This is a genomic window from Psychrobacillus sp. NPDC096623, from assembly GCF_044762655.1.
Classification (GTDB): domain Bacteria; phylum Bacillota; class Bacilli; order Bacillales_A; family Planococcaceae; genus Psychrobacillus.
On the sequence record NZ_JBIWER010000002.1, the window covers coordinates 807,400 to 865,070 of the forward strand.

Here is a 57,671-nt window from a genome sequence, read left to right on the forward strand (position 1 = left end):
TTTTTCTGATGGAATTAATCAAACTAACATCCTCTGCCAGAAACGGTGGGCAGCAATCGCCTCAACAAATTCTGGCACAAACTTTGTAATGTCAGTTTCGGAAATTACTCCCGGTTTTCCTACAAAATGATTTACTTCCAACCATTTGATGCCTTCACCTGTCGCACCAATCGGCTTATAGTGTGAAAATGCCTCATCAATGAAGTAGGCTGCATCTTTATTGAACATTTTATTGTTGTAACTTCCCCTTATCATATAGACAGCATCAAATAACACCGACTTCGCAGTCAGAAAGGTATGGTCCACTTTTACGTTAAATCCATCTGTACCCTGCACTGTTCCAATATTTTCACTGATAATTTCCGGCATCATGCCTTCGTTAACCAATCTATCCAGCACATATTTAACCTCTGGACCATTGAATCCATCCGTAAGTATTACAGCGACCTTACGCGTTTTTTCTGATTTTGTTGTATTCTCTTGACTGAGGGCAGGTGAAGATTTTGTTATGGTCGAACCTCCCCCTTTAGGTGGATTTACCCCGATATTTTTCGCAAAGGCGGTCGCTAATTCAAGACTCACATTGGCAAACATATCTACCACCTGTTTTTTTACTGAGTCACTTTTGACTTTCTCGAGTTCGAAGCTGAATGCATCAATAATATGCATTTTTTCTGGTGGGCTCATACTGTTCCAAAAAAGGGTGGCCTGAGAAAAATGGTCTGAAAAACTCTCACTTCGGGCACGGATTTTAACGCCTTCCACTTTTTCCTGATAGGAGGCATATCCCCCTTCCTCCACACTAGCAGGCTCCGGGGTGTTACCAGCCAAAGAGTTTCTGTGATAATTCACTTTCCCGAGATTGATGGTCTGGCGATGATAGCCATCCCGTTGATTGTTATGGAATGGTACAACCGGTCTGTTAATTGGAATTTCATGAAAGTTTGGTCCGCCCAGACGGATTAATTGAGTATCTAAATACGAAAACAGGCGTCCCTGTAATAATGGATCATTAGTAAAATCGATTCCAGGTACAACATTGCCCAAATGAAACGCAGCCTGTTCCGTTTCTGCAAAGAAATTGTCTACATTCCGATTCAGGGTCATCTTTCCAATGATGGTTACTGGAATGTCTTCTTCCGGCCAAATCTTTGTCGCATCCAGTATGTCGAACCCAAGACTGAATTCGTCCTCTTCGGCCAGAATCTGAACGCCCAATTCGAATTCAGGGTAAAACCCTTTTTCAATAGCACCCCATAAGTCATTACGATGATAGTCAGGATCGATGCCTGTCAGTTTGCGGGCCTCATCCCAGACAAAGGAATGCGTTCCTAATGCAGGCTTCCAATGGAATTTCACAAAATGGGCTACCCCCTGATCATTGACAAGACGAAAAGTATGGACGCCAAAACCTTCCATCATCCGAAAGCTACGTGGAATGGCGCGGTCTGACATAATCCACATAATCATATGTGCAGATTCCTGGTTATTCGCTACAAAATCCCAAAACGTGTCGTGGGCAGTAGAGGCTTGCGGGATATCATTATCAGGCTCCGGTTTAAAGGAATGCACGAGATCTGGGAATTTAATGGCGTCTTGAATGAAAAAGACAGGAATATTATTACCAACTAGATCATAGTTTCCTTCTTCCGTATAGAATTTAGTCGCAAATCCTCTGGCATCCCGAACTGTATCTGCAGAACCACGTGCTCCATTTACAGTAGAAAATCGGACAAATATGGGAGTCTTTTTGGACGTATCTTGCAGGAACTTTGCCCTTGTATACTTTTCCATGTTTTTGTATAACTGAAATTCCCCATGCACTCCAAAACCACGTGCATGAACGACCCGTTCTGGAATTCTCTCGTGGTCGAAGTGCGTTAATTTTTCGCGAAAATGAAAATCCTCCATTAGAGTCGGCCCACGCACACCCGCTTTTAATGAAAATTCATCTTCTGACACTTTTAACCCTTGATTGGTTGTAAGTTTTTTGCCTTTGTCATCAACCCGAAACGCTTCTAATTGCTCGTCTTTACTGTTCTTCTCATCATTAAGCTCATCCATATAAAACCCCTCCCCATCATTAAATGGTATGAGTCACACGCGACTCTTATTCCACTATAGTGCCTGTATAAACATTGAAGTATCAACGGTTTACATTTCTTCCTGGTGAGAGCAGAACGGATTTTGGTAGGTAAGATGAAATAGTCCAATCCAATCAAAAAGAGACTAATTCCTAAAAAGGAATAGTCTCTTTTTTCATAGATTATTATACTTCTAACATTTTGTTACGTAATACCATTTGAAGGATACCACCATGACGGTAGTAGTCTACTTCTACTTCTGAATCGAAACGAGCAAGAACGTTGAAGATTTTCTCAGAACCATCTTCTGCTTTTGCAGTTACTTGTAAAATATCACGCGGTTTTACACCTTCTGCGATATTTACACTGATTTCTTCTTTACCAGTTAGGCCAAGTGTTTCAGCATTTTCACCTGGTAAGAAATTAAGTGGCAGAACGCCCATCATTACAAGGTTTGAACGATGGATACGCTCAAAGCTTTCCGTAATAACAGCTTTAATACCTAAAAGGTTAGTTCCTTTAGCTGCCCAGTCACGAGAAGATCCCATACCGTAATCTTTTCCGCCTAGAACGACTAAACCAGTACCCGCATCTTGATACTTCATCGCTGCATCATAGATCGGCATGATTTCGCCTGTTGGCCAGTAAGTTGTGTATCCACCTTCTGTACCTGGTGCAACTTGGTTACGAATACGGATGTTCGCGAATGTTCCACGCATCATTACTTCGTGGTTACCACGACGTGATCCGTACGAGTTAAAGTCGCGAATTTCAACGCCATTTTCACGCAAGTATTTACCTGCTGGAGTATCTTTACCAATTGCACCAGCTGGTGAAATATGGTCTGTTGTAATCGAATCACCGAATTTAGCTACTACGCGCATTTTATCAAGTGATTGGATTGCACCAGGCTCTTTTGATAATCCTTGGAAGAATGGTGGGTTTTGAATGTAAGTTGACTTGTCATTAAATGAATATAAAGATTCAGTTGATGTTTCAATTGCATTCCATGCTTCGTTCTCATCGAATACACGTGCATATTCTTTTTGGAATAATTCACGAGTAACAACAGTTGAAAGCACTTCGTTTACTTCTTCAGTTGATGGCCAAATATCAGCAAAGTATACTTCATTGCCATCTTTATCTGTACCGAATGAGTCTTTTTCTAGATCGATATCTACAGTTCCAGCAAGTGCGTATGCTACAACAAGTGGTGGTGATGCTAAGTAGTTAGCTTTCACAAGTGGATGCACACGGCCTTCAAAGTTACGATTACCAGAAAGAACAGACGTTACGAAAAGGTCTTCGTCAACGATTGCTTTTTCAATTTCAGGTAATAATGGACCTGAGTTACCGATACAAGTTGTACAACCATAACCTACTGTGTTGAATCCAATTTGATCTAGGTATGTGTTAAGACCTGAATCCTCTAAATATCCAGTTACTACTTTAGATCCTGGAGCTAAAGAAGTTTTAACGTAAGCAGGTACTGTAAGTCCTTTTTCTACCGCTTTTTTAGCAACTAAACCAGCAGCTAACATTACATATGGGTTAGATGTATTTGTACAAGAAGTGATCGCAGCGATTGCTACAGCACCTGTTGGAATTTCTACATCACCTTCTGCAAATTTAGCAGTAGCTTTTTTGTCAAATTCTTTTTCAGATAAGCCGAATCCTTGTGTACCTTGAGGAGCTACAACTGCTTCACGGTAACGAGCTTTCATATCTGTAAGTGGAATTAAATCTTGTGGACGTTTTGGTCCAGAAAGGTTTGCAACGATATCCCCAAGATTAATCTCTACAACATCCGTATATACAGGTTCTAAAGTTGGATCAAAGAACATATCATTTGCTTTTAAGTAAGCCTCTACTACAGCAATATGCTCTTCGTCACGGCCAGTTAAACGTAAATAGTTGATAGATTCTTCATCGATAGCAAAATAACCACATGTAGCACCGTATTCAGGAGCCATGTTAGCAATTGTAGCACGGTCAGCTAATGGTAATTTAGATACACCAGGTCCGAAGAACTCAACAAATTTACCAACTACACCTTTTTGGCGTAATACTTGTGTAACTTTAAGTGCTAAGTCAGTTGCAGTTGTTCCGTTTGGAAGATCTCCAACTAGTTTAACTCCGATTACTTCAGGAATTGGGAAGTAAGAAGGTTGACCAAGCATTCCTGCTTCTGCCTCGATACCACCTACACCCCATCCTAGAACTCCAAGTCCGTTAATCATAGTTGTATGTGAGTCAGTCCCTACTACTGAATCAGGGAAGGTCTCTAATACTCCATCTGCACTTTCGTTTACATGTACGATAGGAGCTAGGTACTCTAAGTTAACTTGGTGAACGATACCTGTTGCTGGAGGAACAGCACGGAAGTTATCATATGACGTTTGAGCCCATTTTAAGAAGTTGTAACGCTCAGCATTACGTTCAAATTCAAGGTCCATATTAGCTTGTAAAGCAGTTGCAGTACCATATTTGTCTACTTGTACCGAGTGGTCGATTACAAGGTCAACTGGAATAGCAGGGTTGATTTTGTCCGGGTTTCCACCCATTTCATTCATCGCTGAACGAAGTGAGGCTAAATCTACTACTACTGGTACACCTGTGAAATCTTGAAGTACTACGCGTGATGGTTTGAATGGTACTTCTGCTTCTGTATTAGCATCTTTACCCCATTTAGCTAGTTGGTTTACGTGATCTTCTTTGATTACATAGCCGTCATACTGACGTAAAACAGATTCTAATAATACTTTGATTGAATAAGGAAGGCGTGAAACTTTTGCGATGCCGGCTTCTTCTAATGCTGCTAAACGATAGTAGTTATACTCTTTACCATTTAGAGAAAACGAAGTACGGCTGTTGTGTAAATTACTTTTTGCCATTTGTATTCCTCCTAAGATCTATTGAAAAGTGTCTATCTAGTGACTTTTCTCCACTACTAATCATACTTGAATATTCTTGATAAGTAAATTAGATTAAAATTATTATAAGTCATAATTATTATTGATGACCTTTTATTTTCTCGATAGTCTTTTCTAATTGCTTCGCATGTCTCTTTTCGTGTAAACCTACAAACGGAAACCATTGTATTAAGGGTACCTGTCCAAAAATAGGATGCTTTAAGGACTTATCTTTGAATAAAGTAGGATCGCTCGATTTGTATAGAGATAGGAGTTCCATTCTTGCTTGATGGAGCTGTGCCTTCATCTCTTCTGTTCTTTTATATTCACCAGACGGTACAGTATGATCTGGGGCTTTGACCTTAATTATCCGTAAAGTTGAAATCTGTATTGGTTTTTTCTTTGCTCTCGGACTTGTTGGATTAGAAAGCTCTTTTTTTATTCCTTTTATAATGGTTAGCTCCATTTTCACTAAATGATCCATAATTTCTTTAGGTGACCAAGACTCCTCATCGGGCTTTTCATTAAACTGTTCATTCGCTAGTGAATCGATTTGTTGAAATAGGTTCTTTCTTATTTCGTTATTTTTTTCTATAAACATATAATTCCTCCACTCCATACGTTGTACTTTCTTTATACCCAACTTGATGAGCAAACAAGCAAGAATCATCGCTTATTTTCTTTTCACTTCAATTATGCGACAATATACTATTGGAAAGGAAGTTTAAATAATGATAGAAATGAAAACGATGAGTCCAATAAATGATCCTTGGGAAGCATATAGAGACATGGAGCAATTTGGGAAGTTAACCTTAAGTAATATTGAATTTACCACAACTACCTTATGTAATATGCGCTGCGCCCATTGTGCAGTTGGATATACATTGCAAACAAAGGATCCTGATGCAATTCCAATAGAACTAATACTCCAACGTTTAGATGAGATTCCCCACTTAAAAACTATTAGTATTACTGGTGGAGAACCGATGTTATCAAAAAAATCCATAAACAATTACGTTCTCCCGTTATTAAAGTATGCCCACAATAGAGGAATTCGTACGCAGATGAACTCCAATCTAACATTAGAGCCAGAACGTTACTTAATGATTGCACCTTACTTAGATGTATTACATATATCTCATAACTGGGGAACAGTTGATGAATTTGTCGAAACCGGATTTGCTATGATGGAAAGAAAACCTACATATGAACAGCGAGCAAGTTTGTTCCAGAGTATGATCAACAATAGTCGAATGCTTTCGGAGGCTGGAGTAATGGTTTCAGCAGAAACGATGTTGAACAAAAAAACACTTCCCTATCTAGAGCATATCCATAATCAAATAGTAAATGAGATGAAATGTGCTCGTCATGAAATTCATCCTATGTATCCTTCTGATTTTGCTAGTGCATTAACGACCCTAACATTAGAAGAAACGCATGAAGCAATAGAACAAATATTAGATTTCCGAGATAAAGAAGTGTGGATGTTATTTGGCACATTACCTTTTTATCCATGTAGTCAAAATGAAAAAAGCATTCAATTATTAGAACGACTACGTCATACTAAAAATGTTTCCACGAGGAATGATCCAGATGGTCGGTCACGTTTGAATGTAAGCATATTCACAGGCGAGGTTATAGTCACTGATTTTGGTGATGCCCCAGCTCTAGGAAATATACAAACAGAAACACTTCCAGCAATTTTTGATAAATGGCTTGCTACCCCACTTTCAAAATCTCTAAATTGCCATTGTCCTGCTGTCGAATGCTTAGGTCCAAATATTTTAGTTAAAAATATGTACTATAAAGATGAGCAGTTTGTTAGTGGTTCTGTGAAATAAGAAAAATGCCTTGCATGTGTATAGCTTGCAAGGCATTTTCATAAGTTTTTAGTTCACATAATAGTTTTGTAGGGACAGTTAAAAGGGCAGCTGCAAACTGCCCATTTCTCAAGTATTAATGTATGAAGAAGAAGTCAAATGTTAAGTTTAAAATAATTACTGTGTGGAGAATTGCTATTAATACTCCCCTTCTGTTTAACCTTTTGTTCAACTGAACATCCATGCTCTCCACTCCCTTTTTTCAAAATTATAATACAAACACCATAAAATAGCAAAACATTTAGAAAATTTAATTTGCTTTTTTTTTTAGATTTTTATATGAAATCCTTGTACATTAAAATCTGTCGCGAGCTCCATTGAAGCCCGTCAGAATTAGCTTTTATGGGGTTTATTAGTTTCATTATATGCAAAAGTTATAAAAAATAATGGTCAAAGGTTTATTATTTGAGATGGATGGATATATAAAGAGTGTGAAGCAATATTACATTCATAAGGAGATGGAAAATATGGGATTCATTTTATACTTAATCATCGGTGGTATCATCGGTTGGTTAGCAGGACTTATTTTAGGTAAAGATATACCTGGAGGAATTATTGGTAACATTATCGCAGGTATAATTGGTGCGTGGATCGGTGGATTAATATTCCCGGACATGGGTCCAGTTATCTGGGATATGGCAATCATTCCAGCTTTAATCGGTGCCATTATTTTAGTATTAATATTAAGCTTCATCCTAAAAGCTATGCGTAGAGCTTAATATCACAAAAAAAGAAGTACTCATAATGAGTACTTCTTTTTTTATGGACGCTTTCCGTGGGCACCGCTTATCGCTTAAAATATATTTTTTCATGGATACACTTGTAAATTATATCGTCACTGCTGAATCGTCATTTCTTCCCACGGATAATTTGGTATGGTTGCAATCCATAACGTATTCATCGAAATAACTAGACAGGTCGTAACTGACATCGCGACCAGCCTAGTTTAAAATTGAACTGTAATTATTTAAGCCGTAAGTATATAAAACCCTACTAAGTTCGCTAGAAAAAGGTCAACTACCCCCATTTCCTACTTGTTCGGAACATATGCAGCTTGGATTTCTTTTAGTTGGCTTTCGTATAAATTATAAAAGTGTAGAACATCTTCCACATATTTTTCACTATGATTATAATTGAAAATGGCTTTTTCAATCTCTCCATCCGCAGCACCACTTGCTGCGAGATAATTGGCGGCACTGAAGACAGCATCCTCTAAATCGTATGGATCCGCCTTCCCATCATTATTAGCATCTACCCCATAACCACCATATTTTTCAATAACAGCTGGACTCACTTTTTCCTCATGCGGTATATCCCCTTTTCCGAGTCCACCACAGCTCGGGTGTGACCAACCAACAAACGTACATGGCATAAATTGCATATGCCCTTCTGCACCAGCTGGAGAAAGTAAAGGATCCATCGTGGAAAATCTAGTTTCGATTCGGTGATGAGCAGCTAATAATGTCCAAGGTACACCATAATTTTTTTCAGCCTCTTTATATAAAGCTATATACTCGGAAGGCACATCCAATTTTGCTGTACTCTGTTGAAAACTTTCCGCCCACTCTTGTACAACGGGTATTTTAACAAGTTCTTTCCATCCTATAATAGCTAATATATAGATCGTTATCGTAATTGGGAGAAGTAATACAATCATCCATGCCTTCGTTTTATAGGAGATCCCCTTTTGTTTCTTCATCAACTTATTCACCTATTCTACTTATATTGCTGTAAAAGATTATCTAATGTTAAAGGTTTACTGAAGTAATAACCTTGTAAATAATGACAGTCCATTTCCTTTAAACTTGCTACTTGGAACAAATTTTCTACCCCTTCTGCAAGAATTTTCATCTCTAAGTTATGGGCTAGAGAGATAATAGATTGTACAATCGCTTTTGTCCTGTGCTTTTCTAAAGACTGTGTAAAGCTTTGATCAATTTTTATCAAATTTACTGGAAGTAATTCTAAATATTTGAACGATGAATATCCCGTTCCAAAATCATCGATGGCAATTTGAAAACCAAATTTCCTTAGCTCATGAAGTGATTCAATGACAAAGTCCGTATACTCCATTATGATCGATTCTGTAATTTCTAATACAATCTTAGACGGATTGACATTCGTTTCTTTAATAATCTCTTTTGTACGGGCTATATAATCTTTTTGATAAAATTGTCTGGCCGAAACATTTACGCTATAGTATAACTCATGTCCCACGGCAGTTTCGATACAAGGAATATTTTTGCACGTTTCGCGAAGGACATAATCTCCTATTTGAATAATTAGCCCACTTTTTTCTGCTACTGGTATGAATTCTCCTGGAGAGATGAACTGCTCATCGTGAATCCAGCGTAGAAGTGTTTCTACTCCAATTATCTCATGTGAGTCTGTGTCAATCTGAGGCTGGAAGTTTAAAAATAATTCTTGTTTTTCTAGTGCATGTTTCAAACCTTCTTCTAAATACAATTCTCTATTAACTTTATCTGATAATTCTTTTCGATATTTTACATGCGTTAATCCGCCATTTTTCTTTGCCTCTTCGGCAGCTATTTCTGCAAAACGTAATAGCTCGGAGCTCTTTGTCGAATCCTCTGGGAAATAGACCGAACCGATACTAAGATGATTCACTATTTCTTTCCCCTCAATATAAAGCGGCACAGACGTTTCTGCTAATAAACTATTTACGAACAAGTCAATTTCGTGATCTGTTCTATCCTTTAAAATAATGACAAATTCATCTGCTACCCACCTCGAGATTATATCTGAGTAGCGAATATGAGCATTATTTTGTAATGTGCTAGAGACCTTCTTTAATACAGTATCTCCTATTTCATGACCATATAAATCATTAATCATCTTAAAACGATCAAAATCGATAAAGAACAAATGAAAACTTTTTTTGTTATGTAATAATTCCGATAAACTTTTTTGGAGAGAGGCTCTATTTTGAAGACCGGTTAGATCGTCTTCATATTCCTTTGCATTCAATTCGTTCTGAGCACTCCAAGCCTGCTTCATCAAATACAATAGTAGAAGTGAGCTTAAGCTTATGTATATAATCCCTTTAAGCATAGATATGTGCATGCCCTCTGGAAAAAAACTGAATAACAATGCATCGGATAATAGAATCCACAACAGACTGATTATTATATAAATCACAACAATACGAAATGAGAGTTTTCGATATGTTTTTTTCATTTTCATCAGCAAACCTCCGTGCTAGGATTCTATAAAAACAATAGCATAAAATCACTATAAACAATAGACCTATTGTGGAAAATGTCGGTATATACAAATTATTGTTTTTTTTGTAGTATAACAGGATGGAGGTGTAAATTATGTGGAAAGATTTCAAAGAGTTTGCGTTTAAAGGGAATGTTCTAGATTTAGCAGTTGCTGTAGTAATTGGAGCGGCTTTTGGTAAGATTGTGTCATCGTTAGTTGAAAATATTATTACACCTTTAGTTGGACTACTATTAAACGGTGTTAAATTCACTTCCTTATCATTTAAGTATAAAGAAACAGAAATATTATACGGTAACTTTTTACAATCTGTTTTTGATTTCCTGGTAATTGCATTTTCTATTTTCATATTTATTCGATTACTATCAAAATTTAAACGTAAAGCAGACGTTGTAGAAGCTACTAAAGAGGCTCCACCAGTTGATTCGAAAGAAGTATTATTAGAAGAAATTAGAGATTTGTTGAAAAAGCAAAACAATCTTTCATAAAAAGCAGCCTTTCCGTTTGGAAAGGCTGCTTTTTATTTACCGTCTTCGATTAATGTTTCCACATCAATAACAATTTCCTCTTTCGGAACTTCTGTATTTCCACTATAGTTTTTAACCACTACCCCGTTTTGATCGACCAAGTAGAAGGACGTACCATGAATCACTTGGTTATTGTTTGGATCATCCTTGACTAATGTCTTAAAGGAATCTGCTGCAAACTTTGCAATATGATCTTGAGTATAGCCCGTTAATAGCTCCCATTTGCTTTCATCCACAACATCATAATTACCGATGTATTCTTGCAGTTTTTCTGGTGTATCCACTTCTGGATCAACACTAAATGCGACAATTTTGTAATCCTCTATACCCTTTTCACTTAGCATCGATTGTATATCACTCATATTAAATGTCATTGGTGGACATACTGTTTCACAATTTGTGAAAATAAATGTCGACAACCACACCGTTCCTTTTAAATCCTCTAAAGAAACTTTTTCTCCGTGCTGATTTTCATATTCAAAATCGGAAACTTCCCAGTTTGTCTGTGCTTCAAAATTGCCACTGCTGCCGCAGCCGACAAGAACTAGTAAAGAAATACCTAATATAACTAACAACTTTTTCATTCATGAGACCTCGCTTTTCTATTCATAGCCTAATCTTAGCGAATCGTGTTTCAACCTTCAACTACATTGTCTTATTTAATTCAACAGTTTTGTGAATACCACACTATTTTAGAGATAACAGTACGTCTTTTATCTCTTCAAGCTTTGTTTCCACTCGGTGCATCAAATAGAATGATACAAAGATTGGGAAGCCAACGTCTTGAATTATATTTAGCCACTGCTCCATATTTCACACATCCATTCTTTCAAATTCTGTTAAAAAGACTCTCCTTGGAGGGAGAGTCTTTAGAAGGTTAGATAATTTCTGTTACTGTTCGGTCTACAACTTTGGCACTTTTAATAGCTGCAAGTGGCGATCCATCTGACTGAAATGCATTGCTTCCGATAATTGCAAGCATTCCATTTTGAATATCCGTTTCAGTTAGATTGCTTTTGGGTTCATCGACCGATATGGTGACATTCTTTCCTTGTGCTGTTTCAAATTGTAGCTGTAGTATTTTAGTCATTTTCTTCCATCCCCTTTTTAGTTATTAAATTACTTGCATAGTTTCAATCTTTTCTGCTCCGATGTATACGCTATCGGAAAACGAGCTAAGTGATACTGCAACAGTTTCCAGTTGGTCTGCTGTTACATTTGCTCGAAGATTACGGTAAGATTTTGACTTTGTTCTCATTTTGCCATCCTCTGTTACCTCCCCTTCGAAATAGAGTTTTAGAACTGCATACTTATGTTCTAGATTTGCCATGTGTATCCCCTCCTTTCAATTACTAGATAGAAGTTTTTTAAAAGAAAGGATACAAGAAGGATGAAATATTTTTTGGAAGAACTTATACTAGATATAAGAGAACGAGGTGAAGAGTTTGCTAGAAGGTTGGTTTTTATGGTTTATCCTTTTTTGGGTTGTACTTTTAGTTGTACTTATGGGAATTGGCGGCTTCTTTATGTTCCGTAAGTTCGGTAAATCATTGCCCAAAAAAGATGGTAAATCTGATTTAGATTGGGAAGAATACTATGTAGATCAAACAATCCATCTTTGGAATGAGGAACAAAAGCAATTACTCAATGAGCTGGTTTCCCCGGTACCTGATTTATTCAGACCTGTGGCTAAACAAAAGATCGCTGGGAAAATTGGACAGTTAGCGCTTGAGGAAAAAGCTACAGCTATTACTCGAGAACTTTTAATACGTGGATATATTATTGCTACTCCAAAACGAGATCATAAATTTTTGCGTAAAAAACTAGCTGAGTTGAATATTGATGTGACACCCTATAATAAGTATTTCGAGCTGTCCGTGGACAAGACAAGCTAATCAAATCAGCACAAAAAGTGAGCAGCCTATATAAAGGGGTTGCTCACTTTTTTATAAGAATTAGAAAGTATATAAAACACCCAGTAAACACCGGGATCAAGATGGTTTTTAGAATAAATAATACTACTGATTTTCGTTATAAGTGAACGCACATCCCGGGTTCATTAAATAAAGAAGCAACATAGCGAACGAAATTGCATCTTCGAGAGTTCCCTATATATATCTAAATTATATTTTCTTTAGTTAAACAAAAACGCAGTAACCTGTTCCTAAGAGTTGTGGGGGTGCGGTGGATAGACTACACCATAAGATTACCAAAAAAAGGGAGGCTAGTTGTGACCTTGTCACAACCAACCTCCCTTAACACTCACGCGGTAATTATACAGTAAACGTCTGTCCATAGCCATTCGAAAACGATAGAACCAGGTTTTGCCCTTAAAGGACTGGGCCGTTTTTTCTATCTAGTTCTGCAATTTTTTATATTGCAAGTACATGGCAATTCTCCATGGAACAATCATCCCGAATGCTAATATCCAGAACATCCCACTAAGTGTACCAATGTCAATCGTTGAACTTAAGATGACTTTCCCTATAATTCGGACAATCAGTAATCCAAACAAGATAAATATAAAAGCTTTCGATTGCTTTAAATAGATATGTCCGTCTCTTCGTTCAAATTTGGAGGTCCAAATAAGCACAACAGAGAACAGCATTCCGACACCTATTGCTTCGATGAATTCCATCAAAGTAACACGGAAATAAGGAAACACGAACATTAATGCACCAGTTGACATGAACAGTGGTGGCAATAATATCTTTTTGACACTAGCTGGATGTTTCGCTGATTTCGCTCGAATTGTTGTTACGAATATTCCCATCCCTATTGCAACTACCGTGGATGCAATCAGCATCATATTTGGAGATATTTTATCTAACATAAGCAATTCCCCATATCTTTTATTTCTTTCTGTGTTTCTACCTATCAGAAGTAACATTTTGTAATACTTGCACTATTTGATCTGGGTCGAATGGTTTTGTGATGAAATCTTTTGCTCCAGACTCTAATGCATCCACTATTAGCTTTTGTTGACCTAATGCAGTCACCATCACTATTTTAGCGTTTGGAAATTCTGCAATTATTCTTTTTACTGCTTCTATCCCATTCATGCCCGGCATGGTTACATCCATCGTTACGACATCTGGCAGAAGTGACTTATATTGTTCCACTGCCTCTAAGCCATTCGATGCCTCACCAACAATAACAAACTGATGATTTTCAAGTATTCTTTTAATCGTTGTGCGCATAAATACTGCATCATCCACTACTAATACGGTTGACATATATGGTCCCCCTTAAAATCCAGTAAAGTCTCCGAAAAACGGGCTCAATATACGAATAATATAGTTTAAGCCGTCAAAAAACAAGAGAATTCCTAAAGCAATCATAATATAACCGCCGACTTTAACGATTAAATTGCTATTTTTACGAATCCAGTTAAGCCGTGTGACGAAGAAAGATAATACAAAAAATGGAATAGCAAATCCAAATACATAAGCAAGCATATACCATATACCTGCATCTGGATTTGAGCCAGCCATGACAATAACCGCAGCTAAAATCGGTCCTGTACACGGCGTCCATCCTGCAGCAAATGCCATACCTATTAAAATAGTTCCTAAATAACCAGCTGGTCGATTTTTAAATTGAAGTTTCTTTTCTTTCATTAAAAACTCAGGTGTAAGTATGCCTACAATGATTAGACCAAATAAGACGATGAAAATTGCTCCCACCTGACGCAGTAAATCATCGTATTGGATGAAGAATGTACCTACTAATGATGTTGCAAAGCCAATTGCGATAAAAATGAGAGAAAATCCTAACAAGAAGAATAATGTATGTAGCATTCCTCTTTTTTGCATTAATTTTTTGTCTGTTTTAATTTCTTCTAGCGACATTCCCGTTATATAAGATAAAAAAGCAGGATACAATGGTAGTGTACAAGGTGAAATGAAGCTTAAAAACCCTGCCCCAAATGCCAATAGTAAGTTTACATCTGTACTCACGACATTCTTCCTTTCCGAATTACTGTACCTATCGTATCAAAATTCCTTCTATTTGACCCCATTATTGCTTGTGACAGCTTTTTGACTCTTTTAAACAAGGTTGTTCGTATCCTTTGGGCATAAGCGAGTACACATAGGTAATAAAAGATTTTCAGAATATTTTATAGGACGTATTAAGTTTAGCAAATCTGCTACCTTAGTGGAAGATAGGAATACAAAATAATTCGACTTTTGAAATTTACCTAAATCTCGAAGGGATAACCGGCAATTTCTAACCTGCAGCACAAAAAAAGTCTCTTGAAAAATATCTCAAGAGACTGACAATTATATTTTTAGTTAAGGTTATTTATTGCAGTTTCAATTGATTGTTCACCGCTCACTAAATTAAATGCACAACGATAGGTTTTTTTATTTTCTAATATTGCAACTAGTGTATGTGCTACATCTTCGCGCGTAATGGTCCCGGGTTTTGCTTTAGCCCCAGCCGTTATTTTTCGGATAGACGGTTCGTTGACAAGTCCACCAGGTCGAACTATTGTGTAATTTAAACCGCTTGCTTCAAGCATCCGATCGGCATAGTGTTTCGCTACGTAATAAGGTCGTATTCCTTCGTTCCAAGTTTGACGTTTATCGGCATCGAATGCGCTGACCATGATATAACGGTCTACTCCTACCTGTTTAGCAGCTTCCATTGTTTTAACAGCACCATCTAAATCAATCAATAATGTTTTATCAGGGCCAGTATGGCCACCTGAACCAGCTGTAAAGATGATGGCATCTGCTCCTGTAAAAGCTTTTGCAAGTTCTTCGACAGTGCCTTCTAAATCAGCTACCATTGCTTGTATGTTGTCTGCTATAAGCTTTTCTGCTTGTTCTTCTTTTCGGACCACAGCTGTCACCGAGTGAGTGTCACTCTTTTGTAATTCCTTTACTACAAGTTGTCCAATTTGTCCGTTTGCTCCAATTACTAGTACTTTCATCAGAAAATCCCCCTTCAAAATTGTTCTCTCTATATCCTTTCATAAATGAAACGGCTTTACAATTTATCCGCTCTTACAGTTCTTGGCAACCATAATACTCAAATAAGAAAGAGACTTGGACAAAACAAAAAAACCATTTTTCTCGGTGAGAAAAATGGTTTTTTTACATAAGAAAAATTGATTTCCGTTTCAGGAACGCTTTTCGGGGGCACGGCCTGAGCCTGTAGTCTCAGACTTCGTGCTGTTCCCCCTTAGTCGCACTTCCACTCCAACGATTTAAAAAGTATCTAAATCTGAATGCAGATTTTACAGGATTCTTTAAATATATACTCCTGTCCCAGCCTCTTTCCGACTTTGTATAGTTTATTTTTCACTAGAATTTTCGAAAAGTGAAAGTGCATTTATCAATTCATGGAGTGCTTCAACTAACTCTTTATATGTTGTTTCTGCTTGTTTCGCGTCAACTTGTGCTTCATAGTCAGTTCTTGTACCAACAAAAACTGCTCCAAACAAAGCAACTTTTCTTTGAAATACTTTAACCTCTGTTAAGTTTTCAATTGTAGAATTCATATATGTATATACATTGAAAGAATGTTCGTTAGCACAATATCTTTCAAATAAATCAGAGCGTTTTTTTCCTTTTTTCTTAGTGATTTTCTCTAATTCTTTCGCGCATATTACTACGTTCTGTCCTTGCTCTGAAACCATTTTTACAACTTCATTTATTGAATACATTTTAATTACGACCTTTCTTTTTTCCACTATCATTGTATCATAAGAAAAAAATGATCAGTTATTGAATACATTTTAATTACGACCTTTCTTTTTTCCACTATCATTGTATCATAAGAAAAAAATGATCAGTTGCTTGGTTCTTCTTAATACAATAAACCAGCCAAAAGTATTGCCTCTTGGCTGGTTTATTTTCGGTTACTAATTATGCGATATCTTCCACTACATTGTTCTGTAATAAATACATTTTATGATACAAACCTTTTTGGTTTAATAGCTCTTGATGAGTCCCACGTTCTACTATCTCCCCGTGATGCAGCACAAGAATTAGTTCTGCATCCTGAATCGTACTTAAACGATGGGCAATGGCAATAGTCGTACGACCTCTTCTCATTTTTTCTAAACTACTTTGAATGGCAACTTCTGTTTCCGTATCAATATTCGCAGTTGCTTCATCGAGCACTAATATCTTCGGATTTGTAGCAATAGTGCGTGCAAATGCTACCAGTTGTCGCTGCCCACTAGAAAAAGTTGAACCTCTCTCCGTTACTTTTTGTTGATAGCCGTTTGGTAGTTTTTCGATAAAATTATTTGCCTGTACAAACTCTGCTGCTTCTCTTAGTTCAGTGTCTGACATATCCTTTGCATGAAGTCGAATATTACTCTCAATGTCTCCATAGAACATGAACGGATCCTGCAGTACAAGCCCAACCTTCTCACGCATTTCTTCCGATTTGAAATCTTTCACAGAATGACCATCTATTTTAATGTCACCTTGTTCAAATTCATAAAAACGCATAAGCAAGTTAATAATGGAACTTTTTCCACTGCCCGTATGCCCCACTAATGCAACTGTTTGACCTGGCTCTGCAGTAAACGAAATATCCTTTAGTACTTCTGTTTTACCATCATAGGAGAAAGTGATATTTTGAAATTCAATTTTTCCTTTTTCAATTTTCGCAGTTTCAATGTTTTGTTGATTTGGGGCTAAGTCTTTCTCATCCAATAACTTGAAAACCCTTGAAGCTGCTACAATTGCTTGTTGGAAAATTGACAGTCGCTGCATCACATGGTTGATAGGCTCAAAGAAGCGATCGATATATGTGACAAACGCATAGATAACCCCGACTTCTACTATGTTATTCATGGATGTAACCCCGAAATAACTAAGCACCATAATAATTGCCAATGCATAAACCAAATCGATAGCAGGACGAAGCAATAAGCTATCCAGTTTGATGTTCCGTTTACCTGCATTCCAATGGGAATCATTGATTTCATTAAATTCGTCCTGCAAGCGATCTTCCTGTCTAAATGCTTGAATCATAGTCATGCCCTGTAATGATTCAGCTAGCTTTGCATTTAACTGGCTTAGTCTTTCTCTAAGGTCCTGGTAAACGACCGAACTATATTTCCGATAAGTTAAAATAATGACTGCTAGTATTGGTAATAAAATCGTCGTAATAAGTGCCAGTTTCACATTCAATATAAACATAGCAATATAGACACCGATAACTAAAAATCCACTTTGAACAAATCCGACTAACACACTGACGAACATATCTTTAATCGCTTCTGTATCATTTGTAACACGGGATACAATACTACCCGCAGGTGTTTTGTCAAAGTAACGCATACCTAGTTTGTGTACTTTCGTAAATACATCAATTCGCATCTGTTGAATAATTTTCAATGCTAGCTTTTGAAAAGTTAGTAATTGAAAATAGCTGACAATGACATTTCCAATTTGTATAAAAATATAACCTAACGCAAGGCCAACCAGTGGACCTGTAGGAAAATTTCTCGGTGTTAAAAAATCATCCATATACGTTTTGATCAAATATGGACCAAGAATATCACCAGCTACTGTTAATATTAATAGAAGTAAAGCTATGGCAATTACTTTTTTATGTGGCTTCAAGTAACTGAGCAAACGTTTGAAAACTACCCACTGGTATTTGCCTGTTAGCTGTGGCTGTTTTTCATCCATTATGATTCACCTCCCTGTTCTACTAACGATTCTAGCTGCTGTAGCTGATACATTTCATAATAGATACCTTGCTGTCCCATTAATTGCTCATGAGACCCTTTTTCTACAATCGTTCCTTCATTCATCACAATAATTTGATGTGCGTGTTGAATAGCGCTTAAACGATGGGACGTTATAATCGTTGTTTCATCACTTCGTTTCGCCTTCAATGCTTCTAATATCGCTTCTTCGGTTTTAGCATCAACAGCAGATAAAGAATCATCTAAAATAAGTAGCTCAGGATTCATCATCAGTGCACGCGCAATCGATATACGTTGTTTTTGTCCACCAGACAACGATACTCCACGTTCACCGACAACTGTATTATAGCCATTTGTAAACTGAAGAATATCCTCGTGAATATAGGCTAATTTTGCGGCTTCCTCTACAGCAGCCATCGTTGCACCTGCATTGGCAAAAGCAATATTTCCAGCGACAGTTGTGGAGAAGAGAAAATGATCTTGAGGCACATAGCCAATTGCTTCCCGTAAGCTGCGTTTTTTGTACATGTCAATTGCATAATCACCATATACAATTTTTCCTGTATATCCTTCGAATTCTCTCATTAATAGCTTCAATATAGCAGTTTTACCTGAACCAGTTTTCCCGACAATACCTAACGTTTGACCTCGTTTAATCGTGAAATTTACATGGTGTAAGGCTGCTCGCTCATCTCCAGGGAATTTAAATTCCTCCAACTGAAACTGAATATCCCCTTCCGGTCTTACATCTACAGCATCTAGACGATCATCTATTTCTATCTTTTCATCCATTAGATTTTGAATGCGATCATAAGACGCCCGACCACGCTCGACAATATTAAACAGCCATCCAAATGCAAGCATAGGCCAAACAAGTAATCCTAGATAAGAAGTAAAAGCAAACAAATCCCCTATCGACATTTCGCCCGCAAGTATATAACGAGTACCAAACACTATAGATAAGAAGAAACACATCCCAACGATCAATGAAATCGTCGGATCAAATAATGCATCTACCTTTGCAACTCGAATGTTTTTATCAACTACCTCTTGTGATAATTGAACAAAATCCTCTGTATCTTCTTTCTCCTGCCCAAACGTTTTAATGACTTTCACTCCAGAAATACTTTCCTGTGATTTGTCATTTAAATTGGAAAAGGCTTCTTGTGCAAAGCGAAATCGCTGATGTAGTAGTTTTCCATAATAGCTTGTTAAAATAGCCATGATTGGCAGTGGTAGCAAAGCTATTAACGTTAGCTTCCAGTTAATCGTAATCGCCATTGCTGCAATTACAAACCCTCCTGTTGCTAACGAATCTACAAGTGTCAGTACACCTGCTCCAGCCGTTTGTTGAACAGCCGATAAGTCATTTGTTGCATGCGCCATTAAATCACCAACACGTTTTTTTTGGTAAAAAGATGGCGACATTTTTGTAAAATGGCGAAACAAATTCTCTCTTAATTTTCTTGCTAAAAAAATCGATGAACCGAAAATCATAATGCGCCAGTAATAACGCAAAATATACATCCCGATTGAAGCTAACGCCAAAACTCCCAACCATTTCACTAATACTGCAGTTGTGAGTGTGCGCTGGTGGATTTCGTCAACCACATACCCGATAATTTTCGGTGGTAATAGCTGTAGAAATGCAACAACTAGCAGCATTAGAATCCCGATTAGATACTGCTTTTTTCTTTCTTTAAAAAACCAACCTAAATCCAAAAATACTTTCATTTTTTTCCCCCACTATATATAATTAAGACTTTACTATTTTAGCAAATATTCTAACATCCTGATAGATAGTAAAGTGAAAATAATTCGGAATCTGAAATGTTTTTTCTTTTTCCTATAAGTCGGAATGTTAACACTTTATTCATTTTTTAAAAAAAATTACATAAATTTTGATATGCCTCGGTAAAAACCGTATATAATAGACTCATAAATTCAAACCAATGCGAATAGGAGAGTTCATCTTGAGTCAATCAAATCCACGTGCGTATAATTTTAATGCTGGTCCTTCTGCACTTCCACTTGAAGTATTAGAAAAGGCGCAGCAAGAGCTAGTAAATTTCCAAGGTTCTGGCATGTCTATTATGGAAATGAGTCACCGCGGTGCAATTTTTGAAGCAGTACATAATGAAGCAATTTCCCGTTTAAGAAAGCTTTACGCAATTCCAGATAACTATGAAGTACTATTCTTACAGGGTGGAGCCAGTCTGCAATTTACTATGATTCCGATGAACTTTTTACAAGTTGGGAAAAAGGCGAGCTACATTATGACAGGTGTTTGGTCAGAAAAGGCTTATAAAGAGGCAAAGCTTTTTGGAGAACCAGTGCAAATTGCAAGTACAAAAGAAAATAAATACCGTAATGTCCCCTCATTAGAGGAACTTGACGTATATTCCGACGACGCATATGTACATATAACATCAAATAATACCATTTACGGAACACAATGGTCCGAGTTTCCTGATACAGGTGAGGTTCCATTAATCGCAGATATGTCTAGTGATATTATGTCTAAACCGGTTGATGTTAGTAAATTTGCGATGGTTTACGCTGGTGCTCAAAAAAACCTTGGACCTTCGGGAGTAACTGTTGTTATTATCCGTAAAGATTTTCTGGCTATGGCAAACAAAGATATTCCAACCATTTTAAAATACACCACCCATGCTGAAAGTAACTCCCTATATAACACTCCACCAACATTCGGTATTTATATGCTGGGGGAAGTGTTGAAATGGATGGAAGACCAAGGCGGTTTAACGGAAATAGCCAAACAAAACGAAGAAAAAGCAAAACTGATTTATGATGTCATTGATAATAGCCATGGCTTCTATACAGGACATGCATCAAAAGGAAGCCGTTCTCTCATGAACATTACATTCCGTGTAGCAGACGAGGAATTGGAAAAACAATTTTTATCAGAGGCAAAGGATGCAGGATTTGTCGGCTTAAATGGGCATCGTTCTGTGGGTGGTTGCCGTGCTTCTACTTATAATTCGGTTCCGTACGATACATGTAAAGCTCTCAGTGATTTCATGATTGCTTTTCAAACTAAACACCAATAACATTGTTAAAACCCAAGAGGAATAATTTTCTCTTGGGTTTTACTAGATTTTAGGTCTTATTTCTTTTTTGAATCATATTTTCTATGGAGTTTAATGATAATTAGGAGGAATTTCTATGAAGGCAATCATCTCTAACAAATATGGCTCCCCTGATGATCTGGAATTAAAAGAAATAGCAGCACCTATTCCTAACGATGACCAGGTGCTTGTAAAAATTCACGCAGCATCCCTGAATTATGGAAACCTAGTACTATTAACAGGAAAACCGTTTCTAGCACGATTTGCATTTGGTCTATCAAAGCCAAAATACATCATACCAGGTGGTGATATTTCAGGAAGGATTGAATCTGTAGGCAAAAATGTTAAACACCTAAAACCAGGAGACGATGTATTTGGCGACCTTTCAGGCTGCGGATGGGGAGGTTTTGCCGAATATGTAGCGGTTCCCGAACATGCATTAGTACTAAAACCGGAAAATATTTCATTTGAGGAAGCTGCTGCAGTGCCTATGGCTGCCACCACGGCCCTTCAGAGTTTACGAGATAAAGGTAAAATCACCTCTGGGCAGAAAGTTTTGATCAATGGTGCATCTGGTGGGGTTGGGACTTTCGCTGTACAAATCGCTAAATCATTTGGAGCGGAGGTTACGGGTGTATGCAGTACAAGAAATATAGACATTGTAAAATCATTAGGCGCGGACTATGTCATTGATTATACAAAGGAAGACTTCACTAAAAATAAAGAACATTATGACCTGATTCTTGCGGTAAATGGGTATCAACCCATTTCAGCCTATAACCGCTCTCTTCGGTCGAATGGCAGATATGTACAGGTCGGAGGTTCTGGAGTTCAACTTACGGAAGCAATGGTCTTAGGACCTCTCCTTTCCATATCTGGGAACAAGAAAATGGGCAGCTTTTTACAAAGGGCAAACCAAAATGATTTGAAGTTCATCAAGGACCTTCTAGAAGCTGGTAAGTTAAAACCCATAATTGATAAGAGTTATGCATTGAGTGAAGTTCCTAATGCTTTTAGGTATTTTGAAGAAGGACATACTCAGGGGAAAATCGTTATTACTATTTGAATGATTTATGATAGATCAATAGATTTTTGAATAATAAAGCTGAGTTCCATTGCAAGTATACCTTTTCCCTTTAGATTCGTTGCAGTTACTTCCTAAAAACTAGTTCCTAAATGTCTCTTACTTTGCAAACGTTCAATGTTTAGAAGTCTCCGAAGCTATTGAACGCTTGCAAATTTTCGAAATAAGAGCTCGAAATTTTCCGACAACTAATTGTTAGAGGCTAATTAGCGATTTTTAATGCAAAAATGATATACCTTAGGAATTTCGACATTTAAATGCACGATAGCCAATGAAATCTCGGTTATGAAGGATAAATTCGTTATGTTCCTCCCATAAGTCATAAAGGTCCATATTTATTTGTTTCGATGGATTTATGTCATTAACTTCAATTTGATTAAGCTCAGATGGAGTACTTATTATTTCTACTTGATTAAATCCAGCTTGATGTAACCGCAATATCCATTCATCAGTATCTAATATTTCATTAATGCCGTAGAGACTACAAGCTTTTTTTTGTTTTTCTACTGACAGGTATTGTTCTGCAGTCATTTCAATCATAATCATATGTCCATCATTTTTCAAAACTCTAGAAAGTTCCTTTAGTGTCCTCGAAATTTCTGTAAAAACGATAACCGACTCAGCAATAATCAAATCAAAGGAGTTATCTACAAAGTCTAAATTTTGTACGTCTCTTTCCAACACCTTCACTGGGGCTTTGATTTTTTGGAAACGTTGCCTAGCTTTTTGTACCATAATTGGATGATTATCAATCGCTGTCACTTGACAATTATATTTTTCGACTAATAAAGCAGCAGTCTGCCCTGTCCCACACCCTATTTCCAGCACAGAGTCATTTACTTTAATGTTTTCATCTTGTAATATAAATCGAGTTAGACTAAAACCTCCAGGATGTGCACCACCAATTCCAAAATGAGCTAATAAATCCAAGTAAGCATTAGACAATGATATTCCCTCCTGACTTAATATGGCTATAGTATGCTTTTAGCGCATTTCTGTAACTGTCTAAGGTAAATTATTTATTAAGAATGCCGATACACAAATAAAAAAACTTAAGTCCGATTAGCTATGGACTTAAGTCTTTTTTGTATTCCTATAAAACTTATACTTTCTACTTTAACTTGTTTTTTTCGGTGTAAACCAAGTGATAATCAATCTTATGTATCGATCATAATAAAATGCCAAAACATTGATTGGACAACGTTTTGGCATTTGACTTTCAGCGTTTTTCACTTTTAAGTTTTTTTGCAACTTAATATTCTAAGAGATTTTTAGATTTAAAATAAGTTTAAGAAAGGTAATCCAAAGGTTTTACAATCTCAAAAGCTTCACTTTCTTCAAGGAACTTGGTAATTATGGAGCTATGTGAACTACCAACAATCAATAAAATACTCTCTTCTTCTGAATTTACAATTCGAGATAAATTTGAATAGATGATTAAATTTCTTTTGTACCACCAACTTAACCATTGCATCCCAATATAATTATCGAAGTCTCCTATTCTCGCCAAATTTAAGTACAGCTTATGTAATTGATTTAACCAGGATGGTTCATTAAGTTCTCTATAATAATCTAAGACACTCTTATTAGTTGTTAATTCTGGTAAATATAGTCCTTCGAATATTTCATTAAATAATTCTGGTTGATTTTCTTTTAACCAATTCTCCACTTCTACATAATCCATCTCAGCTTCACCCATCCAGTCGACTGGGTAAAGCTGTTCATGTCCTAATCTTGAAGCGATACGGAACCCAACTTGATATATCTCATTCATTTCTAGTGTATATTTGCCTGATATATATTGTTTATATTTATTGTTTAAATCTTTATTCTTATCCGCTACCATTTCTACTGCGATTTTGGTTGGTTTGAAGTTTAGTAGGTTAGTGATTACTTCTTCAATTTCATCTTGTCTATTTTGAGCACATAATTCGGCGTAATCATTCATGTGAAAAGTTCCTAGTACAAGAACCTGCGGCTTATACTTATTCATTAATAACACTCCTAATTATTACTATATCTAAAACTTCTTCTGTTAAGTGACAAAAGGCAAAACTTCATAGTCTCTCCCCTTCTTAGTTTTTAGTAGCCCTATAAATCCTTTTGATCGTTTCCATATGTAATGCTTCGTGATAGAAACTGAATAGGAATGTTTCACCGAGTGTATGAAATGTAATTCCAGCTTTGTTAGTGAATGGCTCTGGTAATCTTTTATGTAGGTTTCCTGGAAGGGAATCTACAATTCGCTGTTTTTGCGCAGTCAGTTCATCCGAAATTTCTGCGAGCGTTGGGGCATTTCCAATCCAAGAAGATGGTTTTGTGCCTGCACTAAAAAATCCTTCATATGCTTTTGGAAGAGTCATCTTCTCATCGGCAACACCAAATACAAGCTTTTCTTGGATATAGGCAATATGACCAAAATTCCAACGAATATTATTCGTAAATCCAGTTGGGATGTAATCTGCTAGTTCCTCGGGTATTTGTTGGATAGATCTTTCTGTTATTCCTCTTACTATCTGCATATGCTGAAAAATTGTTTGTTCCAATACTACTCCCCCTATCTTTGTTTAACGCTCCTGCCCTTAAATGTATTCTCCTTTAACGAACTAAATACCTTCCATTCCTCCATATTATAAATGACTTCCTGGTTGGAAGTCATTTTTTCAACGGTCTGTTCATTGTATTATGTATCCTTTCTCCCTACTTTCATCTATGTAATGGTTGCGAAGAGAGTGCCCAATCGCTAATCATACTTTGTAATCTAGGGGGAGCTTAAAATAACTATCTATCTTAAATCATATCAAGTTTTTGAAAGTGTTCCAGAAATGGATACTCATATTAGGTTGCATATGACGGAGAATTATTATGAGTTAAATGATACGGATCGTGCAGTGCTTTCCCTACTTGCCCAGTATGCATGTAAGTATCCTGGAGCCGTTCATTTAAAGGTGGAAACAATGACACATGCGATCAATAAATCGGATGCGACTGCTCGTCGTTCGTTACGTAAGCTAGAGAGCCTTCATATCATTAAGAAAATCTCGACAATCCGACGTGTCGCAAAAGGTTATGGAGCTAATATTTTAATCATTTTGCCTTTCAATGACCAATCGCAAATGATCAGTCGGGATAATGCTCAAACACCAGTAATTTCAAACACTAGAGAGCATTTTTCGCAAGAAGAAACCGATTATTCTTTAAGCTCTAAAAAAGATTTATTACATAATACGTATTCTAACGAAATTGTTCCTTCCGTAATTCCGATGAATAATTCTTCGAAGGATCATTCTCGCTCTTCCTTTTATCAACAGTTCCAATCGGTTATTTTCTCGATGCTTGGAAAAGACCAAAAGACCGTAAGTCAATTGTATGGTGTTTATCGGAGCCTGACTTATCGTGTCAATCATTGCTTTCCTCAGTATAAGGACTTCTATGAACAAGTTGGATATCAAGCATTGACTATTTCATTACAGGCGACCAAAAAGAAAAGAATTCGTAACCTTGCAGGTTATTACGCGGGTATTTTCGAGAAAATTTGTCAACGGGACTTGTTTGAATTTTATGATGAATTCGAGGGGTAACTTTTTGTAAGTCATGACTCAATCAGCGATAAAAAAAAGACTCCCATGTTGGAAGTCTTTTTAAGGATATGATTATTGTGCTGTATATCCGCCATCAACTGTTAACACATTTCCTGTCATAAACGAAGAATCGTCTGAAGCCATGAATAATACTGCTTTAGCCATTTCTTCTGCTTGTCCAAGACGTTGCATTGGCGTCATTGTTTTTAATACTTCTTTGCTTTCTTCAGGAATGATCGGTGTATCGATGAAGCCTGGAGCTAGTGCATTTACACGAATATTTTTAGTTGCATATTCCAAGGCTAGGGAACGAGTTAAGTTAATCACTCCACCTTTTGCTGCGTTATAAGCTGCTGAACCAGGTGAACCTACCCAGCCGTACATGGAAGCAGTATTGACAATTGTTCCTCCGTCGCCTTTAAGCATTTCACGAATTGCTTCACGTGCAACTAGGAATACACCATCTAAATCGACATTTACTGTATTACGCCATTCCGAATATTCTAGCTCTTCTGTTGGAGTTACACGACCAATACCAGCATTATTAAAAACAACATCGACTTTGCCAAAAGTGGCAATTGTTTCTTTGAATATATTTTGAACTTCTTCTTCACTTGTAATATTAGCTTTAACAAATAATGCTTCTGCATTTTGTGCTTTTAACTCTGCTTCAAATGCTTTACCTTTTTCTTCATTCAAATCGACTAGTACAACTTTTGCACCTTCTTGAACAAAAAGTTTTGCAGTTGCGGCACCGATTCCTGATGCACCACCTGTGATTATCGCTACTTTGTTTTGTAATTTCATTAGAAAATCTCTCCCTATCTAAAAAAATTTAAATATCTGCATTTTCATGTCTCGAATCAAAGATATTTATAGGATAAATATATTCCTCTTTTTTACTAAAGTCAAAATTATGGATCCGACACATTTCTTTATTTTTTATGCCCACCAAGTAACCTAGCACGGTTTCTAGCAGTTCCTGCATCTGTATAAGATACGGCACGCAAAACTGCAGTAGAGCCGTATTTACTACGTAGGGCATCCATTGTTTTACCTAGCTTTCGTTCCTTCCATTTATTTTCTTCAAACAAGCTTAGCTGCATGGAATACTCTGGTTCTAAATTCGTGATCGAGACAGACAATTTCCTAACTGGGCGACGATCATAAAATTCATCAAAGATTTGTTCACATACTTTATAAATGGCCATCGTGGCATTTGTCGGTTCATCGATTGAACGGGAACGATTAAAACCACCGCCAAATTCGTTTTGACTATAGCCAACGGATAGATGTATCGTTCTACCAACCATCTCTGCTTCACGTGCACGTCTAGCTACATCCTCACACATTTCTAAAACGACTGCCATCACTTCTTTTTTACTGTGATAATCTCGAAATAATATTTGTCCCTTACCATAACTAATTTGACCTTCCGCAAGAGGTGCTCCGAGCTCCGATAGATCTACTCCCCACGCGTGATAGTAAAGTTGGTTTCCCATTACACCAAACTTCTCCTCGAGTAGAGTTAATGGTGTATTCGCCAATTGACCAACTTTGAAAATCCCCATGTTATTTAATGTTTTTTGGAGACGGGATCCAATCCCCCACATTTCGCTTAAAGGAGTTACTGGCCACAGTTTTTCCTGAACGTCTTCATATGTCCATTTCGCAAAACCAGTTTTTTTGGCTTCTAGGTCAAGTGCGAGCTTAGCCATAAGCATATTTGGCCCCATCCCAACCGCACAAGGCAACTGAAATTGGGCATATAGCTCATCTTGTATCCGTTTAATTGTTTTTTCGACGGGTCCCCAAAGCTTTTCTGTTCCACCAAGATCTACGAAACACTCATCGACACTGTATACATGTATCGATTCGTGTGGGACGAACTGATGTAAATAGCGTGTAATTTCCATCGATACACGAACGAAGAACTCCATTTTAGGCTCGATAAGATGAATCGAAGGATGATCTGGTATTTCAAACAAGCGAGTTCCAGTTTTTACACCAAACTGTTTTTTCATTGGTGGAGATGCAGCAAGTACAATACTTCCTTTTTGCTCCAAGTTCCCGATAACCGCAATTGGGGTAGTTGTGACATCCAGACCTGCATCTGCTGCTGCACAGCTCGCAAAAAAACTACGTATATCAATACATATAATTTCCCGATTTTTTAGGCCTTCATACAATTTTTTTACTCCCTTCTTAAAGAACATATGTTCTTTATAGTATATTACGAACGCAAGTTCTTATTCAATGGTAAATAATTGGTGGATGTAAAAAAGCGTTCCTATTGCAGGAACACTTTTGCTATTCGGGATCTTTATTTAATTCGTTAATTTGTTCAATAGCTTCATCCACATTTCTGACTCCAATTACTTTTATTGGAAGCTTTAAAGATTTCACCACATCGTTGGCCTCCGCCAGATTTCCGATAGGGAGAATTATATAAGAGAGACCGATTTTATTTGCACTAAGAATTTTCTCTTTTGTAAGACCAATCTCTATTGCTTTTCCAGATTTACTAATAGCTCCAGTCACACCAATTGGTATATCATTTTTAAATTTCCCTTGTTCTATTAGACTAGATAAAACGAGAGCTAAACCTGCACTGTTTCCACCTGAATTATTTCTAGAGAGAAATTCGTCTATATTAGGATTACTTGTATTTAAATACGACTTTACATTCACAGACATCTGTTGAAAATAATCATACTCCATATTGATTCCCACCAATTTAAAAATTGCTGTAGTTTTCCCCGCATAGCGATGGAAATTCGAGGCTGGTTCTATATCAAAAATTAATAATTGATTGTTAAGATTTCGAAAATCTTGTCCATCTAGGTCTTCGGCCAATAATATCTCGGTTGACCTTACAGCCAATATGTAAATTCCAGAGTTTTTTATCAGTTCTTCTGGTGAAACATATGAAGAGACAAAATAGCGGCTCCCATCCGTTGAAATAAGTGGAAATTCATATACCAGTAAAAATAGCGAAGCAATAAAGGACAATAGGAAGATATATTTGGAGATTTGTGTTTTTCTAATAGCAAGTAAAAAAAGTGGCCAAAATAGAACGAGCAAGGCTAAAATATTGCAAAAGAAAAAACTAGAAATATAATCGAGGAGATACAAATAAAGCTCCGCAAAATAAACAAAAATGGTCATTACAAAAGGAAGCATTTGATGCTTATTTACTAAATCAAATATCTTCTTCACCTCTCCATTACGATATGTACTACTATACTTATTCTATTAGCTACTATAAAATCCTCTATATTTCTCCAAATAAAAAAACACTCCCAAACAGGAGTGTAGTTATTTCTTTAACAGTTCACTAGTGCTAAGAACTACATCTTCTCAGGAGCTGGTATACCTAAAAGACGTAAACACTCCTTCAAGACAACAGATACTGAAAGTGCGAAAGTTAACTTAGAAGAAGTTGTCTCATCATCGGCTAAAATTTTTGTACTAGCATAATATTTATTGAATTGACGCGCAAGCAGTAAACTAAACTTAGCAATTAGGGATGGCTCAGCCTGATCAAATGCTTTTTCTACCACACGAGGAAAATCCTCTAGGAGCTGGATAATTGGCCAAGCTTCAGCGCCAATAGTAGAAAAAGAGAATGATTCATCCTCAAAGTTACCTTTTTGGAGCAATGAACAAATTCTAGCATAGGTATATTGTACATAAGGTCCTGTTTCCCCTTCAAAATTAAGCATTTGTTCCAACGAAAACTCAATATCATTCATGCGGTCATTTTTTAAATCATTGAAAATAACTGCTCCTACTCCAACTTGCTTTGCGACTTCCTCTTTATTTTCTAAAGTTGGATTTTTCTTATTAATATTATGCTTTGCAGTCTCTATAGCTTCAGCTATTACATCGGTAAGCAAGACGACTTTACCCTTACGCGTAGACATTTTTTTGCCGTCTTTGAGCATCATCCCAAATGGTACATGTTCTAGCTGTTTAGACCATTCAAACCCCATTTTTTGTAGTACCGAAAATAATTGCTTGAAGTGAAGTGTTTGTTCATTTCCCACAACATAAAACGTTCTACTCGCATGATACGTTTTTTGACGATACATTGCTGCTGATAAATCGCGAGTAGCGTATAAAGTAGCCCCATCTTTTTTAGTAATCAGGCTTGGTGGCATACCTTCGAGTTCTACTACAAAAGCACCGTCAGATTCAATTAATAAACCTTTATTCTTTAAATCGTCAACTACCGTAGTCATTTTATCGTTATAAAAAGCCTCCCCAGCATAAGAATCAAATTGAACATCCAAAAGCTCATAGATTAATTGGAACTCCTTTAATGATGCCTCTTTGAACCACTTCCATAAGGATAGAGCCTCTTCGTCGCCTTCTTCCAGCGATTTAAAAGCTGCACGAGCCTGCTCATTTAATGTGTCATCTTTTTCTGCCATTTCATGAAAATGCACATATATCTTTAATAACTCTTCAATCGGTGCTGCAAGGATTTTCTCTTTGTTTCCCCATAATTTATAAGCGACTATTAACTTTCCAAATTGTGTACCCCAATCTCCTAGATGATTAATGCGAACAGCTTTGTACCCATTCTTCTCCGCAATATTCGCTAAGGAGTTGCCGATTACGGTTGAACGCAAGTGACCCATTGAAAAAGGCTTTGCTATATTCGGGGAGGAAAAGTCGATCACAATTTTTTCATGCTTTTTATTTTTACTTCCATACTCCTGTAGGTCCGCTGTAATTGCTTGGAGTACTTGGTTTGTAACAAGAGCTTGATCGAGGAAAAAATTTACGTATCCACTAGCGACTTGTACGCTAACTATTAATTTATCCTCTAGCTTCTTACTTAACTCTAGCGCTATTTGCTGCGGTGCTTTACGCAATTTTTTTGCTAACGTAAAACAAGGAAAAGCAATATCCCCTAATTCTTTCTGCTTTGGCTTTTCCAGTAACTGCTCTACTTGTTCAGCAGTCCAATCAGTTTCTAAAGCATTTGAAATGACCGATGCGATTTGATGTGACAGGCTCATTTTTTCTCCTCCAATATAAAAAGCCCTCGTCTCTATATAAGAGACGAGAGCTAAATTCCCGTGGTACCACTCTAGTTGCCACGAATGTGACCGCTTTTACGTTTGTAACGAGGTGTCTCCCCCGATTTTCCCTACTAGGCTTCAGGACATTTCTCCAAAGTGCGCTTCATCGATTCTTTGTGTATTAGGCTCCCACCATCCCTAACTCGCTTTCCAGCTTCGTATCGACTACTCTCTTCTTCAACGAATTTATCATATAATGATTTTACATATCGTACAAAAAGTTCAGTCAATTGTCAATATCAAATCTCCTCTTATAAAATGGAATACATATACAATTCAAGCCACTTCATTATTTAAAGTCCTTGTCGCCCCAAAATATAGGAATTGAATGTTAAAAGTTATGCAAGAGTTTGCCCGATTCCTAAACTATAAGAATTGCGCAACCTCTTCTTCATTTTATTTTATTCATTATTACTATAATTAGTAAAATTACAACATTATTCTTTTATATTGTTTCGTCCGGAACACTAATATATAATGGTCACTATTCCTAAGAAAAAGAACTTAAATTATTATCCTTGTATAATATCAGTTTGATTTGGCCTGATAGTTTCTACCTGGCAGCCACTAACAATGCCGGACTACAAGGAAGTGTGAAATAAAGAGAAAAATAAGTACGGTGAAACGAATTGATTTTTTCTAAAAGATCGGTGTTTAATCCATTCTGCGTATAGATAAAAAACTCTTATTATTTCATACTTTCTGTCTGGCGGCTGAAGGTATGAATGAATAAGAGTTTTTATTTTGGGGAAAATATAGTTGGAGTTGATTATATGTTTTTTTTAATAAATATACTGGGCATATTTGTTGTCCTTGGTCTAGTCTACCTTTGTTCGCCTGATAAGCGGAAAATTAGATGGCGTTCTATCCTCAGCTTGCTCATTGCTGAATTGCTTATTACCTGGTTTATGTTATCGACCACAATAGGAACATGGACGATTAATAAAATTACTTCCTTTTTTACATGGTTGGTATCATCCGCCAATGCAGGAATTTCATTTGCGTTTCCTTCTGTAATGGCGAACGAAACAATTGATTTCTTCTTTAGTGCATTACTGCCTATTGTGTTCATTGTGACTTTCTTCGATATTTTATCTTATTTTGGAATTATGACCTGGATCATTGATAAAGTAGGTTGGGTCATTTCGAAAATTTCCGGATTGCCAAAGCTGGAGAGTTTCTTCTCGATCCAAATGATGTTTCTTGGAAATACGGAAGCTTTGGCTGTTATTCGTCAACAGCTGGTTGTTCTGAAAGACCATCGCTTGTTGACATTCGGGATCATGAGCATGAGCAGTGTCAGTGGTTCGATTATTGGGGCATATTTATCGATGGTTCCTGCCGAGTACGTGTTTGCAGCAATTCCGTTAAACTGTTTAAATGCCCTGTTACTGGCAAGTATTTTAAATCCTATAGAGGTTAGCAAAGGAGACGATATTGTGTACGTTCCTCCTAAGGAAGAACGTCAAGATTTCTTTTCAACCATCTCAAACAGTATGCTTATCGGGATGAAAATGGTTATTGTAATTTTAGCGATGGTAATTGGATATGTGGCATTAACTACCGCTCTTAATGGAATACTAGGTTTCTTAATAGATGGTTTGACAATCGAAAAGATTTTCGGTGTCATTTTCTTCCCATTTGCCGTCTTGCTTGGATTAGGCATCCAGGATGCGATGTATGTTGCTTCGTTAATGGGGATTAAACTCTCGACAAACGAATTTGTGGCCATGATGGATTTAAAAAACCATCTCCAAGACTTAAGTCCACATACAATCGCCGTTGCTGTTACTTTCTTGACCTCATTCGCCAACTTTAGTACAGTCGGCATGATTTATGGCACATATAACTCCACTTTAGGAGAAGAACGGTCAAAAATCATCGGAAAAAATGTTTGGAAGCTATTGGTCAGCGGAATGGCTGTATCCTTGTTAAGTGCGATGCTTGTGGGATTGTTCGTTTGGTAAACATCCCGGAGATACAAGCAGTTACTGATTCATTATAAAAATAAGGGATTGGTAAGCTACTTAAGGAAGCCACTGTATAAGTGGCGCATTTATAGAAGCATCGAAAATTTACATCCAATATCCAAAAACAAAAGAAGCTAACAGCCTATATGTACTAGGGTGTTTGCTTCTTTTCTCTTTAAACGGACTTTTTCAGTGACCTCACTTAAAAACCATTATGGAATTAGTTCAATTAAATAGATTTTCACATGTAAATCCGTTAAAAACCCAAACCTCGAATAGAACAACCTCTATTTAGTCATATTAACAACAAAGGAGATGATATTATGCCACGAAGAAGTGCCAATCAACATGTAAAAGCGACTCCACATTTTGATAGTGATAAGGAAAATATTATAAATAATCCTACCTCAACTGCTGGGGCAAAGGTCGGTATTCAATTTGAAGCAAAAGAGGAGTTTGGTCAGGAAGGAAATCCATACAATTATATTCCGAAGCCAGACAAAGAAATGCAAGCATTCACGAAACTAACAGAAGGTAAAAAAATAGAAAAATAATTAATAAATAAAAACTATAGAGTCCTCTCTATAGTTTTTATTTTTCCTTATAAAGTAACTGTATTTTTTCTTTTAGTTGTTGTTGATTCCATTCAACTGCTTTATCAGAGACAAATGAAACCTTCTTGTGTTTCGGTATTTTCACTTGACCATTTACCGCTCTTGTATAGCCTTCTATCATCGCAGCAATTGCTAAAATGACAAGCGCGAAGCAAATAGCTGGACCAAGTGGTAACCAAGGAACTCCTTGCAAATAGCGGAAAGAAGATCCAAATAGCCCTGCCCACTCGTAAGCAATCGATTTAGGAGGATCACCCATCATTGGATCATAACTAACATCTGTTCCTCCGATATATAGTTGTAATAGTCCTAAATGAGTGAATACGACTAAGGTTTCCACGACCTGCTGTCCATATAAGACGAATAGTTTTTCTCGCATCATTGGGAAGAGGTGTCGGGTAATAATTCGGTACTTGCTTGCACCAAGAGTTCTCGATGCTAGAATATATTCCTGCTGGTATAACAAGTTCGCTTCATTTCCAATAAGAGAAGCAACTATCGGAACCGTAATAATGGCCATTAATACTACTTGAATAAGAATACGCTCCCAGACAGTTGTGGAGAAGCCTTCCATTGGCTCCCATAACACGGGATAGAGCATTAAATAAGAGAAAATAGTCATCGGTACATAATGAAGAGGATCGATGAAACTATTAATCGTAGTACGACGTTTTTGCCAATATGTCCCGATTACAAATCCCAAGGGTACAGCTATTAGCATTCGTACTGCAGCGACACCCATTGCTGAAATAATCGTATATTTTGCTCCGAGCATAATTTTAGCGAACATATCAAAGCCGTACTGATCGGTACCTAACGGATGCAACCAGCTTGGGGAAAGCGGTGCGGCCTCTATTACTCGCCCTTTTTCCATTAAGAAATAGGTTTGTTTCGGATCTGGACCATTTATCCATTCAAATACAAAGCTTCCGATGAGAAAGAAAGCCAGCACTAGAAAACCGAAGACAAAATAAGGTTGCTTCCATAACAATTTCATAATGTAGTACCTCCACGGCTTGTCCGACGTAAAAAGTACCACTCAAAAAAGCTATATACGATGAACACTGGGAGGAAAAAGCTACAAACAGTTATTAAAAATAACTCTCCGGACAAATGCTCGCTTAAGTGAAACATAATCCCGGGCATGTTGAACATTCGCTCTAGGATGAATAAATTGGAAAGCATAAACCACATCGTTTTTTTGGATTGAAAGAAAATACTAATAATAGCATTACGAAAAATATGTATAAGTAAAATGATAACTTTATTAAATCCAAGAGATCTAGCGAGCTCCACATATAATTTTCTTTCTTCTGCTTCAAACGTAAGCATACTTAATCGATAAAGCTGAACCATCGGCAAAATCATCAAACAAAAAACTGGTAGCAGATAGATTTTTTCTCCACCAGTAGAGGCGATTCGCATAAATACACCCGTATGTCTATGAACAAGGATAACAAGTAATTGGATAAGCAAAATAACTAAAATGTCAGGTAATGATTCCAAAAAGAAAAACAATGTTTTAATTCGCTGTCGTGCACGTTCCTTAAAAAGCATAGTCATTACCGTGAAGGATAAAGCAAAAAAAATAGCAACAAGAAGTGCTAGAAATAATATTTCTAATGAATAGAAGATAGATTCCCCAATATAACTGCTAAAATATGTATCTAGAAAATAATTCAGTGGAAAAATTACAAGTAAATGCTCCCCGTATGCTCTCCACCAAAACTCCCCTTTTTGAAAACCATTAATAAGTATTGGCAAACCACTTATAAGCAGAATACCGATGAATGCAACAGCTAATCGGAGCATCCAGTGCATAAAATGTTTCACAAAAATCCCCCTGTTGCCACAAAGCTATGATGAAATTATCATACCATAGCGAAAACGAAAAATAGATAATTTTTTGTAAATTCTAAAATGAATTGGAAATAGAGAAAGCAAAAACATACAATTGATGCGAACTTTAATTGGGCTATGTTAAAATTATCAATCGATTTTGAGTAAATAAAGTTAAGATTGTAAAAGTTCTCATGCTCAGTACAAAATTATATAGGTTATTTCATGGAAAATAAATATGAGCTAGGATGTCTATCCAAGCTCATTGTATTTTGCTTACCCTTTTTACTAAAGCAACCGTTAGTCAAACTCAAACAACTACAGTGCATCACAGGCTATAGGTCAATCTAGTTATCCTTTGAAAAAGAATTAATATTGGCGTACCTCTACAACACCATTAATTGCTACGAAAGCATTTATGTCAATCGTCTTAATGAGTGTCCTAAGTTCAGGTTCTTCCAACCTGTTAATAACACAGAAAACTATTTCAACGCTTTCTTTTGTTTTTCCACCCTCACCAACTATATATGTAACACCTCGATCAAAACGTGATTGTATTGCATCACCAATTTTTCGTGAATTGTTGCTAATGATCATAATATTTTTGGATTCGTCAAAGCCAGCTTGTACCATGTCTATTACCTTCATAGCTATAAAATAAGCTATAGCCGAACATAAAGCACCCCTTAATCCATAAATTAACATGGCGAATGAGAATATTAACACATTAATACTCATTATCACTTCCCCCACTGATAATGGGAATTTCTTTGCAATTAGTATAGCTAAAATTTCTGTACCATCTAGAGCGCCACCTTTTCGTAAAACAATGCCAACCCCTAAACCGATCATAATACCTCCTAATACTGCAACTAACATGGTATCCCCTGAAATAATAGTTGGAATGTGGTGCAATAAGCTAGTAGCAATGGACAATACAGAGATACCAATTACCGAACTAAATGCGAATGACTTTCCAAGTTCCTTATATCCAATAAATACGAATGGAATATTTAAAATGAATAGGAATAAACTTAACGAGAATCCTGTTAAATGAGAGAACAAGATTGATATACCAGTAATGCCACCATCAATTAGATTGTTTGGAATTAATACAGCTTCTAGACCAATAGCTGTAATAAGTGCTCCCACAATAATAAACAAAACACGACTAACTCTTTCAAACACACTGATAGAACGACTATTTTTAAATTCCAGGTTTAACTCAACTCCTTAATTTGCTTGCTATTAAACATCATAAAACGGCGATGATACAAAGCCTCTAATCTCAAAGTAATCTTACAATTACTAGAAAAAATCAATTTCGATTTTATACTAATATATATATGTTGTGTGAACGACATGTTATGCTGTTTCTTCCTACATATGAAATAAAACTATATAGCTAACAAAGGCTTATACTCCGAAAAACACCAGATTATAAACAATTGAACAACCTCAGTAAAAGTAAAAAACTATTACCCCTTTAGTAAGAATTGAAAACTAATGAGAAAGATAAAAGTCCACAAAGCTATTTCGACGCCTTGTGGACTTTTATTATTTGTTAATTCACATAGTTTTTATTAGTAGTAGCCTTTTTGGAAACATATTTCATTGGTACTGTGTCAAGTTGTTGAACGAATTCATAATGTAATGATAGAAAGGGAGGAATTTACAATGAATAACCATACAAATCAAACTTCCACTTATTCAAGCTTGCTTGCCGATTTAACGAAAACGATTAATAGCGAATTTACCGCAATTCATTGCTATGAACAATTAGCTTCTATTGCCCCAAGTGAGGAAGTAAAAAATCGCATTCTTGAAATAAGGAAAGATGAAATGAGACATTTTCAAACGTTTTCAAGTATTTACTTATCGTTAACAGGAATGCACCCTAGTCCTCAAATAACAGAACAATGTCCAACCAATTTTCAAAATGGAGTCATTAGCTCATTTAATGATGAACAAGAAGCTGTGGATTTTTACCACGAGGTAGCAAGAAAACATCCTATCGTAATGGACGTGTATAACCAAATAGCTGCAGATGAGCAAAATCATGCGGTCTGGTTTTTATTTTTTAAAGTTAATAATTTTTCATAAAATGAATACTCTACTTTCCGAAAAAATGGAGTGAAACTATACTTATGAACCTCCCAATAGTTGAAGAATCCATTCCTTCACATCAACAAGTCGATTATATTCAGGGAATTCATTTGTACCAGTAACGATTATTGGAACAATGGAATCTACTTTATGAAGAGAGCCATGTGCCCCACCTCCTGCATGGTCATGACTATGTTTATCAACGAACTCATAAGAAGGTCTTGCATCCACAATAATAACACGCCCTTCCTGTGAATGAAGTGCTCCATGTAGCCTTGCAAGGGCATCTGGATAATTTTGATACTGAATCCGTCCTCCATTTGTCATTTTCAAATCTAAGATGGAGGCGTTCCCTGCAATACTCCACGATTGTTCATATTCATCAACATACGTACCCTTTGGTGAAAACGTAAATTCCTCATCACTTAGGGGACTTACAACATAGTTTGTATGTTCATCTTTCCATGCGATAATGCCAATACGCTCGTCCTTTTTTAAAACATTCGTAATTTCTGATAATTCAACTTGTTTATCATTTACATAAATGTACGCCATTCGCTCATTGATAGCGATGGCAAGTTGGGCATTCCTTTTCTTACCTTCCCAAAACGTATAATCCTTCAATGAATTATTTAAATCAATTAAAGAAGTTTCTTTATCTTCTTTTATGAATGATTGACCGCTATCACCTAGAACAATCCAGGTTACCTCTTGAATTGCTTCATCCCAAGATGAAAAGCTATTTAATATGTCTTGTAGCGCCTCATCTGCTTTTTCAATGCCCTTTAAATCATTCGGGCCATGTTTGTGTATGGAAGCATCTGCATCCGGTAAATATGTTAGTGTGAAGGAGGGTAACTTCTTTTGTTCGATTAAGTATTTCAACTCATTTGCAGTGAATTTATTGTTTACTCCCAAACGGTTCCAAACAAATTTATTCCAATCGTTTTCAGAATTATATTGGGATAACAGACCAAGTGAAAACAATGTTGGTCCATTTATTTCAATTTCTTTTGGTAAAAGATTGGGCATTGAAATAAGTTTAGGGACGTTTAGTTGATGTTGAACACTTCCACGAAATAAAAGGCCATTAATCGAAGCAGATGTTAGTTTACGGGTCGCTAGCTCTTCATGAATAGTTTGAACCTCTTTACTTAAATGGTTTTTATTGAGATGAATAACGCTGTCCATTGCAACATTCTTTACACCATTATTCCAAATTTCTCTGATTCCACTCCCATAACTAATCATTCGGTTTTCATCTTCTTTAAACCAGATCAATCCCGGCACTTTATGTTGACCTGGATACGTACCGGTTAATAAAGTACTATCAATAGTAACTGACATTGTCGGATAAGAGCTAATCATCTCTGGATTAATATGTCCATTGTTGATCAAAAATGAGAATGCTGGTGCTTTTCCTTTTTTCACCGCTTTTTGTAATGGTTCACTCATTAAGGAATCTACGGCAACTAGTATAATGGGTTTCTTTGTTGAATTAATTGGAATATCATCCAGCTCTTTTGTTGGAGATATTGAAATTGCTAGTACAAGAACACTACAGATGACAATAAATGTAATTAAGAAGATTACTATTTTTCGTTTCATGAACTCACCTTCAAACTAATTATTTAATGTTAGTATGGTCTGAGTTCGATATAAATATGTAGAAGAACCCTATTCAAGTGAGCTTATCTTTTATTTAAATTCTAGTGACAAATACATGATTCTTTTTTGTTTATTAATAGAACAAACCTAATTTTGTCCCATTTTATAAAAGATTTTGTTTCAAGGTTTTACTTGATCAACAACCCTGCTATTTAGTTAAAACAAGTTCTATAAATATGCAAGTCAAAATGAGATTTAGGTAAAATAAGGAAATATATTATTCCTATGTCCTAATTTCATTAGTAGATTTGTAAAAAAACGTAAGGAAAAAGGTAAAATTTTGTTAACGAAATCTTTATTAAGCTATAAATATATCTACATATTGCTTTAACATCCCTATTATATAATAAATTCGAAATATATTATTAGATAGGAGATGGAGAAGATGAACAAAAAATTATTAATAGGAACAGGACTGGCCTTATCGTTGTTTTTCAGTCCAATTACTCAGGCATTTGCTGAAGCACAAACAGTAGGTGAAAGAAAACAAGTAGAAAATGTAGCACACCGTGGTGCAACAGGTTACGCACCAGAAAATACGATTGCTGCTTTTGATCTAGCTGTTGATATGAAAGCAGATTATATTGAAATCGATGTTCAAAGAAGCAAAGATGGTGAATTAGTAGTGATCCATGATACAACAGTGGATCGTACAACTGATGGAACGGGAAAAGTTGGGGATTTAACATTTGAACAGCTTAGAAGTCTGGATGCAGGTAGTTGGAAAGGGGAACAATTTGTAGGAGAATCAATCTCAACATTTGAGGAGATTCTTGATCGTTACCATGGAAAAATTGGAATTTTAATAGAGTTAAAAGCTCCAGAGCTTTACCCTGGTATTGAAGTACAAGTATCAGAAGCATTAAAAGAACGAAATCTCGATAAACCACAAAATGAAAAAATAATTATTCAATCTTTTAACTTTGAATCAATGAAAAAAGCGAACCAACTTCTTCCTAAAGTTCCAATAGGTGTATTAACTTCTAACCGTGCAGACACAACATTGGAAGCTTTACAAGAATTTTCAACATATGCAGATTGGTTTAACCCAAGTTATGGAATTGTAACTGAAGAATTAGTAAACCAAGTTCACTCTCTAGGAATGCAAGTTGGTTCATGGACAGTACGTAGTCAAGAAGCAGCAGACTTACTATTCAAAATGAAAGTTGACGCAATCATTTCTGATTATCCGGATTATGTAGATCCTAGAAACAAATAAATTAAGAAAAGGATAGTTCAGTAGTGACCCCTTATAATTAGAGTTTTTATTATGTAGTTGATTGGCTGGTTTGAGTTCGGTATAATACCAGACTTAAGTCAGCCAATTTTTGTCTAATCCATTCAATTAAGTGGAGCGTAAATATCTAGGTACCTATATTTCTATAGCCTAATCGATGAAAAAAAATGATACCTTTTCCGTTAACATAACCTTATTTTTTTTACATTTTCACTTCCATTTTTTCATAGTGTATATACATGGATGTCCTTGGGAGTGATTAGATGCATTATTGGAAAAAAGGCTTAGTTATCTTAGTTGGAAGTATTTTCATAGCATTAGGTATTAATCTTTTTTTAATACCGTATCAAGTGTTGGACGGTGGAATTATAGGGATAGCGCTTATATTAAATTACCTATGGGCTTTAAAGCCTGGACTAATGATTATTTTTTTTAGTATTCCAGTCTTTATGATTGCATGGTTCACTTATCGGGAATATTTTTATAATAGTTTGCACGGAATGATCATTTCCTCCTTTTTGATAGATTTGCTTCAGCCATTAGTAGGCTTTATACATATTGAAGCGATATATAGCTCTATTTTAGGTGGATCTTTTGTAGGTGTTGGTATTGGGTTAATGCTACGATTTAAGACAAGTACAGGGGGTACAGATTTAGTAGCGCAGTTACTTAGTGATAAAACAGGTATAAATGTAGGGATCCTCATATTTATTATTGATTCGATAGTTGTCTTAAGTGGGGGTCTATTATTATCTACTGATACCTTACTTCTGTCGATAATTACAATCTTTTTTGTTGGAGTTACAACAAGTCTAATTACAAAGAATGTTCGAGCCATCTAAACATAAAAGCCGCTAAGGAATTCACTTCCTTTAGCGGCTTATTATTATTTAATACGTTGTTCTGTTTCTTTATCAAAGAAATGCGCTTTACTAAGATCAAATGCTAAATCGATTGTATCTCCTGCTGTAATATTGAAGCGAGAGTCAATTCGTGCAACAAAGCTTTGGTTGTTCACTTGCGAATAAAGAATAATTTCTGCACCCATCAATTCAGCAACCTCTACAGATGCACTCACTTTCGTTTCAGGTGAGAAGTCTAGGAAAACTTGCTCGTCATTAATATCCTCTGGACGAATACCAAGAATGATATCTTTTCCATCATACCCTCGCTCTTTAAGGACCTTAAGTCTGCCATCTGGTACTAATAATTTTACATCATCCATCACAAAATGATTGCCAACCAATTTACCATTCAAGAAATTCATCGCTGGAGAGCCAATAAACCCACCGACAAAAACATTATCTGGCTCATCGTATACCTCTTTCGGCGCACCAACCTGTTGGATAATCCCATCTTTCATAACTACTAATCTTGTAGCCATAGTCATTGCCTCTGTTTGGTCATGCGTTACATATATCGTTGTTGTTTGCAGACGGCTATGTAGCTTTTGAATTTCCGCACGCATTTGCACACGTAGCTTTGCATCTAAGTTAGATAATGGTTCATCCATTAAGAAAACTTCAGCATCACGAACAATTGCTCTACCAAGTGCTACACGCTGACGTTGACCACCAGAAAGAGCTTTAGGCTTACGATTCAATAGATTCTCCAGCCCCAAAATTTTTGCTGCATTATCTACACGTTTTTTAATCTCATCTTTTTTAAATTTGCGAAGTTTCAACCCAAAAGCCATATTATTGTATACATCCATATGTGGGTAAAGCGCGTAGTTTTGGAACACCATCGCAATATTACGATCTTTCGGTGGTACATCGTTTACGCGTTTATCACCGATATATAAATCCCCTGAAGAAATCTCTTCTAATCCAGCAATCATACGTAAAGTCGTCGATTTACCACAACCAGATGGTCCTACTAAAACTAAAAACTCTTTATCTCGTATTTCCAAATTAAAGTCTTCTACAGAAACTACTTTGTTGTCGTATACCTTTTTCACATTTACTAATTTAAGTTCAGCCATCCTATTTCCCCCTTATATTGTAAGTGCTTTCATTAGTAATAGAATACTATATTTCTAATTTTCAAGAAATGGGAATAGTGCACAAAGATGAAGAAGAACTTAGTGTATATTTACTAAAATTTATTTTTTAGCTATTAATGCTAGGGATACAGTCATTGCATGATGAAATTGGCGAATATCAATCCCAGTCTTTTCAAAGAAACGATCTAATCGGTATTGCAGGCTGTTTCGATGTAGATGAAGGACTTTTGCCGTCTCGGAAAGATTTAAGTTGCACTGGAAAAAAGTCTCCATCATATGAATCGTTTCTTCATCATCTATGTATTCCTGCAATATAGTTTTAGAAATATCCAATCGTAAATTTTCATCCGCTTGCTTTGTTAACAGGAATGGAATGGCCTCCACATAAGTCAATACTGATTTGGTCGTATAATGGAAAACACGTTTGGCAACATTCGTCAGCGAATGATAATGAAAAGTAAGGTCCTCCATCTCTTTTTTGTAAGGTCCAACAAAAAAGGTAATTTTGACATATAGATCGCTCATTAAAATGTCGATTATCTGCTCGTATGAAATACTTTCCTCTTCTATCATTTGCTGCTCAATAATAAAACCTTCATGCTCACTTTCCCATAGAATAGGCACCCCTTTATCAAAAAGAGCCTCAATAGCATCTTTAAATAACACGGGTTCTATTTGATTTTTGTTAAATGAAAAATAAACGAACCGAAATGGTTTACTTGGTTTCCAGTCCTTTTCCTCCATTAAATCTGCAGAAAAAATAAGCTTCCTCCAGTTTCTTTCCTCTAAGGTAGGTGTAGGAAACTTCACATGATAAGGAGACAGAAACGTTGTTAATAATGAAATATCCTTGGAAGTTAGTTCATCACTCCGGATACCAATTATTTCTTCTTTGTCTGTAGCAAACCATTTATATTCTTCGCCTAGTTGATCCGAACCGTCTGTATGTACGATTAAAGTAGCGTAGATTTCCTTTAATTGATCGATCATTATATAAACCTTCTTTCGAAAGAATTATCATCTATGTATTCAAGAGTACCTCTAGCTATTACCATTACTATACAATTATATTATGATTATTGAAACTAGATAAAGAATAGAACAAGTTCACAAGATCTTATATTAGCCCTAACAGTTCAACTTTTGTTTAAAAAGCATTTTCTGAGTCACTTTTGTATGCAATTTTATAGAGTTTGAGCGTTTTTTAATTTTCATGTAAGTTCAATAACAGTTCTTTACAATAGTTATTTATTATTGTATTAAAAGTCAGTTAGTTACCGAATTTTTCTCCATTTTTGTTTCATACTAATAGCTAAAGAGGTGAAAAGGATGAAAAAAGAAGAGTTATTAGATATGGAAACAGCTGAAGCAAACATTGATTTGAACAAAGTAATAAATGAGGACAATAAAATTACCTTCAAAAAAGGAGCTAGCTCTTCAGCTGAGGCAAATATTGCCATCCAAGAAGAATTCTATACTGAAAACAACCAGGAGGAAATATTGCCAACATACGTCAATTATAACACCCTAGGTTTTAAAATCACTGGCAAGGATAAATGAATCAACGGGACGCTGCCAAAGCATTAGCAGTACAATGTTAGAGACCACACATCCGCAACTACGAGATATTTATGAACAATGTTTTTAGAATGCGACCTCAAACCATTATCATCTTTATAAGATAACGAGAAAACAAAGGTTGATATAAGACTGAGCTAGCTTCTAAGGAGGTTAGCAGGGTACAGGAACTTACCCAAAAAAACTATGCTAAAGTTAATAGTTAGTTTTTATATAGAAAAATGCGCTTGGAAAATCATTTCCAAACGCATTTTTTCCTGTCTTTCTTTACTAAAGCACTCGTTAATTTTCAGTCTATAGAATGTATTTAAGATAGGCACTATTATTATGGAAAAACCTAAACTATAGAAAAATGTAAAAAGCCAATCTCGTTTTTTGGTCGATTTAAGTAGTAAATTGGTCTGTACCATAAATATTCCCATCATAATACCCATATTCTTTTTTCGTTTCTTCATCTAATTGATAGAATTGAATATATTTTACATTTACCTGAACAAACTCCTTGCAATGCAAGTATGTTCAACACTATGGTTTGTGACCATTTTAATGAAGCAAATGCCTTGCCACTCAAATATAAGCATTGGTTTTCCACCAAAAAATTAAACCATAACCTTTCCTAATGGAAAACTTATGGTTTATATCATACCTATGTTTATAACGCCATCTTCATAAGTTTTCCACTTACAAGTTCAATCATTTCTCCCTTATGTGAAATAGTTAAACTTTCACCTTCTACTAGGGAATAGGTTACTGTGTTTCTTTCCATTTGAATATTTATTGTTCTATTTTGATATTGCAATTGAAACTCAAGGGACTCCCAATGATCAGGAAGAGATGGTGCCAATGAAAGACCGCTTTCTTTCACTCTTAAACCTGCAAAGCCATAAACGATTGCTAGCCAAGTCCCTCCCATATTCGCCATATGAAGACCGTCCTTCGTATTACCGTGTGTATTTTCCAAATCTAATCGCGCGGTATTTCTAAAATATTCATAAGCTTTCGCTTTATCACCTAATTTGGAAGCCATCACACTAAATATACAAGAAGACAAAGAAGAATCATGAGTGGTAATTTGTTCATAGTAATTATAGGAATTATTCATCGTTTCCAAATCCTGTTCATCTTCCAAAAGAAAATGAGCAAGCACTGTATCTGCTTGTTTACACACTTGATATCTATAAAGAGTTAATGGATGATAATTTAGCAAAAGTGGAAATTTTTCTTTCGGGGTATTTTCTAAATCCCAGCGATCCTTTTGTAAAAAGCTATCATCCTGTGCATTGATTTTGTGTTTTTCATCATATGGAAGATACATCTTTTCCCCTGCATCAATCCACTCGCTCACTTCTAATACCGTTAATTGTAATCTATCTCTCAATTCACTTAATACTTTGCTATCTTTTTCTTTCAAAAGATAATATGCCTTAGCTGCCCATAACAAATTGTGTTTTGCCATGACATTTGTATAATAATTGTTATTTACAATACATGTATATTCGTCAGGTCCAGTCACACTATCGATTTTAAATTGGCCATCTTTCATGTGCCCAGTATCAATCCAAAGACGAGCAGTTTCAAATAGAAGCTCGGCCATATTATCCATTAAAAATGCATCATCCTGCGTTACTAAATAATACTGAATATAACTATACGCTATGTCTGCACTGATGTGATACTGTGCTGTACCTGCTGGGAAGAATGCTGAACTTTCAGGTCCCGTAATTGTTCTCCATGGAAATAACGCCCCTTTTTTATGGCCCATTTCCTTTGCCCTTGCTCTTGCACTATCTAAAATAGAGTATCTTTGGATTAATAGATTTTTAGCCAATTCTGGATTTGTCATTACAAACACTGGAAATATATAAATTTCTGTATCCCAGAAATAGTGTCCCTCGTATCCTTCTCCTGATAATCCCTTAGCTGCAATATTACTCACAGGGTCTTTGCCAACCGATTGTAAAAGCTGAAAAAGATTAAAACGAATTCCCTCTTGAAGTGAAGAATCTCCGTTTATTTTAACATCTGCTGTGCTCCAAAACTTATCTAAGTACCCTTTTTGCTGTAGTAAGAGATCCTCAAAAGAAGTTCCAGTTAACTGTTGTTGAACGAAAAGTGCCTCTTCAATAACACCATTCCCATGCCTCAATGTGTCAGTGTATACATTATATTTTGTAAAATGAATCGGTTTATTTCCTTTACAAAAATAGGTCTCCTCCACATTGTTATCCGTTACTTTACTCTCATACTCATACTCGTCTAGATCAATTCTAGAACGAGTAACACAAGCAACTTCTAATTGGGTTGCATATGTTCTGTTTTTCACAATGCTAAAATTTTCATCCTTCCGAACATCTACTATATGGAGTCTTTTAGCATGACCTGAAGCAACTCTAGGATCGTTTTTATCGACAAAGTTAGAAACATTGCCATCCACTACAGAAACAATTTGAACAAGTTGAATATTGCTCAATGGCACGATATTGACTTCCATCGCAAACAATTCTTTCGTAGTAAAGGAAATAAGTCTTTTAAAATGAATTTTCACTTCTTTACCTTTAGGAGATTTCCAATGCACAATTCGCTCGACATACCCTGCATTCATATGCATATTCCGTTCTAAATGTAATACTTCCCCTTCAAATAACGAAAATTGTTCCTCATCAATATATATATTAATCGTTTGTGCATCAATAACATTCAATATTTTCTGTTGAAAATGAGGAAATGCATGGAGCTTCTCCCCATATTGAATTTCCGTTTCATCATGAAAAGCATTAATATATGTACCACGAATCGAACCAAAAGTACTTTTATAGCCTTCTTCAAAATTTCCTCTTATGCCAAGATAACCATTCCCGATTGATAAAAGACTTTCATCTAATAAAAGGCTTTGGTTATCTATTTCTGATTTAGTCAGTTTCCAGGTCAATAAATTTCACCTCATTTTTTTACGCTGTATTTATTAATAATTTCTTCAAAATCTAACATAGCGGTATTTTCTACTAAATAATCCGCGTGCGATAAATTTTCTATTGAACCAATTCCCACAGAGAACATTTTTGCTTTGTTAAGAGCGTCTATACCTGCAGCTGCATCTTCAACCCCAATGCACTCCTCATAAGGAATGCCAAAGTAATCAGCTGCAGTCGTGAAGGTTTCTGGATCAGGCTTTCCTTTTTTAACTTTGGAGGCATCGACAATATAATCGAAATAACTAGTGAGTCCTAGCTTTTCTACTATATTTTTTGCATTTTCACTTGCTGAACCAAGCGCAATTTTAATCTGATGTTTTTTGTTGTTTATTAACAAATTTTCAATTCCAGGTAAGATGTTTTCTTTAGTAATAGATTCAGCTAATTCTAAATAGTATTCATTTTTTTTATTGGCTAATAATATTTTTTCCTCATTATTCAACTTTGCCAAAGAAGTATTCAGTTGTAGTATGAGTTCAAGTGATTCCATGCGGCTAATTCCTTTAAGTTGCTCATTAAATTGTCTGTCAAATGAGATTTCAAGTTCCTCAGCAAGTTTTTTCCATGCTAAATAGTGGAATTCAGCAGAATCAGTAATAACGCCGTCTAAATCGTATATAAATGCTTTTGGGTAAATAGTCATTCGATTCGTTCCTTTCTTTATGAAATGGTTTTCACACTTCCTCTTTCTACTAACTGGTGTTCAACGTTCACATGCTTCCGGTCGAGGTTATTTTCCATTAAGTCTTCCAATAATTGCGCAGCCAGTTTTCCTATTTCAAAAAAGTCCTGACCAATAGTTGTGAGCTGTGGCTCAGTGTAACTACTAAATACTAAATCATCAAATCCAGTTATAGATATATCCTCTGGAACTTTCAAGCCCATTTCCTTTACGGCCTTCATAACCCCAAATGCCATGAGATCGCTAAAACAAAGAAAAGCAGTAGGACGCTTTGTTTCTAAATATTTTTTTGAGATTTCATATGCCTCTTGCTCTGAAAAATCAGCATACATGATTTCATCTAAGTTTAGCTCTAAGCCATTTTCTTTGAAGGCTTCTTGAACTCCTTTTATGCGCTCTGAATTAACATAAGTGTTCTTCCTACCAGCGATGATTGCAATATCCCTGTGATTTCGTTCAAATAAGTACATCGCCATTTCTTTGCTGGCCCTTACATTATCAATAGACACGCTACCTACTAATCCATTAGTCGTTTCAGGGATAATATCAAGTACAACGCAAGGTATATTTGTATCGATCAACTCCATATAGTATGGATCATCTATACGTATTCCCTGTAAAAGTGCGCCGCCAATATTACGTTCGCGACAATACTTCGCGTAGCTTTTTTGTTTCTGACGCTGTGAATCTATTAAGTAGATGGATAATTCAAATTTACTAGCTGAAACTGCGGTATAAACACCCTTGAATATATTAAATGCATTATTATCTTTTTCACTATTATTGAGCACCCCTGAAGATATTAAACCAATAGTCATTTGCTTCTTAGATGATAGGTTTTTAGCTACAATATTTGGCGAATAGCCCATTTGATCAGCAATCTCAAAAATTCTCTGCCTCGTCTTTTCATTTACATCTGTATAGTTGTTAAAGGCTTTTGAAACAATACTGACAGATACACCAGCTTCTTTTGCAACATCTTTAATAGTAGGCATTTCATAACTCTCTTTCTTAATGTAATAAGATATACTTAAGCACTTTTGTTTATGGTTGCTTTTTCCTGCATTTTCAATGAGAATCTATAAAATAAAGCAAAAGATAAATAGGCACTTACTGATCCGGTAAAAAGGGGTATCAAAAATATAAGCTTTGTAGCACTTAAGTAAAACAATAAGAAATTACTAATAAGGATTACAAAAAATAAGAACGGACTCCCTATCGTTACCAAAAAAGTATTCTTTAACAATTCTCGAATATTCATTTGAAAATGCACATTTAAAGAAAAATAGTTAATCGTAAAAACAAATAATACAAACCCCATGATTGAAAATACAAGACTTAATAGTTCATGCTCATTTTTAAAATAATAGAAATCGATTAGCCATATTAGCCAAAGTAAAGTCAAAACAAGTCCCGACAAAACACTCTTTTTATAATTAGATTTAATATGCGAAAAATAGGCTTTTGTTAGAGAGGGATGATCAATCTTTAACAACCAATCACGAGCCATCGCAAACATTCCAGTTGTACTTGGGAAAAATAATAGGGGAAATAAAATTAATAAAGGTACATAGTAAACTAAAAACGCTAAACTAAAATTATTTGCGTATAAACTCAATAAAATAATCACAATTGGAACATTGATCATCATCCATAAAATATTTACTACAGAAAATCGCATAACCCATTCTGTTGTACTGTACAATACTCCCGGGAAACCTGAAAATTCACGCATGTTGTTACCTCCTGAAGTAATAGATTTTATTTCACTGCCCCTTCCCCGATTCCTTTAATAATATGTTTTTGTGCAAGTACATAGAAAATTACAACAGGAATTATGGTAAGCATCAAGCCAGCCATTGCAAGGTTCCATTGGATTGTAAATTGCCCAAAGAAATAAAAAGTAGAAAGTGGAATTGTACGAAGCCCCTTATCAGTAAGTGTTAATGATGGTAGTAAATAATCATTCCAAATATTAATAACGTTTAAAATCATTACCGTTACAGTGATTGGTTTTAAAATAGGGAAAATAATTCTCCAGAAAACCCCAAACTTCGAAGCACCGTCAATTGTCGCTGCTTCCTCTAGTGTAATTGGGATAGACTTCACAAATCCATGGTATAAGAAAACGGAAATACTGGAACTAAATCCAATATGCATAAAAATTAAGCCTTCACGAGTATTGATCATAGGAATATGTAAGGAATTAGTGATAGTGCTCATAAATTGCATTAAAGGCATCATCAATGTTTGGAAAGGGATGAGCATTGTTGCGATGAACACCATGAAAATAATTTTACTTAGTTTGTTATCCGTTCTTGCAAGCATCCAAGCTGTCATGGAAGACAATACAACAATGATTAAGACAGAAATAATTGTGATATACAACGAATTAGCCAATGCATTTAAAAAGTTCATTTTGTCCATTGCTTCTATATAATATTGGAAACTGAACTCTGTAGGTGGTGCTAACACATTTTCATATAATTCCTGTCGGTTTTTAAATGAATTAACAATAATGATATAGATGGGAGATAAAAAGAATAACGCTGTAATGAGGAGTAAAAGCTCTTTTAATACTCGATAAAATTTTTTCATTACAACTCTACCTCCCTCTTTTTCGTAATATAAACTTGTGTAAGTGTAATTGCTGCTACTATTAAGAAGAATATAATCGCCTTAGCCTGACCATATCCATAATTACCATATCCAAAGATCTCATTGTAAATATTCATGGCGAACATTTCCGTAGAATTAGCAGGTCCACCACCTGTTAGAGAAAGGTTAACATCATAGATTTTAAATGCGGATGAAAGCGTTAAAAACAAGCTAATCGTAAAAGCAGGCATTAACAGTGGGAAGGTAATATTTTTTAATTTTTGCCACCAACTAGCACCATCAATCATCGCAGCTTCCATGACATCTTGCGGTATACTTTGTATTCCTGCAATATAAATAATCATAATATAACCTGCCATTTGCCAAGTAAAAACGAATACCAAAGCATATAAAGCAAAATCCTTATCGATCAGCCAATTAAAAAAGAGATTATCCATTCCAGTTAATTCGCCTATTAGTGTAAAAACATCTAAGAAAATAAACTGCCAAATATAACCTAATATTAATCCTCCAATTAGATAAGGCATAAAAACCATTGTTCGTGCAGCGTTTGCTATTTTTAGTTTAGAAGTCACGAGCAGAGCAAAAACAAGGCCAACTATATTAACTGAAATTACTGCTAAAAGGGTGAATAATGTTGTCTTCCACGTAGATGTTAGAAAACGGGAATCCCCAAATAACTGGATGAAATTATCAAAGCCTACAAATACTTTTGGGTTAGCTGCAATGCCATCCCACTTAAAAAAGGAATAATATATTCCAATTACGAATGGAATAACTACCACGGTCAAAAAAATAATAGTTAATGGAGCAGTAAATAATAAATACCACCCTTTATTATTTTTGTTTTGCATGTAAAAACACTCCTTTCTCTTAGTTTATCCATGGTTCATATTAGAAGTACTGGGCACTCCTCAAATGGTGTGCCCAGCCTCTGTGTATCTATCAACCTTTGAATTTAAACTATTTTACAGCGTTCTTCCAAGCATCATCTAAGCTTTCAATAAATTCCTCACCAGTCATATCTTTCGATAAAAAGAATTCTTCTGCTTTTGGACCAAAGTCGTTTGGCACGATATTAGCTGGGTAATAGTTTTGTGCCCAAGGTATCGTTTGACCACTGTTAGATGCATCTAATACATCTTGAGATAAAGGATCTAAATCATTTGCTTCGATACTCGTAAGAGCAGGTACGAAGCCAAATTCCTCTACAATGTATTTATGACCTGTTTCACTTGTAAACATCCAATTTAAGAAATCTTTTGCAGCTTGTGTTTCAGCTTCATCTTTTTTGCCATTAACAGCCCAGTTATTTCCTACTCCAACTGCTAATTTGTCAGTTCCCATTAATGGGAATGGCAACATTCCTACTTCAAAATCTACGTCAAAATCTGAAAGCATTCCATAAGCCCAGTTTCCTTGATGGATCATCGCTGATTTTCCAGCAGCAAAGTCACCAACTTCTTTGTCATAAGTCACATCTAGAGGACTTGGCGTGTTTGTTTTAATAGCTTCCATGAACTTCCCAAACTCTTGAAATTCCTTTGTTTCAGCCATTGTCGTGTCACCACTTGTAAGCTTATCGATGAACTCGTAGTGATCACTTTGCAATGAGAATGGATAGTTACTAATATGACCGATTAAGAAATAAGCTTCTTTTGATAGACCAAGACCAGTAATTCCTTCTCCTTTAAACTTTTCTAATGTGCTGACAAACGAATCATAGTCAGCAACATCTTCTGGTTTTACTAAATCCTTGTTATAAACTAATCCAAATCCTTCCACACCATATGGTATTCCTACGATTTGGTCATCTACTTTAAGTTCCATTCCTGGAGCTATGTCTTTTACATATGCTTCGGATGATAGATCAGCTACATATGACTTCATTTTTTCAGCTTCTGTAACATTTTGAAGACTGAATATAGATGGACCCTGGTCGCTGTTCATACGAATTTGCAGCTGTTCAAAATAATCATCACCTGTTGTGCCCCATACTTCTACTTCCACACCAGTTTCAGCCGTATATTCCTCTGCAAGTGCCTCTAACTGATCTGTAATTTCCACTTTACTTTGGAAGATAGTAATTTTCTGATCAGAAGCTTTACCACTATCGCCATTTTTTTCGTTGCCAGTTGCGCCATCATTACTGCCACTACAAGCACCTAGCATTAATAGTAAAGCGATTAAAAATAGACTACCGAATGCTCTTTTTTGGAACTGCATTTAAATTCCTCCCCCTACAATTTGAATTTCTATAGTGAATAAAATGAAAAATCATTTTATAACTACCTTTTGGCGTATTCATATTCTATATTTATTTCATCATCACACTCATAGATTTGATCATAAACCTCAAATTCTATTTTTTTCTTATGTTCAACTTTTACAGATAAAGTATTATCAGTAAGGAATATTGCTATAGGTTGACCTTGCCAATGAATCGTAAAGTTCATATGATTCCACTGCTTTGGTAATTTCGGGTTTATTGTAAGTTTCCCATCTACGAGTCTAATTCCTGCAAATCCAAAGACAGCTGCTTTCCATATTCCACCGATGGATGCTGCGTGTATACCATCGTCTGATGTATTCATTGATGGTCCTAAATCGACTTCTGTAGCTTTTTTAAATAACGAATATGCAAAATCTGTGTCCCCTATATCATTCGCTAGAATAGAGTGTGTTGCTAAGCTTAACGAAGAATCATGTAATGTTTTTGGTTCGTAATAATAGAAGTTAGCTTTTTTTACTGCATCTGATAACTTAATGTCTTCGTGTAAAAAAGTCTGTCGTAACAGGTAAATCAAGAGCAATGTATCTGTTTGTTTTGTAACTTGAAGAGTATTAATTTGTTGTGGATTATAATATAGATATATAGTTCTTAATTTCTCTTGATTTTTATATTTTGTTAGATCAATTTCTTTTAATTTTAAATACGTATCATCTTGAGGAATAACTAAATCTTTTTCACGTGGCTTAGGCAAATATATTTTTTCTGCTTTTGATCGCCAATTTTGATAAGCTGTTTTCAAATCTATCTTCATTGTCAATTTTTCTATTAGATTAGTGTTTTCTTTCATTAATGTTTCGTAATATCGTATTGCAAGTTTTATATTGAAGAAAGCCATATAATTTGTAAAAGCATTGTTGTTTACATGCTCTTTATACTCATCAGGACCTATAACATTATTAATATGGTATTCTTGCTTACTTTCATTCCACTCAAGACGACTCGCCCAAAAGATTGCAGTTTCAAAAATTATTTCATAACCATATTGGTCCATAAATTCGTGATCAGCAGTGACATTAAAGTATTGGTAAATTGCAAAAGCGATATCTGCGGAAATATGTTGTTCAATAACTCCAGACCAAATTTTAGTTTGCTTTCCAGTTACGATATCAATATCTCCTAATTTTGGAGTTACTTCACCGTCAGTTGGCCAAGCCGCCTCCCAAGGAAACATAGCCCCACAATATCCATTTTCCCTTGCCTTTTCCCTAGCTCCATCTAGGCCGTAGTAGCGATAAGTTAAAAGTGATTTTGCAATTGCTGGATTGGAAAAAGTGAAAAATGGAAGTATGAATATTTCTGTATCCCAAAACGAATGCCCTTTATAACCTTCTCCGCTCAATGCTTTTGCTGCAACTCCCATTCGGTCATCATGTGCAGGTGCCATAATTGTTAACTGATATAGTGAGAATCGCAAGGCAAGTTGATCATATGGATTTTCACTATTAATCTCTAATTTGTAGGCATTCCATATGCTATTATTCCATGCTTCTTTATGTGACTGAAAGAGTGAATCATAACCTTTTATTGAACTATTTCGTAAATCTTCCAATGATTTATCCATGAGCAGTTGAATATTGTATTCGTTATTGTCATATTCCTTATCTCGACTAGTGTACACTGTCGTTAGTTTTTCCAGTTCCATTTTATCGTTCGGTTGAAGATTAATATTATAGGTTAGCCACACTTTTCGACGGGCCATGTTCATTTCTGGATAATCCGTTATTTCTTGATCATTAACAATAACTTTGTGGGAAGAGTTGATAACCACATCTATTTTGGACTCATTCGTTGTTTGAACTAGCAAAATCTTCTTTTTATCAAATATTCTGCGTTCACCTTCTAAAAAATGCTGCGCACCTGAATTACTCATTTGTGCGTCAATTCCAGAATCAAATGAAATTTGAACTGGGTCTGATAAACTTTTAACAATCATTTTCATACCTATCAAATGTAAATTATCTAGTGACACAAATCGTTTAAATTCAAACTGAAGTATTTTTCCTTTCGGAGAGGTCCATTCAAAAAATCTTATTAGCTCAGCATATTTTAAATTTAATTGTCTTATGTAATCCTTTGTTTTTCCAAATTCAAGGCTGAATCGTTCACCGTCTACACGGATATCTAATCTTGTGGCATCTGCTATATTTGGTAATTCTGTTACTTCATTTTCTTCGGCCTTATTGAAAGTACCAGCAACAAATAAGTTTCGAGTTTCTTTCATATAAGGCTCTTCAGTAGAAGAGCGTAACCCTAAATAACCGTTTCCAAGATGCATAATTGCTTCCGCTTTTCCAAGTGAATCAGGTTGGAATGCAGTTTCTGAAACAACCCAATTTTCAAGGTCATCTTTACCTAGCGAATAATTTATCATATTACTTAATTCCCCCTTTCCCAAAGTAATATACTAAGTTACGAAAACGTTTTAGATTTATAAAAAAAATAATTATTAATGAAAGTAATTTTGGACATCTTCGAAAACGTTTTAGTTTTAATGCAAATTGTAAGCCTTTACATATTTAACTATAAGTATAAAATTTTTAATTGTCAATTAATTAAAGGTTTTTGAACTATTTTTGAATTTATTTTATGGAGGAAAATACAAAAAATGTAGACAGCTCGTTTTGAGTGTCTACAGATTTTTTAGGCTTATGCAAGTCGCGTCTTTGCTTCCGTAATTTGAATTTTTACTTGCTCGAATCCAGTTCCACCGAGAGAATTTCTTCTACTAACAGCGGCTAATGGAGACAATATATCATATATATCTGGCTCGATTAAGCTGCTTGCCTGTTTGAGATCTTCCAGTGGTAAGTCGAGCAAGAAATAGCCTCGTTGGATGCAAAGGAAAACTAATTTACCAGTGACTTCATGTGCTTCACGGAACGGAAGTCCTTTAGCTGCTAAATAGTCGGCAAGCTCTGTCGCATTCGAGAAGTCTTTGTGTACAGTATCATGTAAGCGTTCTGTGTGAACTATCATCGTACGAACCATACCTTCAAAAATCTTCAGTGATCCAACGATTGTATGGACTGTATCAAACATGCCCTCTTTGTCCTCTTGCATATCCTTGTTGTAAGCCAGAGGAATTCCCTTAATGACGGTAAGTAATCCCATAAGATTGCCGTAAACCCGGCCAGTTTTTCCACGGATTAACTCGGCCATATCTGGATTTTTCTTTTGAGGCATAATACTAGAACCAGTTGAAAAAGCATCATCCAGTTCAATAAAGTTAAATTCAGAGCTAGACCATAAAATAATTTCTTCGGCAAATCGAGATAAATGAGCCATTAGCATAGAAGAATTACTTAAGAATTCTAGAATAAAATCACGGTCACTGACTGCATCCATACTATTTTCATAGACATTTGCAAAACCAAGGTAATCAGCGGCAATCTTGCGATCAATTGGGAAAGTCGTCCCTGCAAGTGCTCCTGCTCCTAACGGTGAAATATCGATGCGCTTAATAGAATCTTTGAAACGATCCTTGTCACGTTCTAGCATCCAAAAATAAGCCATTAAATGGTGAGCAAAAGAAATAGGCTGCGCACGCTGTAAATGAGTATAGCCTGGTGCAAGAGTTTCCACATGCGTTTCTGCTTGTGACACCAGTGTTTGTTGAAAAGTCTCAATTAACTCGATGATTTCCAGTACTCTATTTTTCAAAAAGAGATGCATATCTGTCGCTACCTGATCATTTCGACTACGCCCAGTGTGCAGCTTACCACCTACTGGTCCGATTAAATCAATTAGCATTTTTTCTAAATTTAAATGGATATCTTCATTGGCAACGGAAAACTCTAGTTTGTTTTCAATTGCTAATTTTTTTAATTGAACAAGTCCACCCAAAATACTTTGAATATCTTCTGGTGGAAGTATTTTGCAGTCTCCTAGCATTTGGACATGCGCAATACTTCCATCTAAATCTTCCGTTACTAAAGCTTGGTCAAACCCGATAGATGCACCAAATTCGTCTACCCATTGTTCGGCAGATTTTTGAAATCTGCCTCCCCATAGTTTTGTCATACTTCCACCTTCTCCGCTCCCTTGTTCACCATTGCGTGAACTTTTGTAGGAAGACCCCATAACTCGATAAATCCTACAGCAGAAGCATGATTAAATTCATCATCTTTTGTATATGTCGCTAATTTCTCATTGTATAGAGAGTTCGGTGATTTACGACCTTCCACAATTGCATGCCCTTTAAATAATTTCACACGCACTGTACCATTCACATATTGCTGTGTTTCCTTTAAGAATGCCTCTAGTGCAGTTCTAAGTGGAGAGAACCAAAGTCCTTCATAAATAAGTTCCGTTAACTTCTTCTCCATTACTGGTTTAAAGTGAGCTAATTCTTTTACTAATGTAATATCTTCTAATTCTTTATGTGCTAATAGTAAGGTATGCGCACCAGGAATCTCATACACTTCACGGGATTTAATACCAACTAAACGATTTTCCACATGGTCAATACGGCCAACACCGTGTTTTCCAGCCAACTCATTTAATTTTAATATTAATTCATGTAAGGGATATGCTACTCCATCTATGGATGTAGGTACCCCTTTTAAAAATTCAATTTCAATGACATCAGCAGTATCAGGAGCATTTTCCAAAGAAACAGTTAAATCATAAGCCTCTTCCGGTGGAGCAGCCCAAGGATCTTCCAAAATGCCACATTCATTTGCACGACCCCAAAGGTTTTGATCGATAGAGAATGGGCTGTCTAGGTTAATAGGAATTGGGATATTTTTTTCTTTTGCGTAAGCAATTTCTTCTTCACGACTCCAGCTCCACTCACGAACTGGTGCAATTACTTCCAAGTTTGGATTTAATGCTTTAATAGAAACTTCGAAACGAACTTGGTCATTTCCTTTTCCTGTACAACCATGCGCAACTGCAGTCGCACCCGTTTGTTCT

52 protein-coding genes, 1 riboswitch and 1 other annotated feature (1 of these 54 running past the window's edge) are annotated in these 57,671 nt (G+C 35.9%); of the genes, 13 read left to right on the forward strand and 39 right to left on the reverse strand.

Annotated features, from left to right (window positions below; all coding sequences use genetic code 11):
- Nucleotides 1-18: 18 nt before the first annotated feature.
- The 3 genes from ACIQX2_RS08740 to ACIQX2_RS08750 form a co-directional block, all read right to left on the reverse strand.
- On the reverse strand, nucleotides 19-2,064 hold the full coding sequence (locus ACIQX2_RS08740; protein ID WP_402848701.1) for a catalase: 2,046 nt from the start codon (nucleotides 2,062-2,064) through the stop codon (nucleotides 19-21).
- A 205-nt stretch (nucleotides 2,065-2,269) separates the two neighbouring features.
- A complete protein-coding gene (gene acnA / locus ACIQX2_RS08745) occupies nucleotides 2,270-4,978 on the reverse strand; it encodes an aconitate hydratase AcnA (protein WP_402848705.1) in 2,709 nt (902 codons plus the stop codon).
- 118 nt (nucleotides 4,979-5,096) lie between these two features.
- Nucleotides 5,097-5,597 (reverse strand): DinB family protein, encoded by a 501-nt coding sequence (locus tag ACIQX2_RS08750; protein WP_402848708.1) that lies wholly within the window; start codon nucleotides 5,595-5,597, stop codon nucleotides 5,097-5,099.
- A 139-nt stretch (nucleotides 5,598-5,736) separates the two neighbouring features.
- On the opposite strand from ACIQX2_RS08750, the gene yfkAB reads away from it, so the two are divergent.
- Both yfkAB and ACIQX2_RS08760 read left to right on the forward strand, forming a co-directional pair.
- On the forward strand, nucleotides 5,737-6,837 hold the full coding sequence (gene yfkAB, locus ACIQX2_RS08755) for a radical SAM/CxCxxxxC motif protein YfkAB (RefSeq protein WP_402849177.1): 1,101 nt from the start codon (nucleotides 5,737-5,739) through the stop codon (nucleotides 6,835-6,837).
- Between the two features lie 506 nt (nucleotides 6,838-7,343).
- A complete protein-coding gene (locus ACIQX2_RS08760) occupies nucleotides 7,344-7,595 on the forward strand; it encodes a GlsB/YeaQ/YmgE family stress response membrane protein (protein ID WP_402848712.1) in 252 nt (83 codons plus the stop codon).
- A gap of 311 nt (nucleotides 7,596-7,906) precedes the next feature.
- Here the strand turns inward: ACIQX2_RS08760 and ACIQX2_RS08765 are convergent, their stop codons facing one another.
- A complete protein-coding gene (locus ACIQX2_RS08765) occupies nucleotides 7,907-8,575 on the reverse strand; it encodes a lytic transglycosylase domain-containing protein (RefSeq protein ID WP_402848715.1) in 669 nt (222 codons plus the stop codon).
- Nucleotides 8,576-8,592: 17 nt separating this feature from the next.
- A complete protein-coding gene (locus tag ACIQX2_RS08770) occupies nucleotides 8,593-10,080 on the reverse strand; it encodes a putative bifunctional diguanylate cyclase/phosphodiesterase (protein WP_402848718.1) in 1,488 nt (495 codons plus the stop codon).
- A 134-nt stretch (nucleotides 10,081-10,214) separates the two neighbouring features.
- On the opposite strand from ACIQX2_RS08770, the gene mscL reads away from it, so the two are divergent.
- Nucleotides 10,215-10,607: a large conductance mechanosensitive channel protein MscL gene (gene mscL, locus ACIQX2_RS08775; RefSeq protein ID WP_402848720.1), complete on the forward strand. Its 393-nt coding sequence runs from the start codon at nucleotides 10,215-10,217 to the stop codon at nucleotides 10,605-10,607.
- Nucleotides 10,608-10,639: 32 nt separating this feature from the next.
- Here mscL and ACIQX2_RS08780 read toward each other — a convergent pair whose 3' ends face one another.
- From ACIQX2_RS08780 to ACIQX2_RS08795, 4 genes are all read right to left on the reverse strand, one after another.
- Nucleotides 10,640-11,230 carry an SCO family protein gene (locus ACIQX2_RS08780; RefSeq protein WP_402848722.1) on the reverse strand — a complete coding sequence of 197 codons (591 nt, stop codon included), beginning with the start codon at nucleotides 11,228-11,230 and terminating at the stop codon, nucleotides 10,640-10,642.
- Nucleotides 11,231-11,333: 103 nt separating this feature from the next.
- Nucleotides 11,334-11,456 (reverse strand): YvrJ family protein, encoded by a 123-nt coding sequence (locus ACIQX2_RS08785; RefSeq protein ID WP_093061123.1) that lies wholly within the window; start codon nucleotides 11,454-11,456, stop codon nucleotides 11,334-11,336.
- Nucleotides 11,457-11,523: 67 nt separating this feature from the next.
- The gene (locus ACIQX2_RS08790; protein ID WP_402848725.1) at nucleotides 11,524-11,736 is read right to left on the reverse strand and encodes a DUF2922 domain-containing protein; all 213 of its coding nucleotides are present in this window, start codon (nucleotides 11,734-11,736) and stop codon (nucleotides 11,524-11,526) included.
- 24 nt (nucleotides 11,737-11,760) lie between these two features.
- A complete protein-coding gene (locus ACIQX2_RS08795; RefSeq protein ID WP_402848728.1) occupies nucleotides 11,761-11,976 on the reverse strand; it encodes a DUF1659 domain-containing protein in 216 nt (71 codons plus the stop codon).
- A 115-nt stretch (nucleotides 11,977-12,091) separates the two neighbouring features.
- On the opposite strand from ACIQX2_RS08795, the gene ACIQX2_RS08800 reads away from it, so the two are divergent.
- Nucleotides 12,092-12,541 (forward strand): DUF2621 domain-containing protein, encoded by a 450-nt coding sequence (locus ACIQX2_RS08800; protein WP_402849180.1) that lies wholly within the window; start codon nucleotides 12,092-12,094, stop codon nucleotides 12,539-12,541.
- A gap of 461 nt (nucleotides 12,542-13,002) precedes the next feature.
- On the opposite strand, the gene ACIQX2_RS08805 is transcribed toward ACIQX2_RS08800, so the two are convergent.
- The 7 genes from ACIQX2_RS08805 to ACIQX2_RS08835 all read right to left on the reverse strand — a co-directional run bounded on the left by ACIQX2_RS08805 (nucleotide 13,003) and on the right by ACIQX2_RS08835 (nucleotide 20,061).
- The gene (locus ACIQX2_RS08805) at nucleotides 13,003-13,479 is read right to left on the reverse strand and encodes a CcdC family protein (protein WP_402848730.1); all 477 of its coding nucleotides are present in this window, start codon (nucleotides 13,477-13,479) and stop codon (nucleotides 13,003-13,005) included.
- A 37-nt stretch (nucleotides 13,480-13,516) separates the two neighbouring features.
- A complete protein-coding gene (locus ACIQX2_RS08810; RefSeq protein WP_402848732.1) occupies nucleotides 13,517-13,882 on the reverse strand; it encodes a response regulator in 366 nt (121 codons plus the stop codon).
- Between the two features lie 12 nt (nucleotides 13,883-13,894).
- Nucleotides 13,895-14,605, reverse strand: a complete 711-nt coding sequence (locus tag ACIQX2_RS08815; RefSeq protein WP_402848734.1) for a cytochrome c biogenesis CcdA family protein — start codon at nucleotides 14,603-14,605, stop codon at nucleotides 13,895-13,897.
- Nucleotides 14,606-14,937: 332 nt separating this feature from the next.
- Nucleotides 14,938-15,585, reverse strand: a complete 648-nt coding sequence (locus tag ACIQX2_RS08820) for an SDR family oxidoreductase (RefSeq protein WP_402848737.1) — start codon at nucleotides 15,583-15,585, stop codon at nucleotides 14,938-14,940.
- 363 nt (nucleotides 15,586-15,948) lie between these two features.
- Nucleotides 15,949-16,320 (reverse strand): hypothetical protein, encoded by a 372-nt coding sequence (locus ACIQX2_RS08825; protein WP_402848740.1) that lies wholly within the window; start codon nucleotides 16,318-16,320, stop codon nucleotides 15,949-15,951.
- A gap of 202 nt (nucleotides 16,321-16,522) precedes the next feature.
- Nucleotides 16,523-18,307, reverse strand: coding sequence for an ABC transporter ATP-binding protein (locus tag ACIQX2_RS08830; RefSeq protein WP_402848743.1), 1,785 nt, complete (start codon nucleotides 18,305-18,307; stop codon nucleotides 16,523-16,525).
- The gene (locus tag ACIQX2_RS08835; protein WP_402848746.1) at nucleotides 18,307-20,061 is read right to left on the reverse strand and encodes an ABC transporter transmembrane domain-containing protein; all 1,755 of its coding nucleotides are present in this window, start codon (nucleotides 20,059-20,061) and stop codon (nucleotides 18,307-18,309) included. The genes ACIQX2_RS08830 and ACIQX2_RS08835 overlap by 1 nt, the downstream gene beginning before the upstream one ends.
- Nucleotides 20,062-20,300: 239 nt before the next feature.
- Between ACIQX2_RS08835 and serC the strand changes: the two genes are divergently transcribed.
- Both serC and ACIQX2_RS08845 read left to right on the forward strand, forming a co-directional pair.
- Nucleotides 20,301-21,398 carry a 3-phosphoserine/phosphohydroxythreonine transaminase gene (serC, locus tag ACIQX2_RS08840; RefSeq protein WP_402848749.1) on the forward strand — a complete coding sequence of 366 codons (1,098 nt, stop codon included), beginning with the start codon at nucleotides 20,301-20,303 and terminating at the stop codon, nucleotides 21,396-21,398.
- Nucleotides 21,399-21,513: 115 nt separating this feature from the next.
- Nucleotides 21,514-22,482 (forward strand): NAD(P)-dependent alcohol dehydrogenase, encoded by a 969-nt coding sequence (locus tag ACIQX2_RS08845; RefSeq protein WP_402848752.1) that lies wholly within the window; start codon nucleotides 21,514-21,516, stop codon nucleotides 22,480-22,482.
- A 255-nt stretch (nucleotides 22,483-22,737) separates the two neighbouring features.
- Here ACIQX2_RS08845 and ACIQX2_RS08850 read toward each other — a convergent pair whose 3' ends face one another.
- From ACIQX2_RS08850 to ACIQX2_RS08860, 3 genes are all read right to left on the reverse strand, one after another.
- Nucleotides 22,738-23,445, reverse strand: coding sequence for a class I SAM-dependent methyltransferase (locus ACIQX2_RS08850; RefSeq protein WP_402848754.1), 708 nt, complete (start codon nucleotides 23,443-23,445; stop codon nucleotides 22,738-22,740).
- Nucleotides 23,446-23,788: 343 nt separating this feature from the next.
- The gene (locus ACIQX2_RS08855; RefSeq protein WP_402848757.1) at nucleotides 23,789-24,493 is read right to left on the reverse strand and encodes a DUF5694 domain-containing protein; all 705 of its coding nucleotides are present in this window, start codon (nucleotides 24,491-24,493) and stop codon (nucleotides 23,789-23,791) included.
- 82 nt (nucleotides 24,494-24,575) lie between these two features.
- Nucleotides 24,576-25,046 (reverse strand): DinB family protein, encoded by a 471-nt coding sequence (locus ACIQX2_RS08860; protein ID WP_402848760.1) that lies wholly within the window; start codon nucleotides 25,044-25,046, stop codon nucleotides 24,576-24,578.
- A 279-nt stretch (nucleotides 25,047-25,325) separates the two neighbouring features.
- Between ACIQX2_RS08860 and ACIQX2_RS08865 the strand changes: the two genes are divergently transcribed.
- Nucleotides 25,326-26,081: a helix-turn-helix domain-containing protein gene (locus ACIQX2_RS08865; RefSeq protein ID WP_402848763.1), complete on the forward strand. Its 756-nt coding sequence runs from the start codon at nucleotides 25,326-25,328 to the stop codon at nucleotides 26,079-26,081.
- Between the two features lie 72 nt (nucleotides 26,082-26,153).
- Here the strand turns inward: ACIQX2_RS08865 and ACIQX2_RS08870 are convergent, their stop codons facing one another.
- The 4 genes from ACIQX2_RS08870 to argS all read right to left on the reverse strand — a co-directional run bounded on the left by ACIQX2_RS08870 (nucleotide 26,154) and on the right by argS (nucleotide 31,111).
- On the reverse strand, nucleotides 26,154-26,888 hold the full coding sequence (locus ACIQX2_RS08870) for an SDR family NAD(P)-dependent oxidoreductase (protein ID WP_093061140.1): 735 nt from the start codon (nucleotides 26,886-26,888) through the stop codon (nucleotides 26,154-26,156).
- Between the two features lie 128 nt (nucleotides 26,889-27,016).
- The gene (locus tag ACIQX2_RS08875) at nucleotides 27,017-28,297 is read right to left on the reverse strand and encodes a Y-family DNA polymerase (RefSeq protein WP_402848767.1); all 1,281 of its coding nucleotides are present in this window, start codon (nucleotides 28,295-28,297) and stop codon (nucleotides 27,017-27,019) included.
- Between the two features lie 94 nt (nucleotides 28,298-28,391).
- A complete protein-coding gene (locus tag ACIQX2_RS08880) occupies nucleotides 28,392-29,300 on the reverse strand; it encodes a S16 family serine protease (RefSeq protein WP_402848770.1) in 909 nt (302 codons plus the stop codon).
- A 131-nt stretch (nucleotides 29,301-29,431) separates the two neighbouring features.
- Nucleotides 29,432-31,111, reverse strand: a complete 1,680-nt coding sequence (gene argS, locus ACIQX2_RS08885; RefSeq protein ID WP_402848773.1) for an arginine--tRNA ligase — start codon at nucleotides 31,109-31,111, stop codon at nucleotides 29,432-29,434.
- A gap of 36 nt (nucleotides 31,112-31,147) precedes the next feature.
- Nucleotides 31,148-31,364 (reverse strand) — a binding site (T-box leader).
- Between the two features lie 308 nt (nucleotides 31,365-31,672).
- Nucleotides 31,673-31,778, forward strand: a riboswitch (purine riboswitch).
- 169 nt (nucleotides 31,779-31,947) lie between these two features.
- Here argS and ACIQX2_RS08890 point away from each other — a divergent pair.
- Nucleotides 31,948-33,141, forward strand: coding sequence for a NupC/NupG family nucleoside CNT transporter (locus ACIQX2_RS08890; RefSeq protein ID WP_402848775.1), 1,194 nt, complete (start codon nucleotides 31,948-31,950; stop codon nucleotides 33,139-33,141).
- Between the two features lie 326 nt (nucleotides 33,142-33,467).
- On the forward strand, nucleotides 33,468-33,698 hold the full coding sequence (locus ACIQX2_RS08895) for a hypothetical protein (RefSeq protein WP_402848778.1): 231 nt from the start codon (nucleotides 33,468-33,470) through the stop codon (nucleotides 33,696-33,698).
- Nucleotides 33,699-33,735: 37 nt separating this feature from the next.
- Here ACIQX2_RS08895 and ACIQX2_RS08900 read toward each other — a convergent pair whose 3' ends face one another.
- The 3 genes from ACIQX2_RS08900 to ACIQX2_RS08910 all read right to left on the reverse strand — a co-directional run bounded on the left by ACIQX2_RS08900 (nucleotide 33,736) and on the right by ACIQX2_RS08910 (nucleotide 36,761).
- On the reverse strand, nucleotides 33,736-34,755 hold the full coding sequence (locus ACIQX2_RS08900; RefSeq protein ID WP_402848781.1) for an ABC transporter permease: 1,020 nt from the start codon (nucleotides 34,753-34,755) through the stop codon (nucleotides 33,736-33,738).
- Nucleotides 34,752-35,591 (reverse strand): ABC transporter permease family protein, encoded by an 840-nt coding sequence (locus tag ACIQX2_RS08905; RefSeq protein ID WP_402848783.1) that lies wholly within the window; start codon nucleotides 35,589-35,591, stop codon nucleotides 34,752-34,754. Before ACIQX2_RS08905 ends, ACIQX2_RS08900 begins: the two co-directional genes overlap by 4 nt.
- A gap of 375 nt (nucleotides 35,592-35,966) precedes the next feature.
- Entirely contained in the window at nucleotides 35,967-36,761 is a 795-nt protein-coding gene (locus tag ACIQX2_RS08910) for a YitT family protein (protein WP_402848786.1), read from the reverse strand.
- Between the two features lie 513 nt (nucleotides 36,762-37,274).
- On the opposite strand from ACIQX2_RS08910, the gene ACIQX2_RS08915 reads away from it, so the two are divergent.
- Entirely contained in the window at nucleotides 37,275-37,700 is a 426-nt protein-coding gene (locus tag ACIQX2_RS08915) for a ferritin-like domain-containing protein (RefSeq protein WP_402848789.1), read from the forward strand.
- A 42-nt stretch (nucleotides 37,701-37,742) separates the two neighbouring features.
- On the opposite strand, the gene ACIQX2_RS08920 is transcribed toward ACIQX2_RS08915, so the two are convergent.
- Nucleotides 37,743-39,311, reverse strand: a complete 1,569-nt coding sequence (locus ACIQX2_RS08920) for an alkaline phosphatase family protein (RefSeq protein WP_402848792.1) — start codon at nucleotides 39,309-39,311, stop codon at nucleotides 37,743-37,745.
- A 445-nt stretch (nucleotides 39,312-39,756) separates the two neighbouring features.
- On the opposite strand from ACIQX2_RS08920, the gene ACIQX2_RS08925 reads away from it, so the two are divergent.
- Both ACIQX2_RS08925 and ACIQX2_RS08930 read left to right on the forward strand, forming a co-directional pair.
- Complete coding sequence (locus ACIQX2_RS08925) at nucleotides 39,757-40,590, forward strand: glycerophosphodiester phosphodiesterase (RefSeq protein ID WP_402848795.1); 834 nt, start codon at nucleotides 39,757-39,759, stop codon at nucleotides 40,588-40,590.
- A gap of 281 nt (nucleotides 40,591-40,871) precedes the next feature.
- Complete coding sequence (locus tag ACIQX2_RS08930; RefSeq protein ID WP_402848798.1) at nucleotides 40,872-41,450, forward strand: YitT family protein; 579 nt, start codon at nucleotides 40,872-40,874, stop codon at nucleotides 41,448-41,450.
- 44 nt (nucleotides 41,451-41,494) lie between these two features.
- Here ACIQX2_RS08930 and ACIQX2_RS08935 read toward each other — a convergent pair whose 3' ends face one another.
- Together ACIQX2_RS08935 and ACIQX2_RS08940 are read right to left on the reverse strand one after the other, a co-directional pair.
- Nucleotides 41,495-42,592: an ABC transporter ATP-binding protein gene (locus ACIQX2_RS08935; RefSeq protein WP_402848800.1), complete on the reverse strand. Its 1,098-nt coding sequence runs from the start codon at nucleotides 42,590-42,592 to the stop codon at nucleotides 41,495-41,497.
- Nucleotides 42,593-42,712: 120 nt separating this feature from the next.
- Nucleotides 42,713-43,603: a PucR family transcriptional regulator gene (locus ACIQX2_RS08940; RefSeq protein ID WP_402848803.1), complete on the reverse strand. Its 891-nt coding sequence runs from the start codon at nucleotides 43,601-43,603 to the stop codon at nucleotides 42,713-42,715.
- Nucleotides 43,604-43,942: 339 nt separating this feature from the next.
- Here ACIQX2_RS08940 and ACIQX2_RS08945 point away from each other — a divergent pair, with 339 nt between their 5' ends.
- On the forward strand, nucleotides 43,943-44,173 hold the full coding sequence (locus ACIQX2_RS08945; RefSeq protein WP_402848805.1) for a hypothetical protein: 231 nt from the start codon (nucleotides 43,943-43,945) through the stop codon (nucleotides 44,171-44,173).
- A gap of 670 nt (nucleotides 44,174-44,843) precedes the next feature.
- Here ACIQX2_RS08945 and ACIQX2_RS08950 read toward each other — a convergent pair.
- From ACIQX2_RS08950 to ACIQX2_RS08995, 10 genes are all read right to left on the reverse strand, one after another.
- Nucleotides 44,844-47,120 (reverse strand): glycoside hydrolase family 65 protein, encoded by a 2,277-nt coding sequence (locus ACIQX2_RS08950; RefSeq protein ID WP_402848808.1) that lies wholly within the window; start codon nucleotides 47,118-47,120, stop codon nucleotides 44,844-44,846.
- Nucleotides 47,121-47,131: 11 nt separating this feature from the next.
- On the reverse strand, nucleotides 47,132-47,806 hold the full coding sequence (gene pgmB / locus ACIQX2_RS08955) for a beta-phosphoglucomutase (RefSeq protein ID WP_402848811.1): 675 nt from the start codon (nucleotides 47,804-47,806) through the stop codon (nucleotides 47,132-47,134).
- A 17-nt stretch (nucleotides 47,807-47,823) separates the two neighbouring features.
- A complete protein-coding gene (locus ACIQX2_RS08960; protein ID WP_402848814.1) occupies nucleotides 47,824-48,840 on the reverse strand; it encodes a LacI family DNA-binding transcriptional regulator in 1,017 nt (338 codons plus the stop codon).
- Nucleotides 48,841-48,875: 35 nt separating this feature from the next.
- The gene (locus tag ACIQX2_RS08965) at nucleotides 48,876-49,580 is read right to left on the reverse strand and encodes a YesL family protein (protein ID WP_402848816.1); all 705 of its coding nucleotides are present in this window, start codon (nucleotides 49,578-49,580) and stop codon (nucleotides 48,876-48,878) included.
- Between the two features lie 26 nt (nucleotides 49,581-49,606).
- Nucleotides 49,607-50,443, reverse strand: a complete 837-nt coding sequence (locus tag ACIQX2_RS08970; RefSeq protein ID WP_402848818.1) for a carbohydrate ABC transporter permease — start codon at nucleotides 50,441-50,443, stop codon at nucleotides 49,607-49,609.
- Nucleotides 50,443-51,318, reverse strand: a complete 876-nt coding sequence (locus tag ACIQX2_RS08975) for a carbohydrate ABC transporter permease (protein WP_402848821.1) — start codon at nucleotides 51,316-51,318, stop codon at nucleotides 50,443-50,445. Before ACIQX2_RS08975 ends, ACIQX2_RS08970 begins: the two co-directional genes overlap by 1 nt.
- A gap of 109 nt (nucleotides 51,319-51,427) precedes the next feature.
- Nucleotides 51,428-52,690, reverse strand: a complete 1,263-nt coding sequence (locus ACIQX2_RS08980) for a sugar ABC transporter substrate-binding protein (protein WP_402848824.1) — start codon at nucleotides 52,688-52,690, stop codon at nucleotides 51,428-51,430.
- Between the two features lie 62 nt (nucleotides 52,691-52,752).
- A complete protein-coding gene (locus ACIQX2_RS08985) occupies nucleotides 52,753-55,128 on the reverse strand; it encodes a glycoside hydrolase family 65 protein (protein WP_402848826.1) in 2,376 nt (791 codons plus the stop codon).
- Between the two features lie 275 nt (nucleotides 55,129-55,403).
- Nucleotides 55,404-56,777 carry an argininosuccinate lyase gene (argH, locus tag ACIQX2_RS08990; RefSeq protein ID WP_402848829.1) on the reverse strand — a complete coding sequence of 458 codons (1,374 nt, stop codon included), beginning with the start codon at nucleotides 56,775-56,777 and terminating at the stop codon, nucleotides 55,404-55,406.
- Nucleotides 56,774-57,671, reverse strand: partial view of an argininosuccinate synthase gene (locus ACIQX2_RS08995; protein ID WP_340779670.1) — the 3' portion only. 311 nt of this gene lie beyond the right edge of the window; only the last 898 of its 1,209 coding nucleotides appear in the window; its start codon lies beyond the right edge, outside the window; it ends in the stop codon at nucleotides 56,774-56,776. The genes argH and ACIQX2_RS08995 overlap by 4 nt, the downstream gene beginning before the upstream one ends.

What these genes read in the sequence shown, in the direction of transcription:
- ACIQX2_RS08740 (WP_402848701.1), bottom strand. Translation starts at nt 2,064, where the DNA reads ATGGATGAGCTTAATGATGAGAAGAACAGTAAAGACGAGCAATTAGAA.
- acnA (WP_402848705.1), bottom strand. Translation starts at nt 4,978, where the DNA reads ATGGCAAAAAGTAATTTACACAACAGCCGTACTTCGTTTTCTCTAAAT.
- ACIQX2_RS08750 (WP_402848708.1), bottom strand. Translation starts at nt 5,597, where the DNA reads ATGTTTATAGAAAAAAATAACGAAATAAGAAAGAACCTATTTCAACAA.
- yfkAB (WP_402849177.1), top strand. Translation starts at nt 5,737, where the DNA reads ATGAAAACGATGAGTCCAATAAATGATCCTTGGGAAGCATATAGAGAC.
- ACIQX2_RS08760 (WP_402848712.1), top strand. Translation starts at nt 7,344, where the DNA reads ATGGGATTCATTTTATACTTAATCATCGGTGGTATCATCGGTTGGTTA.
- ACIQX2_RS08765 (WP_402848715.1), bottom strand. Translation starts at nt 8,575, where the DNA reads ATGAAGAAACAAAAGGGGATCTCCTATAAAACGAAGGCATGGATGATT.
- ACIQX2_RS08770 (WP_402848718.1), bottom strand. Translation starts at nt 10,080, where the DNA reads ATGAAAATGAAAAAAACATATCGAAAACTCTCATTTCGTATTGTTGTG.
- mscL (WP_402848720.1), top strand. Translation starts at nt 10,215, where the DNA reads ATGTGGAAAGATTTCAAAGAGTTTGCGTTTAAAGGGAATGTTCTAGAT.
- ACIQX2_RS08780 (WP_402848722.1), bottom strand. Translation starts at nt 11,230, where the DNA reads ATGAAAAAGTTGTTAGTTATATTAGGTATTTCTTTACTAGTTCTTGTC.
- ACIQX2_RS08785 (WP_093061123.1), bottom strand. Translation starts at nt 11,456, where the DNA reads ATGGAGCAGTGGCTAAATATAATTCAAGACGTTGGCTTCCCAATCTTT.
- ACIQX2_RS08790 (WP_402848725.1), bottom strand. Translation starts at nt 11,736, where the DNA reads ATGACTAAAATACTACAGCTACAATTTGAAACAGCACAAGGAAAGAAT.
- ACIQX2_RS08795 (WP_402848728.1), bottom strand. Translation starts at nt 11,976, where the DNA reads ATGGCAAATCTAGAACATAAGTATGCAGTTCTAAAACTCTATTTCGAA.
- ACIQX2_RS08805 (WP_402848730.1), bottom strand. Translation starts at nt 13,479, where the DNA reads ATGTTAGATAAAATATCTCCAAATATGATGCTGATTGCATCCACGGTA.
- ACIQX2_RS08810 (WP_402848732.1), bottom strand. Translation starts at nt 13,882, where the DNA reads ATGTCAACCGTATTAGTAGTGGATGATGCAGTATTTATGCGCACAACG.
- ACIQX2_RS08820 (WP_402848737.1), bottom strand. Translation starts at nt 15,585, where the DNA reads ATGAAAGTACTAGTAATTGGAGCAAACGGACAAATTGGACAACTTGTA.
- ACIQX2_RS08825 (WP_402848740.1), bottom strand. Translation starts at nt 16,320, where the DNA reads ATGTATTCAATAAATGAAGTTGTAAAAATGGTTTCAGAGCAAGGACAG.
- ACIQX2_RS08830 (WP_402848743.1), bottom strand. Translation starts at nt 18,307, where the DNA reads ATGGATGAAAAACAGCCACAGCTAACAGGCAAATACCAGTGGGTAGTT.
- ACIQX2_RS08835 (WP_402848746.1), bottom strand. Translation starts at nt 20,061, where the DNA reads ATGAAAGTATTTTTGGATTTAGGTTGGTTTTTTAAAGAAAGAAAAAAG.
- ACIQX2_RS08845 (WP_402848752.1), top strand. Translation starts at nt 21,514, where the DNA reads ATGAAGGCAATCATCTCTAACAAATATGGCTCCCCTGATGATCTGGAA.
- ACIQX2_RS08855 (WP_402848757.1), bottom strand. Translation starts at nt 24,493, where the DNA reads ATGAATAAGTATAAGCCGCAGGTTCTTGTACTAGGAACTTTTCACATG.
- ACIQX2_RS08865 (WP_402848763.1), top strand. Translation starts at nt 25,326, where the DNA reads ATGGATACTCATATTAGGTTGCATATGACGGAGAATTATTATGAGTTA.
- ACIQX2_RS08870 (WP_093061140.1), bottom strand. Translation starts at nt 26,888, where the DNA reads ATGAAATTACAAAACAAAGTAGCGATAATCACAGGTGGTGCATCAGGA.
- ACIQX2_RS08875 (WP_402848767.1), bottom strand. Translation starts at nt 28,297, where the DNA reads ATGTTCTTTAAGAAGGGAGTAAAAAAATTGTATGAAGGCCTAAAAAAT.
- argS (WP_402848773.1), bottom strand. Translation starts at nt 31,111, where the DNA reads ATGAGCCTGTCACATCAAATCGCATCGGTCATTTCAAATGCTTTAGAA.
- ACIQX2_RS08890 (WP_402848775.1), top strand. Translation starts at nt 31,948, where the DNA reads ATGTTTTTTTTAATAAATATACTGGGCATATTTGTTGTCCTTGGTCTA.
- ACIQX2_RS08895 (WP_402848778.1), top strand. Translation starts at nt 33,468, where the DNA reads ATGCCACGAAGAAGTGCCAATCAACATGTAAAAGCGACTCCACATTTT.
- ACIQX2_RS08900 (WP_402848781.1), bottom strand. Translation starts at nt 34,755, where the DNA reads ATGAAATTGTTATGGAAGCAACCTTATTTTGTCTTCGGTTTTCTAGTG.
- ACIQX2_RS08915 (WP_402848789.1), top strand. Translation starts at nt 37,275, where the DNA reads ATGAATAACCATACAAATCAAACTTCCACTTATTCAAGCTTGCTTGCC.
- ACIQX2_RS08920 (WP_402848792.1), bottom strand. Translation starts at nt 39,311, where the DNA reads ATGAAACGAAAAATAGTAATCTTCTTAATTACATTTATTGTCATCTGT.
- ACIQX2_RS08925 (WP_402848795.1), top strand. Translation starts at nt 39,757, where the DNA reads ATGAACAAAAAATTATTAATAGGAACAGGACTGGCCTTATCGTTGTTT.
- ACIQX2_RS08930 (WP_402848798.1), top strand. Translation starts at nt 40,872, where the DNA reads ATGCATTATTGGAAAAAAGGCTTAGTTATCTTAGTTGGAAGTATTTTC.
- ACIQX2_RS08935 (WP_402848800.1), bottom strand. Translation starts at nt 42,592, where the DNA reads ATGGCTGAACTTAAATTAGTAAATGTGAAAAAGGTATACGACAACAAA.
- ACIQX2_RS08940 (WP_402848803.1), bottom strand. Translation starts at nt 43,603, where the DNA reads ATGATCGATCAATTAAAGGAAATCTACGCTACTTTAATCGTACATACA.
- ACIQX2_RS08945 (WP_402848805.1), top strand. Translation starts at nt 43,943, where the DNA reads ATGAAAAAAGAAGAGTTATTAGATATGGAAACAGCTGAAGCAAACATT.
- pgmB (WP_402848811.1), bottom strand. Translation starts at nt 47,806, where the DNA reads ATGACTATTTACCCAAAAGCATTTATATACGATTTAGACGGCGTTATT.
- ACIQX2_RS08960 (WP_402848814.1), bottom strand. Translation starts at nt 48,840, where the DNA reads ATGCCTACTATTAAAGATGTTGCAAAAGAAGCTGGTGTATCTGTCAGT.
- ACIQX2_RS08965 (WP_402848816.1), bottom strand. Translation starts at nt 49,580, where the DNA reads ATGCGTGAATTTTCAGGTTTCCCGGGAGTATTGTACAGTACAACAGAA.
- ACIQX2_RS08970 (WP_402848818.1), bottom strand. Translation starts at nt 50,443, where the DNA reads ATGAAAAAATTTTATCGAGTATTAAAAGAGCTTTTACTCCTCATTACA.
- ACIQX2_RS08975 (WP_402848821.1), bottom strand. Translation starts at nt 51,318, where the DNA reads ATGCAAAACAAAAATAATAAAGGGTGGTATTTATTATTTACTGCTCCA.
- ACIQX2_RS08980 (WP_402848824.1), bottom strand. Translation starts at nt 52,690, where the DNA reads ATGCAGTTCCAAAAAAGAGCATTCGGTAGTCTATTTTTAATCGCTTTA.
- ACIQX2_RS08985 (WP_402848826.1), bottom strand. Translation starts at nt 55,128, where the DNA reads ATGATAAATTATTCGCTAGGTAAAGATGACCTTGAAAATTGGGTTGTT.
- argH (WP_402848829.1), bottom strand. Translation starts at nt 56,777, where the DNA reads ATGACAAAACTATGGGGAGGCAGATTTCAAAAATCTGCCGAACAATGG.